Source organism: Microcoleus sp. S28C3 (assembly GCF_036700785.1).
Classification (GTDB): domain Bacteria; phylum Cyanobacteriota; class Cyanobacteriia; order Cyanobacteriales; family Microcoleaceae; genus Microcoleus; species Microcoleus asticus.
Genome location: NZ_JAUBPO010000005.1, coordinates 74,878 through 132,548, shown reverse-complemented (window position 1 = coordinate 132,548; position 57,671 = coordinate 74,878). Strand labels below are relative to the sequence as shown.

Here is a 57,671-nt window from a genome sequence, read left to right as displayed (position 1 = left end):
TAGCTGAATTAGAAAAAATTAAAAATGGCAATCCGATTATTAACTTAGAAAACCGCTATCTTTGCCAAGATGGCACTTATAAATGGCTGTCGTGGACGGCATCGCCGTTTGCAGAAGAAGGTTTGATGTATGCAGTTGCTCGCGACGTTACATTTAGCAAGCAAGCTGAAGCTGAACTGCGCAAGAGCGAAGCCACCAACCGCGCTCTTTTAAATGCAATACCGGACATGATATTTCGCTGTCGGGCAGACGGCACTTTTGTAGACTTCAAACCTGCCAAAGATTTTGAGAATATCCTACCGAAAATAAGAGTAATCGGCCAAAAAGCACAAGACATATTGCCTGCTGCTTTTGCTGCAAAAATCTTGTCCGGCAATCAACAAGCGATCGATACCGGGGAGATTCAAGTCGTAGAATATGAAATGCCAGTTAATGGTGAACTTTACGATTTTGAAGCGAGAATTGTGTTCTGCCCCGATGACGAAATTATTGCGATCGTCCGCGACATCACTCAACGCAAACGATCCGAGTCATTACTCCACAGGCAAGCAGCAGCAATGACCCAAGCTTCCGAAGGTATCGCCATAATCAGTGCGGGGGAAGAGGTGATTTATTGCAACGCAGCCCAACTCAAAATCTACGGTTACGACTCTCTCGAAGAAATCTTAGGTGAAAGTTGGAAAATATTCTACGAAGGTGCAGAACTGCAAAGGTTCGAGCAAGAAGTCATGCCTGCTTTAGTGCAGAAAGGTTGTTACAGCACCGAAGCAGTAGGATGCCGCCGCGACCGATCGAAATTCCCTATAGATGTCTCCCTGACAATGCTGCCCGGCGGTGAAACCATTTGCATTGTTCGTGATATTTCCCAAAGAAAACAAACAGAAGCAGCACTGCGAGAAAGCCAGCGGTTCACTCAACAAATTGCTGGGGCAAGTCCTAATATGTTGTATGTTTATGACTTAATAGAACAAAAAACTATCTATGCGAACGATTCTATATACCAGATTCTCGGGTATACAGTAGAGGAAATTCAGGCAATCGGGCCGTGGATGATGTCAACTTTAATGCACCCGCAAGATTCAATCAAAATACCTGATTATTTACAGCAAGTCGAAACGGGTACGGAAGGGGATATCTTTGAAATTGAATACCGAATCAGGCACAAGGATGGTTCTTGGCGCTGGATTGTCAGCCGAGATACTGTATTTGCAAAAACAGCAGACGGCAAGTTAAAACAAATTCTCGGCACGGGAACTGATATTACAGAAAGCAAGCAAGCAGAAGATGAAATCAAGCTGTTGCTGGCAGCAACTCAAGCAATTAGTCAATCTGTCGATTTTCACAGCGCCCTCGCAGATATCCTGCGGTTGCTGTGCAATGCGATCGGCTGGAATTTTGCGGAAGCCTGGATACCGGATGCTAACGGTACTTTTTTGGAACACAGCGAAACTTGGTACGCTAGCGATCGCGATTTAGATAGGTTCGGCCGCGAAAGTAAAAAAATTAGATTCGCCGCCGGAGTGGGCATACCCGGACGGATTTGGTCAACCCGAAAAGTAGAATGGATTGAAGATTTTTCTATAGCCAATAAGTATCTTTTTGCCCGATCGCAAATGGCGACAGTATTGGGATTGAAAAGTTGTTTCGGAGTGCCAATTTGCGCTAGCTCAAATGTGCTGGCAGTTTTAGTATTCTGCAAGCGCGATCGGTCGGTTATGGAACCGCGTATAGTAGAGTTGGTCAAGGCAGTAGCGACTCAGTTGGGCGCTCATATTCAGCGCAAACAAGCCGAAGAAGAATTGCGGAAAAGTGAAGAACGCTGGCAGTTAGTTCTCAAAGGCAATCAAGACGGAATTTGGGATATGGATCTTCAAACAAATGAAGCTTTTCGATCTGCTCGCTGGCAAGAAATTATCGGTTACACAGACGGCGAAATCGACAGCAGCAACTACGCATGGATCGATCGCATCCATCAAGACGATCGCTCGCGAGTGCAAGCAGCGATCCAAAATTATCTCGATCGCCAAACCCCCAATTACGCCGCCGAATACCGCTTGCAGTGCAAAGACGGCAGCTATAAATGGGTGCTCGCCCGCGCTCAAGCAGTGTGGGACAAAGCCGGCAATCCCCTGCGGATGGTGGGTTCGATGACGGATATCAGCGATCGCAAAGCAGCAGAATTAGCATTGCTGCGGGTCACTCAAGCCGTCGAAAGTACCAGCGACGCGATCGTGATCGCCGACTTAAAAGGGCTGTCTATTTACCACAATCAAGCCTTTATTCAGCGTTACGGCTACACAGTGGAAGAACTCAACGATCTTGCCGATATCGCCGTGCTTTACGTCCGACCTAAAAGTTATAAACTAATTTATAAAAATCTTCGCAAAGGTCGCTCTTGGTCTGGCGAAGTTGCCCTGCAAACTAAGAGCGGCGAAGCTGTTACTGCTTTGGTGCGAGCCGACAGCATTCAAGATATAAATGGTCATTTAATCGGCTTAGTGGGAGTTATTACAGACATCACAAAACGCAAAGAATCTGAAATGATTTTGTACCAGAGATTAAAGCGCGAACAGTTGGCAGTAGCTATGCTGGAACGCATTAGATATTCTCTAAATTTAGAAGAAATTCTCACCAAAAGTGTCGAAGAGGTGCGGCAATTTTTGCAAGTAGACCGCACTGTTATTTACCAATTCAATCCGGATGGGAGTGGATTTATTGCTGTCGAGTCTGTTGCGGAAAATGTCCGACCAATTGTAGGAATGAAAATTTATGACCCCTGTTTTGAGAAAACCTACGTTACTCTTTACCAAGAGGGCAGAATTACAGCCGCAGAAGATGTTTACAATGCCGGCATGGCCGACTGCCATTTGAGTTTGTTGACTCGGCTCGACGTGAGAGCGAATCTGGTAGTGCCAATTGTGCAAGGCAAAAACTTGTGGGGGCTGTTAATTGCCCACCACTGCACAGGCCCGCGTCCCTGGCAGCAATTGGAGGCAGAGTGCCTGAAACAATTGGGGGTGCAGTTGGCGATCGCCATTCAGCAATCGACGCTTTTTGAACAAGCACAAACCGAAATTGCCGAGCGCAAGCTTGCAGAAGCCGCCCTGCAATTAGCTAAAGAAGCCGCGGAATCGGCTAACCGCGCTAAAAGCGACTTTCTCGCCAACATGAGCCACGAGTTGCGGACGCCTTTGAACGGGATTTTGGGATACATTCAACTGCTCAAACTGGATAAAAATTTTACCGCCGATCAGCAAGAAAGTCTCAACAACATTAACCAGTGCGGCAACCACCTGCTGATGCTGATTAATGATGTTTTAGACCTCTCGAAAATCGAAGCTCGTAAAATGGAACTGTCACCGGCGAACGTGCATTTTCCCAGCTTTGTTAAAAGTATTGTTGATTTGTTCCAGATGCGATCGGATCAAAAAGGAATTGCCTTTAATTACGAGCAGGTTTCGGCTCTGCCAGACGCCATTTTGGTTGACGAAAAAAGGTTGCGTCAAGTTTTGATTAATTTGCTCAGCAATGCCGTTAAGTTTACGGACAGCGGCGGCGTTACATTCAAAGTCGGTTATGCAGAAAATTCAGCCGAAAATTATCCTCAAATTAACGGCGAAAATTCTAGTTTAACAGCAGAAGTTGCCACTCAAACAATCAATTTGACCGCAAAGTTAGACGCGCAGCAAATGTCGCTCTCGCCGCTGAGAACAAAAGAAGCGTCTGAGGTAATAACAGTAGCAAATAGGGGCGATCGTGGCTCTACCGCTAAAATCCGCTTTCAAATCGAAGATACCGGAATTGGCATCGGGCAGAATAAATTAGAAGAAATATTTTTGCCTTTTCATCAAGTGGGCGATCGTAGCAATTTCGTCGAAGGTACCGGACTGGGACTTTCCATCAGCCAAAAATTAGTCAAAATGATGGGTAGCCAAATTCGCGTCCAAAGTACCTCCGGCAAAGGCAGCATATTTTGGTTGGATCTAGACTTGCCCACACTCGCCCAATCTTCTGAACTCCCCTCCACCCAAGAAAAACGCCGGCTTGTCGGTTTTAGCGGCAGCCAGCGGAAAGTGCTCGTCGTGGACGATCACGAAGTAAATCGCGCCCTGCTACAGAGGCTGCTTACTCGTTTGGGCTTTGAAATTGCAGAAGCTACAGACGGCAAAGACTGCATACACAAAGCACAGGAATTTCTACCCGATATAATTTTAATGGATTTGCTGATGCCCGTAATGGACGGTTGGGAAGCTACCAGGCGGCTGCGACAGTTGCCGGAATTAAAAGATGTGGTTATCCTTGCTTTGTCCGCTAACGTTTACGAGACTACCAGGCAACAGAGTCTACTTGCAGGTTGCGATAGTTTTCTCACCAAACCGATTCAAACTAAAGAGCTTTTAGAATTATTGCGCCTGCATTTGAGACTAGAATGGGTTTACGAAGAAGGAGGAGAAACCAAAAAGCGGAAAACTCAAACCCCCACAGCATCATCTGAGATTGCTGCTGCTGACTCAACGATAGTGTCTCCTCCCTCAGAATCAGTCTTGGCATTGTTAAGATTGGCTGCAATGGGCGATATTGAAGCTATTCTGGAAGAAACTGCTAAACTCCAACATTCTGACCCGACATTAGTGCCTTTCGTCGATCACCTGCGCCAACTTGCTAAAGGATTTCAGCTCAAGCAAATTCGAGATTTTTTGAAGGAACATTTGTCCTAAAATTGACTGTAGCTAACAGACAACTCAAAATCAGTTAAATCTCGCGCCCAGAGTACCATTCTCAATCAGGGACTCTGGGTTCCCGCGAAGTGACAACTTAATTTACTTGGGGAATCCGCACTCGCAGCCCGTTCCTAAAAGGGTTATCCTAAATAGAAGCATCTAGGAAGCAACCGGGTTTCTCAAGCCGCCTAAAATCCCTTGAATTAGATTTAAATTCAAAACCCAAAACTCTAAACTCAAAAATTTAAATGTTTCCCTTTAATATGAACGATAAGAATTCCGAAAGAAGCATCATACTAATTGTAGATGACAACCAAACAAATCTTGACGTACTTTTCGAGCTCTTAAGGAATTACGGGTTTAAAGTATTAGTGGCTCTCGACGGCGAAAGTGCGATCGAACAAATTGAATACATCCATCCAGATTTAATTCTTTTGGATATCATGATGCCAGGAATTGATGGTTTTGAAACTTGCCTGCGTTTGAAAGCAGACACGTCAACGCGAGACATTCCCATTATATTTATGAGCGCCCTTTCGGATACGCTTGATAAAGTAAAAGGCTTTCAAACAGGAGCCGTTGACTACATCACTAAGCCTTTCCAGCACGAAGAAGTGTTGAGCCGCATTCAAACTCACTTGACAATCCGCAGCTTGCAAAAAAAACTCGAAGAAAAAAACCTCGAACTTGCCCACCTCAATCAAAACCTAGAAAGACTTGTCGAACAAAAAACCAAGCAATTAATCGACCAGGAAAAAACAGCGATCATCGGACGTTTGACCCAGGGAATGGTGCACAACCTCAAAAGTCCGCTGCAAGTGATCCAGACTAGCGTCGATTTGATTGAAACAAAAGCCACAAAAATTCAAGATGAGTCTCTGTTTAATTATACTAAGTATATTTTTCAAGCTGTCGCAAAAATCAATCAGATCATGGATACTCTAATGATGAAAAGCAGAAAAGAGCAAAAGCAAGATTTGCACTCTGTGAATATCAACGATTTAGTGCAGCGAGAAGTTCAGCTATTGGAAGGCAACCTGTATTTTAAAAATAAGATTAGAAAAAAATATTTTTATGACGAAGAAATTGCCAGCATTCCCTTAATTTATTCCTATATATCTCAAGTATTTTATAATTTAATTAATAATGCAATGGATGCTATGTGGGAAAAGAGAAGCAGGGAACTAACTATCGTGACTCGGCAAGACGACTCGAACATATACATGGATATTGCAGATACGGGATGCGGCATATCATCAGAAGATTTGTCAAAAGTTTTTGACCCTTTTTACACATCCAAGCCACCTAAAGGCGAGGAAAAAACCGAAGGCGAACCGACAGGAACTGGTCTCGGACTTTATACTTGTATTGAACTTTTAAAACCTTTTAACGGTGAAATTGCTATTAGCAGCAATGTCGGTCAAGGCAGCGTGTTTACAGTTGTGCTGCCCAAACCGCCGAAAACTTAATTGACTCAAATGAGTAAAATTGTGTCCGGTTAGACAACCGTCATTAAGTTCGTAATTAGGTTCATATTAAGGGCTGCAAGTCTTGGTTACTCCAGAAATAGAGGACTTGCATTGCTCAATACAAACAGGTGCTAATTGCGGGCAATTAACTGAATACTATCTCACAGCGTGTCCGTAAATTAACGCTAATTCTCGTAGGTTCGTAGTAATACCTGTTTGCAAAAATAATGTAACTTTAGGCAAGCTTTAAACCGCAATTTAAAATATAAAATCTAAAAAATAAAATGGTATAAGTAAGGAATGCAAGTCTTGATTTCTCTGCTCTTTTGCCTTGCCCCTTGCTATTCCCCTGCCAAAGGTTGTAAATTAAAACAGAGTGGAATTGCAACATTGGTAAAAGTATGATTGTGTTGGGTACTAGGTTTGGGGCGAGGCGGACAACTTGCAGCGGATAACTCAATTCTACAAATAAATCAGGAGGTCTGCTAGCACCCCGCGCACCCTCAAGCCTGCGCTTTAAGTTCTCCAACTAATGAGCTAGGTAACTGCATCCCCTGCTGATTTTTTTATTACTAATAAATAACCAATGACATCTGTTTTTGAGTCAACTTTAACGCCTGCTTGCTTGAAAGTTCTTTTAGTAGAAGACTGTGCAGAAGATGCAGAACTAATTCAAGAACTGCTGTCTGAGCGCCCACAGGCACTATCAATTGATTTGGCTTATGCAGTTAGTCTCCGGGAAGCTATAGAAATTTTAAGCTGCGAGGTTTTTGATGTAATTTTATTAGACCTTTCACTTCCTGATAGCCCAAAATTTAATACTCTTTTCCGGCTGCAAGATTGCGGTATAAATATTCCGATCGTCATTCTGACAGCCGCCGATGACGAAGAACTGGCTGTCGAGTTAATTGCCGCAGGCGCCCAAGATTATCTGGTGAAAAGACAAGTAGACAGCCGACTGCTGGTGCGGACGCTCAGGTGCGCGATCGCCCGCCAAAAACTGCAAGCAGAATGGCATAAAAGTCAAGAAAAATACCAGCAGGTTGTTCACAATATCAAAGAAGTAGTTTTTGAAACAAATACTGCTGGCAAATGGACTTTTCTCAATCCGGCTTGGACGGAAATTACCGGATTTACTCTTGATGAAAGCTTAGGAAGCTCCTGTTTGAGTTACATTCATTCTGACGATCAATACAAATATTTAAATTCGTTTAGGGGCTTGAAGGAAAATCAAGAAAGATCTTGTTGCTATCAAATTCGATATCTTACCAAAGATGGCGATATTCGCTGGGGGGAAGTTCAAGAATTTTTGATGTTTGGGTGGAACGGCGCGGCGCAGGGGACGACAGGAACTATCAACGATATTACGGATAAAATTTTAGCACTCTCAGAACTCGAAGCTAGTAAAAAGTTTTTGAATTATACGATCGATGCAGTTGCAGACCCAATTTTTGTCAAGGACGAACAGCACCGCTGGCTACTGTTAAATAATGCTTTTTGCAAGCTAATCGGCAAGCAACGCGAGGAACTGCTGGGCAAATCGGATTACGACTTTTTCCCAAAACAAGAAGCTGAATTTTTTTGGCAGACTGACCAGCAAGTGTTTAGGACGGGGAAAGAAAACGAGACCGAGGAAATATTTACGGACGCCAGCGGTGCAAAGCACATTCTGTCTACTAAAAAAACTGTCTTTGAAAATACCGACGGCAGTAAAATTCTCGTCGGGATAATTCGAGATATCACTCATGATAGGCGCAAACAATTAGCGCAGCAAGAAAGCGAAGCTAGACTTCTGCAAATTGCTGCCAATTTGCAGGGAATAATTTATCAATTTCGCCTCTCAACAGAAGAAAAAAAAAGTTTTCCTTATATTTCTTCTTGCAGCCACAATTTATATGAATTAGCACCAGAAAAAATTCAGCAGAATCCCCAACTACTTTTTAGTTGTATCTATCCAGACGACCGCCAAAGATTTGAAGAATCTCTTGCTGTTTCTGCGGTAAATATGCAGCCCTGGCAGCAGGAATGGCGCGCGATTGTGCCGTCAGGAAAATTTAAGTGGATGCAAGGGGTTGCGAGACCGGAACGAGTTGATTGTCCTACTGAAATAGGGCAGGAAGGGGATATAGTTTGGGAAGGCATGGTGCTGGATATTACTAATTTAAAACAGACAGAAGCAGCTTTGCGGGAGAGCGAAGCAAGATTTCGATCGCTCGTTGAGAATATCCCCGGCGCTATCTGCCGCAGCTTGTATGATGCTGATGAAACGATGGTATTTATCACCGATGAAATTGAGGCAATTAGCGGCTATCCTGCTGAGGATTTTATTCACAACAACCGCTGGAGTTTTGCTAGCCTCATCCATGAGGCAGACAAGGAAATAGTCGATCGACAAGTCAGTGCAGCAGTAGAGTCGAAACATCCGTACCATATAGAATACCGGATTGTTCGCGCTGACGGTGCGGTGCGGTGGATGTCGGAAAGAGGTAGGCCAACTTACAATCTAGAAGGGCTGGTTTTGTGGATAGACAGAGCGATTTTTGACATTACCGATCGCAAACAAGCCGAACTGACTCTGTGCCTGGTAACTCAAGCTGTAGATAGCGCTAGTGATGCGATCGCGATCGCAGATTTAGACGGTTATTCCGTTTATCACAATCAAGCATTTATTAAGCGCTACGGCTATACAGTTGAGGAGCTAAATAATGCCGGGGGTCCAGCAGTAATGTATGCCAAATCTCAAGATTTGAGAAAGCTATTTAGGGTGCTGCGGAAAGGTTTTTCCTGGAACAGTGAAATTGAAATTAAGACTAAAAGTGGCGAAATTGTTGAAACTTTATTGCGAGCTGACTGCATTAAAGATACCGCGCTTCAACCAATAGGAATGATAGCCATAATTGCCGAACTCACAGAACTAAAACGCACCGAATCGGCATTAAAGCTCAGTCAAGAGCGATTGCAGTTGGCGGTTTCAGGCAGCTCTTTGGGGCTGTGGGATTGGAATATAGCTACTGGCGAAACTTATTTCGACTTTCATTGGAAATCAATGCTCGGTTACGCAGAAACAGAAATTGAAAATAACCTCCAGGGTTGGGAAAGTTTGCTGCATCCCGAAGACCGACCGAAGGTAATGGAATCTTTAAATTCCTATTTGGAAAGTGAGACTGAGATCTATGAATTTGAATTTCGGATGCTCAACAAAGCGGGCAATTGGCAGTGGATTATGGCGATGGGCAAGGTAGTCGAGTACGACGAATGGGGTGCGCCGTTGCGGATAACAGGCACTCACAAAGATATCAGCGCCCGCGTTGCAGCAGAAGCAGAAAAAACGCAGTTGATCGCATCTCTGCAACGACTTGCCGAACAGTTGCAAGCAGCGCAAAAAATAGCCCGCATCGGCAATTGGGAATTCGATATTGAGGCCGGAATTATTGCTTGGTCGGAAGAACTGTTTCGAGTTTACGGTCGAGAATTGAATCGCCCGCCGACAATGGAAGAACTTTTAGAGCAAATTTATCCCGATGACAAAGAAAGGTTTACACAAGTTGTGCACAAGGCAGTGACTGAAGGGACAGCTTACGATATCGACCACCGCATCTATTTTCCATCAGGAGAAATCAGGCACGTTAACGCTAAAGGACAAGCTGTTAAAAATGAGTTGGGTGAGGTGGTGCGGCTGTTTGGCACGGCAATGGACATTAGCCATCGCAAAAAAGCAGAAATTGCTTTGCAAGAAAGCGAACAGCGATTTCGAGCTGTATTTGAACAAGCGGCGATCGGCATTGTTAAAGTGTGGCCAGACGGTCATTTTTTGAATGCCAATCAAGGCTTTTGCAATATTGTCGGATACTCTGAATTGGAAGTGAAAGCGCGAAATGTTGGGGATATTTCTCACCCGGAAGATGTAGCAGCCGATGTCGAGTCCCGCGACAGACTATTAGCTGGAGAAATCTTGAATTATTCAATTGAGAAACGCTTTGTTCGCAAAGACAATTCATTTGTTTGGACTAATGTGAGTGTATCTTTAGTGCGAGATGGGTTGGGGAAACCGAGCTACTTAATTGGTATGATTGAAGATATTAGTCCTCGCAAACTTGCCGAGGCTATCTTGTGCCAGCAATTAAAGCGAGAACGCTTGGTGGTAGGGATGCTGGAACGCATTCGATCTTCTCTAAATTTAGAAGAGATTTTGACAAAAACTGTTGCTGAAGTACGGCATTTTTTGCAAACAGACCGGACAGTTATTTATCGCTTTAATTCCGATTGGAGCGGTTTTGTAACTGTCGAGTCGGTGGAAAAAAATTGGCAGTCGATTCAAGGAATAACTATTAATGATTATTGCTTTGAAGACAGCTATGTTTCTGCTTGCGAACACGGACGCGCTGTAGCTGTGGATGATATTTATAAAGCCGATCTTTCCCAGTGCTACATTAATTTATTAAGTCAATTTCAGGTGCGAGCTAATTTGGTAGTGCCGATTTTGCAAGGCGAGAAGTTGTGGGGGTTATTAATTGCCCACGAGTGCGCGGGCAGCCGCCGCTGGCTGGAAATTGAGGTCGAGTGTCTCAAACAAATTAGCGTGCAGTTGGCGATCGCGATCCAGCAATCGACGCTGTTTGAGCAAGCACAAACTGAAATTGCCGATCGCAAACAAGCCGAGTCAGCTTTGCAGGAATCGGAAGCGCGAGAACGTTCAAAAGCGCTAGAGTTAGAAGCAGCTATTAACAAACTCAGAACCACTCAAGCTCAGCTCGTTCAAAATGAAAAAATGGTGAGTTTGGGTCAGTTAGTTGCTGGTGTTGCTCACGAAATTAATAACCCCGTTAGCTTTATTCACGGTAATCTCAGTCCGGCTCGCAATTACACTTTAGATTTGCTGGAATTGATTAAAGTTTACCAGAATTACTGTCCTAATCCTCCAGCCCCAGTCTTGGAGAAAATTGATGAAATAGACTTGGATTATATTGCTGAGGATTCCCCGAAATTATTTAATTCGATGCAAGTAGGAACAGAGCGAATTGTCGAGATCGTGAAATCCTTGCGCAATTTTTCCCGCTTGGACGAGTCTGCTGGAAAGTCGGTCAACATTCACGAGGGAATTGATAGCACTTTGATGATTTTGCAAAATCGGTTAAAATCTCACAGCAGCCATCCGGGGATTCAGATAGTTAAAGATTACCAACTATTACCGCAAATTGAATGTTTTCCGGGCGAGTTGAATCAGGTATTTATGAATATTTTGATTAATGCGATCGATGCTTTGGAAGAACGGGACAAGCAGCGTCCGATCGAGGAGTGCGATCGACATCCCAGCACGATCGCTATTCGCAGTTATCAGGCTGCTGCGGGCTTCGTAGCGGTATCTATTGCCGACAACGGGCTGGGGATACCGGACTCGGTGCGATCGAGGCTGTTTGACCCGTTTTTCACGACTAAACCTGTGGGCAAGGGAACGGGTTTGGGACTGTCGATTTCTCACTCGATTATAGTCGATCGGCACGGCGGCCGATTGAGCTGTATTTCGACACTAGGAGAGGGAGCGGAATTTTTGATTGAAATTCCAGTGCGGCCGAATTTAACTGGTACGAGATCGAAGAAAGGGGGAATAAATTAGGAATTGGTAATTGGAAATTGCGCAGCAGTAATGAGTAATATCAAATACGGTAACATTGGAATTATAACCTGCCAGCGAGCATTCCGCTCGCTCCGGCTCACTCGATCGCGTCCGGCTCGCACGGCACTCGGAAAGTTCTTATTTCGATGCACAGGTTAACGATATGAGTTGTGAGTTGTGAGGGAAAAATTAAACACGATATTACCAATTACCAATTACTAATTAGCAATTACCTTCAACTTTTACATAAAAATCGGGGAAGATTCCCAGTTACTTCTGGCGTGACAAATGCGATTTTTGCCTTCGGTTTTGGCTTGATAAAGGGCGCTGTCAGCGCTGCGAATTAGGGTGTCGGGAGATTCCTGGGCAGAAGGAATCGCCGTAGCACTGCCGCAACTGAGGGTAACGTAGGGGCCGATCGGCGATCGCGCGTGGGGCAGTTTCAAGCTGGCGATGCCGTCGCAAATTTTCCGGGCGACAATGTTTGCCCCTTCGGCGCTAGTGTTGGGCAGCACTACGGCAAATTCTTCGCCACCGTAGCGGGCGGCCAAATCCCCAGCCCGGTTGGTGGCTCTGGCGATCGCCCCGGCAACTTGGTGCAAACAATCGTCCCCGCCCAGGTGTCCATAAAATTCGTTGTAAAGTTTAAAAAAATCGAGGTCAAACATAATTAAAGACAGCGGCAGTTCTTCTCTTGCCAATCTGCGCCACTCTAATCTCAAAACGCGATCGAACTGGCGACGATTGGCAATGCCAGTCAGTCCGTCAGTAGTTGCCAGTTGCTGCAATTTTTGATTTGCTATTGCTAGCTGGCGGTAAAGTTGAGATTGTTCGATCGCGATCGCCATTTGATTTGCCAACTGCTGTAAAAAATCTATTTCCCACTGCTGCCATTCCCTGACACCGCTGCAATTGTATGCTGTCAGCATTCCCCACAAACTATTGCCATTTTTTGCGATCGAAGCCGCCGCACTTGAACCCTGCGCCTGCGGTTTGCGACTCGCCGGCAGGCGGCACATATAATTTTCGGCTGCATCTTGATTTTTTTCGGCTTCCAAAACAGTGCTTTCTTGTGTTTTGTTTACCGTTTCCCAGTCGCCAGATTGCCAAATTGGAACGCTGACAACTGCTGTCATTTCACAATCTGCCAGCAATTCTTTGCAACTGCCAGCCAAGTCGGCAGCGCTGACATCTGCTATTGCTTGTACAGACTGGGATTCGACCAAAACACAGCATGACACCGCCAAAGCAGCACTAATATTTTGGTTTTCAATATAACCGCATGGCAAACCGTCACCTGCGACGATCGCACCTTTTTCCTCTTCCGCGTCGAGTTGAGACGACCAATTTTGGCAACGATAAATTAAAACGCGGTCTGTTTTGAGAAATTGGCGCACTTCTGCGACGGTACTTTGGAGAATGCTTGCGGCGTCTATTGAAGATCGAATATGTTCGATCATTTTGCCCAACAGCCGCTCTCGGAGGGCCTGCTGCCGCAATTGTTCTTCGATTTTCTGGCGTTCGATCGCGTAATGGATTGCCCGCACCAGCATTTCTCTGTGAAATTTTCCCTTTACCAAACAATCTTGAGCGCCCCACCGCAATACCGACAGCGCCGTATTTTCATCGTTGATCTCTGTCACCACCACAATTGGCACTGTGGGCCATCGCGCTTTCAAAACTGCGATCGCCTCGCATCCTCCCAAGCAGTCTGACAATGACAAATCTAATAGTACGGCGTCAAACTTTTCTTCTTCCAGACACCCGACTCCTATCTCCAGAGACTTAACCGTTTGGAGAAGAAATAGAGACTGGCTGAATGACCCTAAAAGGTCTTCGATCATGGTCGGAGCTGCCAGGTCATCCTCAACCAACAAAATTTTCAGACATTTGTTACGTGTTAACACAACTATAGCGTTCGGAGCGGGTCGAAGGAAACTTGTGAGTTTTGATAGCGATACTTGCGATCGGGCTAATATGTCGGTTTATCAAATTTATTCTACACTCAAACTATCGATTTAGCCCTCAATTAAAGCTTACATATCCGGCGGGAGTGAAACGATTTCAAACCAATACTTACATAAAGTCTTCATTACTTCAAGCAATCCTTCAAACGTGACTGGTTTGGATATGAAAGAATTTGCCCCCAAGCGATAGCAAAGCAAGATATCTCCCCTGCGGTGCGAAGTTGTGAGGATTACAACCGGAATTTGTTGCAAATGGGGGTCAGATCTGATCGAAGTTAGTGTTTCTAGCCCGTCAAGCCTCGGCATATTCAGATCCAAAAGTATCAGGTCTGCCTGGTGCCAATTGCTGCTACCAACATATTGACCGCGACGGTACAAGTAGTCTAGCACTTGTTCTCCATTTTCCACAAATTCGCTCCTAATTGCTAAACGAACTTCTCGAAGTGCTTCCTTCACCAAAAAGCGCGTGTCCTCGTCATCGTTTGCTATTAAAAGAGTAAATCTTTTCTTTTGATAATTCACGGCTTTGCCTCACTACGAATGGCTTTTGTGAGGTTGCGGGACTTTGAGCCGTGTCTGAGCGCCTGCAAAGCATCTGTTGCCATCATCCGGCAAATCTGGCTGAGAACACTAAATTTGTGTTGCAGGAATTTACGGTTTTCGTGGATTTGCAAAGGTTTGCGAATAATGCTTGTTTCACTTGACAGTCTGTTCGAGTACCGGCTAGCTGCAAAGAAATCACAAATCCTTGTCCGCGAACTACTAGAGAAACTACTGCATCCCAAAGCAAGATGCTCTGGATACAATTGAAAAAAACTGACAATTCTTGCGCGCACCGCTGATTTATAACTTGTATAAGGATAGAGCTAATAGATTTATCGTGATTGATTTTTGGCTCGATGTCATCAGTGAATATGCTACACTTAATGACCATTTGTGTAAAGAAAACATAAAGCTATTTAAAGCTTTAGTAAAGAACGGCTGACTGCTGCAGGCAGACGGGTGACTTCACTTTGGTATAGGAATAGAAAAATAAAAAGTTGAACCTCGATTGAGTTCTGATTCTACCCAAAGGCGGCCGCCATGCCGATCGACAATTCTTTGACAAATCGCTAAACCGATACCAGTTCCTGAATACTGTTTTTGGGTGTGCAAGCGCTGAAAAATCTGAAAAATTCGCGGATGGTACTGTTCGGCAATTCCAATACCGTTATCTTGCACTGAAAAAACCCAGCTATCCCCCTCACGCGAAGCGCTGACGCGCACCATCGGCGCCTCGCTGCTGCGGTACTTAATGGCGTTGCCAATTAAATTTTGAAACAGTTGCAGCAGTTGAAAACTGTCACCTCTTACCTTTGGCAAATCGCCCTTAGTAACAGAAGCTTGATTTTGGCGGATGGCTAACTGCAAATTAGCGCAAGCATCCTCAAAAACCAGATTGCAATCTATCACATCAAAAGGTTTCTCACTGCGACCGACCCGCGAATATTGCAGCAAGTCATCAATCAGCGCCTGCATCCGCCCGCAAGAATTAACAATATTGCGGAGAAATTTATTTCCTTGGGCATCAAGTTGGTTGTGACAGCGGTTTTCTAATAGTTGAGCGTAGCCCGCAATCGTGCTCAAAGGCGCTTGCAAATCGTGAGAAGCCACGTAGGCAAACTGTTCGAGTTCGGCATTAGAACGAGTTAATTCTTGAGCGTAGCGGGTTTGAATGTCTAAACTCGCTTGCAGCAGTTCTTGTACCAGCTTGCGCTGGGAAATATCCTCGATCGCACAAATCAAATACTGCGGCGTCCCCTTGACATCGCGCATTGCCGAAACAGTAACATTCGCCCAGCGCACTGCCTCATCTTTGCAGATCAAACGCTTTTCCAGAGAAAAAGTTTTAATTTTCCCTGCTAACAGCGAACGCACATATTCTCTGTCAGCTTCGATGTCATCCGGGTGAGTAATTGCCTGCCAATTTTGCTGCAACAATTCCGATTCTGCATAGCGAACAATTTGGCAAAAACCGGGATTTACCCGCATAAATTGACCGCTAAGGGCGGTTTTAGCTATGCCGACCGCAGCTTGCTCGAATATCGCGCGGAAGCGTTCTTCGCTGTCTCGCAGGGCAATTTCGGCTCGTTTGCGATTGGTAATGTTGCGAAATGTTACTGCCAAGCCATCGTTTAACTTGACCGCAACAATGTGCAGCCAAGCACTTGTATCTCCCTCGTATTCGTAATAAAATTCTTTGTCTACACTTTCTCCTGTTTCTACTACAGAAACATACAAATCAAATAACCCGTTTTTGCGAACTTGGGAAATTTCTGCCAACAAATTCTTGCCAACTATCTCATTAAATGGCATCCCAGAAAATTTTTCGGCGGCAGGGTTGATCAACAGCCACTGGAAATCCACAATATTTCCCTCACTGTTGCGGATGGCAGAATAAGCCACCATACCGTCTAAGGAACTATTTAATATGCTAGCAAGCAGCGACTGCGACTGTTGCAGTTGAGAATTTTGCTCTTTTAATTGCTGTTGCAGTTTTTGCAAGGAGACTTGCTTGTCGATGCGTGCTAAAACTTCTTCTACTTGAAATGGTTTGGCAATATAGTCAGCACCGCCAACTCGAAAAGCTTGTAATTTATCATTAATGTCATCTAATACGCTTAAAAAAATTACTGGAATTTGTTCGGTTTTCGCTGTCGCTTTCAGTCTCCGACAAACTTCATAACCGTTCATTTCTGGCATTCTAATGTCAAGCAAAATTAAATCGGGGCAATGGGCGATCGCAACATTCAACGCCAGTTGACCGCAAATAGCTCGGTAAACTTGATACCCCTGGGCAGTTAGCAGCTTAGATAAGAACCGCAGATTGCTCGGTTGGTCATCAACCACCAATACTTTAATTTGGCTATTATCCATTTATTTTAAACTCGATTGAGTTAAATCCATTATCTTGTCGAGTCGGTAATCGGTAAGTAAATCTTTTAAAGCCTGAGCTAAAGTTGGATGACTTTCCCAGATGCGATCGACAATTTGAATCGCCAGCTCTTCATTAACATCATTAGCTGCATCGTAGAGTTCCTGCAGCCAACTTTGAGGCATCTGGGCCAGCAGCCCTCTGAAAAATGAATCGGGTTTGTCGCTCACAAAATAACGCCCTAAAGCCCCGACTGGTAGCCCGGGCAACTCTTGATAAATATAGCGCACTCCCAAGTAGCAAGCCATCTTATCAAAGAGGATTTGTTCTTGAAAAGGTTTGCGCACAAAATCGTCGCAACCTGCGGCGATTATTTCGCCTTTTTTTTCCTCAAAAGTGCTAGCAGTCAGAGCAATAATTACAGTTCGCCGCTGAGTTTGTTTCTCTTTAGCTCTAATTTGTCTGACAGCTTCAAAACCGTCCATTACTGGCATTCGTGTATCCAGCCAAATTAAATGAGGCTGCCAACTTTCCCAAATTTCAACAGCTTGGCGACCGTTTTCCGCTTCTCGGACTTCAAAACCAATTGGTTGCAGCATTTTAATCAGCAGCAGGCGATTTTCTTGGTTGTCGTCAATTGCTAAAATCCGATAAATCGGTTGATCTGCTTCTAATCCGATCGCCCGCTGCAATGTCACGACTGTTATTTCAGACGAAGTAGTGGGCAATACTCGGATATTAAATTTAAAACTCGTTCCCTTACCTAAAACACTTTTGAACCCAATATCTCCGCCCATAATCTGCACGTATTTTTTAGTAATTGTCAAACCCAATCCCGTACCGTCAGCCGCATTTCTACCTGCTTCAGTTTGCACGAAAGCATCAAATAAAGTGTCAATCTCTGCTTCTGGTATGCCAACTCCGGTATCTTCAACTTCAAACAAAATTAAAACTTCTTCGCCAGAGATCGAGTTAGAATAAATTTCCGCTTCGGTTAGCTGCTGCTTGCTTTCCACGCTCACGCGCAGCCAAATACGACCGCCATCAAGAGTAAATTTTATGGCATTTCCCAGCAGGTTAATCAAGCATACGCGCAGCTTTTTTTCGTCAGTTTTTATATATTGGGGAACATTCGCCTCCACGAAAAATCTTAGTTGCAAATTCTTATTTTCAGCTTTAATTTGAAACATCTCTTCGAGAGTTTCGAGAAGTTGATAAAGATCGAAGCTGCGTTCATCTAAGCCAATTATTCCTGCTTCTATTTTCGACAAGTCTAAAACATCGTTAATTAGCTCCAGCAAATGTTGACCGCTGCGGTTAATAATTCGGAGATTTTCGAGATTTTCGTGGCTGAGTAAAGAGTCGCGGCTCATGACTTGGGTAAAACCCAGGATGGCGTTCAGGGGAGTCCGCAATTCGTGGCTCATGTTGGCAACGAATTGACTTTTTGCGACCGATGCAGCGGCCGCGGTTTCTTCGGCTTTTTTTCGTTCTATTATTTCTTGTTGCAGTTCGGTATTGCGATCTAGCAATTGTTTTTTCAGTCTTTGGATAGTTAGTTGGTTTTCGATTCTCGCTAAAACTTCAGCTACATGAAAGGGTTTTGTGATATAGTCCACACCTCCTACTTTAAAGGCGGTTACTTTGTCCAATACTTCATCTAAAGCGCTGATAAAAATAACGGGAATTTCTGATGTTTTCGGATCTGCCTTGAGCTGCGTGCAGACTTGGTAGCCATCTATTTCGGGCATTTTGATGTCGAGCAAAATCAAATCTGGAGAACCAGAGCGCGCTGCTCTGATTGCCATTTTGCCGTTAATTACGCCCCGGACTTTGTAGCCCCGATCTGACAGCGTTGCTGATAAAACTTGCAAATTTTCTGGAGTGTCGTCAACAATTAATATGTTGCCTTTATTCTCTTCTGTTTGATTGCTGGTCATCGATGCTATGTTTTGGTTAAATTGAAAATCGTTGAAATTATGAAAACTGGTTAAATAGTCATTATAGCACTCCCTCGTGCATCGACTACTTTTATATTTACAGAACTTATAATATTATAGATTTTAAATTTTTGATTTTAGAATTGGCAATCGCTTATGATTACCAGGTTTGGGAGCTAGGCTACAGGTAAATTAGCCGATCGCCCGCGGGCGAGTTTACAAATAGTCTCTCCACCTAAATCATCAATAATCCTGAACCTGCCCCTCTTCCTTCTTCCTTCTTCCTTCTTCCTTCTTCCTTCTTCCTTCTTCCTTCTTCCTTCTTCCTTCTTCCTTCTTCCTTCAAAAATTTCTAAACTCCTCAATCAAATCGATAATCTGATCGCACCGGAAGTTCTTCACCAAATCGGCGATCGCCCTGCAGAAATCACCATGAATCGGAGGAATCAACAACAGCAGCCGAAAAATCTCCTCGTTATCAACCGCATCCGCTGCCGCGTACAATTCATCAACCCATTCAGCAGGCATAGCTTCAAAAAATGAAGCATTGAGCGTAAAAGGAAAATTAGCCGTTTCAGTTACCGCGGACACTTCACCGGACTCCACAGCATCTGAACTTGGCGAAGCTTCTCGATCGTAAACATAGCTGACTCCCAGATATTTAGCCATCTTTTCCAGAATCACTTGCTCCCGAAAAGGCTTCGCTACAAAATCATCGCAACCAGCAGACAAAATCAGCGATCGCTCCTCATCAAAAGCACTTGCAGTCAGAGCAATAATCACCGTTGCTTGACCTTTCAAATGCGCTTTAATCTGTTTAGTAGCTTCATAGCCGTCCATCACCGGCATCCGCATATCCATCCAAATCAAATGAGGTTCCCAACTCGACCACATTTCCACAGCTTGAACGCCATTTTCAGCGTCCTGCACAGCAAAGCCGAGGGATGTCAGCATTCTAACCAACAGCAAGCGGCTTTCCAGGCGATCGTCAACAGCTAAAATGCGGTATTCCGGCTGTCCGGGTTTGAGACTCACAACGCGACGAGCTGTTTGAGCCACCTGAATTTCCACTGGATTGGGGAGGGAAACTTTAACATCAAATCTAAAAATGCTGCCGCGACCGACGCTGCTTGTTACCGTTATTTTTCCTCCCATTAACTCTAGGAACTGTTTGCTAATCGGCAAGCCTAAACCAGTTCCTTCTTGAGCTTTTTTCCCGCTTTCTGTTTGCGCAAAAGGTTTAAATAAATTGTCCATTTCTGCCACAGAAATTCCCCATCCCGTATCTTCAACTTCAAATAGCAAACAGCAATTGTTAATTATAGGCATTTGTTCGTGATTTTTATTTTCCAATAGCTCATGTTTTATTCTCAGATTAACACCACCTTCCGCAGTGAACTTAATAGCATTTACCACTACATTAATTAATACTTGGCGCAACTTGCTTTCGTCTGTTTCTACGTATTGAGGTAAGTCTGGCGTGGAATCAAAAATTAACTGTAACCCTTTTTTTTCGGCTTGCAGCTTCAGCATATCTTCAGTATTTTTTAGCATTTTATGCAAGTCGAAGGTGCTATTATTAACTGTCACGAGCCCGACTTCAATTTTTGACATTTGCAGAATATTGTTAATCAGCTCGAGCAAGTGTTCCCCGCTGCGGCTAATAATTCCTAAGTATTGCTTTTGGTCGGCACCGAGGGCTGCGTCGCGCGCCAGAAGTTGGCTGAAACCGAGAATTGCGTTGAGGGGAGTTCGCAATTCGTGGCTCATGTTCGAGAGGAATTCACTTTTCGCCCTGTTGGCTCTGTCGGCTTCTTCTTTGGCTTTTTGCAGGGCTATTCCTGCTTGTTTCCGCTCGGTAATATCGCTAGCTGTGCCAGTTGTGCCGATGATGTTTCCTTCAGCGTCCATGCGCGCGATCGCCTTGGTATTTACATCAATCTGTCTGCCGTCTTTTGCTAATACTATATTTTCGTACTGAAACACAGTTTTTCCCGTCAGCAAGCGCTGCTGGAGTTCCCATTTCCAGTCTATTTCTCCTGGCGCTAAGAAATCGCTAAAAGAACAGCCGAGCATTTCTTCAGGCTCGTAACCGTAGATTTGTTTAACTGCTTGGTTCACAAAAGTAATGTGCCCTTCAGCATTGCAAGACCAGATAATATCTTGGGAAGTTTCAACTAAATGACGGTATTTTTCTTCGCTCTCTGTTAGGGCTATTTCTGCCAGCTTGCGTGGGGTAATGTCCATCAAAGTTGTGAATAGTTTTGTCACTTGCCCTTGTTGGTTGACAACTACTTCTCCTCTTGCTTCGATGTAGCGGATGAAGCCGGCTTCACTTATTTGTGACGGGCAATTATCCGCAGCAATTTTCGGTTCAGGTCTCAGAATTCGATATTCCAAGCTGTAGGATTGCCCGCTAGCAATAGCAGTGTCGATCGTTGTTTGCCACTTTTGTCGATCGTCCGGATGCACGTATTGCGAAAACTCAGTTAGTGTTGGCGCAGCTTGGGTTGAATCGAGCCCGAAAATCCGAGATAACTCTTCCGACCAAGTAGTTGTGTTGGCAGAGAAATCACATTCCCAATTGCCGACACGGGCGATTCTTTGCGCTGCTGCTAAAGAAGCCGCTACAGCTCGGAGTTTTTCTTCGGCTAATTTGCGATCGCTAATATCTTGAATCACAGAAATCACGCAGGTTTCGCCATGAATCTCAATGATTTCTGCTGACAGCAAGCCAGTTTTAAGTACCCCACTTTTAGTGCGCAAATCAAATTCGTAGTTGCGCACAAATTTTTGTTCTTCTAACATTTTAAACAGCTCGGCACGGGCTTGTATACTTTCCCAAAGATTCAAATCAAGCGCCGTGCGATCGATAATTTCTGCTGCAGAATAACCAATAGTCTGGCAAAAAGCCTCATTGATTTCTAAATAACGACCATCTTTAAGTCTGGTAATAGTAATCGGGTTCGGAGAAGAACGAAAAGCTTTGGCAAACTTTTCCTCAGACAATCGCAGTTGTGCAGTCCGCTCCTCGATTACAGTTTCCAATTCTTGATTCAGCTTTTGGAGTTGAGCGTTTTGTTCCGCTAATTGTTTCTCCATAAAATAGCTGTTGACTGCTTCTTTCACCGTCAATTTCAAATCTTCTGACTGCCAAGGCTTCGATATGTAGCGGTACAGTTTAGCATATTTAATAGTATTCGCCACTGCTTCGATGTCTGCTTGCCCCGTCAGCATAATTTTGATAGTTTTTGGCGAAATTCTGTGAATTTGCTTCAGCAATTCGTCTCCTTTGATATGGGGCATCAGATAGTCGGAAATCACTGCCACGATTTCGCAGTTCTCTGCCAGCAATTCCTCGATTAACTCTAAAGCATCTTCGCTGCCTTCAGCGGTTTCTAATAAGTGTTCTTCTCCCAGAGTTTTTTTTAACTCCATTTTCAAACTTTCAAGAATTATCGGTTCGTCATCCACGCAAATAATCACAGGTTTATTGTTCATATTTTTGCCAAACCAGATTTTATAGTTTCTACTAATTCTTTGCGATCCCACGGCTTGTACAAACAGCGGTGCAAGTTTGCTTGCTCTTGCACCCTTGCTATTGCTACTTCGTCGGCTTGCCCGGTCAGCATGACTTTCACAATCTTGGGATATTTTTGGTGAACCATAATCAAAAATTCATCTCCTTTAATACCTGGCATTAACCAGTCAGATACTATGACCAAAATATCACTTTCATCTTCTTCTTGAATTTCTTCTAGAATTTCCAAAGCTTCATCTGCATTTTCCGCTACTTCATAGAGGTAAGCATCCCCAAATTCTTTTTTAAGCTGAATTTTTAAACTGTTTAAGACTACAACTTCATCGTCAACGCACAAAATTACTGGTTTTGGCATAAAATTTTACTTGTTTTTAATTTTAAAACTTGGGGCATTTCCGCATTTATTTAATTGCTATCCGGGATTCCAATGGGCAAGGATATAGTAAATTTGGTATTACCTGGCACGCTTTCTACTCGCATTTCACCTTGGTGTTTTTCCAAAATTTTCTGAACTATATCCAATCCCAAACCGCTGCCTTCTCCCGGAAGTTTGGTCGTGAAAAACGGCTCAAAAATTCTCGGCATAATTTCTGGGGGAATGCCTTTACCGCTATCGGTAATACTGACTAATATTACGTTATCTTGGTGTTTGGCATCAATTTTCAACACTCCTTTGTTGCCCATCGCTTGTAAAGCATTGTGAAGCAAATTTGTCCAAACTTGATTTAGTTCATCTGGATAGCATAGCACAGAGGGCAAATCAGTACCATAGTTTCTGATTACTTCCACGCCGTGTTTGATTTGGTAGTGGTAAAGCGTTAAAACAGTATCAATACCGTCGGTAATGTTAGCGATTGTTTTGGAACCCGACTGGTCGTAACGAGAGTAGCTTTTCAAAGCAAAAACAATTTTAGCTGCCCTATCTGTCGCATTAGCAATATTTTTAGTGCTTTTTTGTACCGTAGCGAATTGATAAGCGGTTTGTAAAAAATTTGGACTTTGGGTGTCTTTCAATAAAGGTAAAAAAGTTTCTAAATTGCATATGCCAATATCTAATAATGTACAAGCAAGGCTGTCGGCATTCTCAATTTTTTCTGCTTCTAATTGTCGCTGCAAAAGTTTTTTTAACTGACGTTTTTCTTTACTAGATAAGGCGTCTGTTTCTTGACTTGACTTGTGCAGCAGCGCAAAAAAATCCTGCTGCCTTTGCGGGGATAGTTGCTGGAAAAATATCGGCAACTGCTGCAATTGTTCCGCCCAGAAGTCGGCAATGTTCTGCACCGAGGAGCGAATCGCCCCTAAAGGAGAATTGATTTCGTGAGCAACTCCGGCAATTAACTGTCCGAGGGCTGCCATTTTTTCTGATTGAATCAGTTCTTTTTGAGTGCGCTTCAGTTCTTCCAAGGTATGAGATAATTCTGCATTTTTTTTGCACAGCGCTGACTCGGCTATTTTGCGATCGCTGATGTTACGGGCAACCCAAATCACTGAATTTTTTGAGAACAGAGAAATGCAGGCAGAAAACCAAATTTCGCGGCCGCCAACTGTTAAGCTGTAGTCGAAATTGAGCGTTTGTTGGGTCTCTAACACTTGCTGAACTAACATCCACCAATTATCCGGGTTGTTGTCGTCAAAAAAATGTTCGATTGTTAGGCTAACTATATCGCAATTAGGCTCTAATAACGCCGCCGTGTTTGTCGGTAAAACTTCTATGTTGCCCGGATTTTCTAGCACGAGAACTATGTCGGTCATTGCTTCAAAAACGGCGCGAACTTTGCTTTCAGAAAAGTGCAATTTTTTTTCTAGCAATTGGCGCTCGCTAATTTCTTGCTGCAATTCTTCGTTGCTGGCTGCTAGTTGAACCGTGCGGTCTTGAACTCGCTGTTCGAGTTCGGTGTTGAGGCGGCGGACTTCAGCTTCAGCGGTGGCGCGGTCTTGTATTTCCTTTTTTAACTGGCTGTTAGCGTTAATTAATTCTAAAGTTTGCTGTTGAGTTTCTTTTTCTAAACTTTTATTTAAAAGCCTCAACTGTTCCTCTACTTCGGTTCTCCGAAGTGCTTCTTTTTGCAATTGTTCGTTAACTTTTTTTAACTCCTGGATCTGTTCGGCAACTGTTTCCTGCAAAAGCTCGACATTCGCTTGGATTTCTACCGGATCTAAGGCGTGCAGCAGGGTACTTTGGCTCACGATTCCGGCTAAATATCCTCCCTCGTCCACCACCACCAAGCGCCGGATGCCGTGCTGCTGCATGAACTCGTGAGCCTGCCACAAAGTGGCTTTTACCGGCAGCGGGATCAGGGGAAAACTCATGGCGGCGGCGGCAGGAGTGCCGGCGAAATCGAGTCCAGAAACTTGGAATTTAACAATGTCGCTTTCTGTAATTATGCCCACAGGTTTCTGATGTTTGTTGTCGCTGTCAGTGCAAATGACTATGCAGCTTTGGCGCTGGGTTGTCATCTGTTTTGCGACTTCTAAAACAGAGGTGATCGTTGAAGTAACTATTACTTCTGTAGTCATAATTTCTTCTGCGCGCCACATTTTCAGCAAGTCGCCCGGTTTCAGGCTTTGACGGATGCTTTCGCAGGTGATGGCGCCTAGCAAGTTTCCGCGTTCGTCTGTGAGGGGCAAGTGACGGATTCTTTTCGATCGCAATATGCTCAATACCCTAAAGATATTCCCCGCTTTATCGAGGGAAATGGCGATCGGATTTTCAGTCATTACCTCAGAAATTACCCCCTCTGCTACCGAAATACCGCTAGCAGTTATTTTCACAACATCGCGCTCTGTAAAAATTCCGAGCAGTTGCTGACCCTGAGCGATTAAAATACAACTGGCGCCCGCCTGAGTCATGGCAGCGATCGCGACTTTCACAGGTGTGTCTGGAGGCAGCACCGGCGGTTTGGGGTCGATCGCCTGTTCTAGCAAGCTTTGAGTATCAGAAGCTGTGGTTGACATGGGCAAATCAAGGGGGATAGATGTAAGCGGAACCGGTAATTAATATCCTTTTAGATTCCTGATTTTACAGTGGCGGCAGGCTGACCGCAATCGAGGTTTGACATCGGTCTAGAGTTATATTTTTAGTTGCGCATCGGTATGATTGTTAGTAGGATAGCGCTCAACGGCGATCGGGATTGACACGATAAAGGTCTTTTGACCTATAACTGACGCTACTTCTATTTTAACCGAATATTTTTCCACAATCTTTTTAACAATATTCAGTCCCAACCTCCTGCCTTCGTTGGCGTTTTTTGTGCTAAATAACGGCTCCACAATTCGCGGCAAAATCTCCGGGAAAATTCCATCGAGGCTATCAATGACGCTGACGAGCAGCATCTAATTTTCTACTATTACCCTACTGTTGAAACTTTGCAATTGTTCCTTGACCGAATAACATTGTAAATCATGTTTGTCCAAAATTGATTGAGTGCGCCTGAATATCACAGCAATTCAGAGAGTAACTTTTGATAATTTCATGCAATGTATTTTCCGTCTCTAAGTTAGTTTTTATAAGTAGTTAATATAGTTTTAAGACCGTCATTAATACTGGCAAGTATCTTTTATTCCGTACAGCTATAGGGAAAATATCTAAAGAAAGCAAAAATTACTTTTGCTGCTCTGTCTGTCTGTAGCACTGGCAGCAGATGCTTTTCTTGGCAAGGCGTGGATAAAGTGCAGGGAATATCTGCCTGACTCAGGCATTTAAGCACCGCTTGATGAAATATTTGATTGCACTGCAAGTTTATTGATTGTTTGAGTTGAACTACCAGGTTGCTAAACTCGGCAATTTCATCTTAGAGGTCTGTAAGCTCTTGCCCGACAAAATAGGAATATTGATATTTGTGTTTGTCACAATAACCGACTACTTCAAAAGCTCCGTTTTTGAGCGCACTTTGATAGCTTTCTCGAAACCTTGGCAGCGTTTCCCTGACATGATGCTTGCTGTCACAGAGCCAAGCAGAAATCGGTAAATTTCCATAGTGCAACACTTCGGACAGTTTTTGAGGGCAAACCGTATAATAAGGGTTTAATGGCGATCGGTACGAAGGCTTCGCTTGCCGAGGTACACTATAGGCTTCCTGGTAAATCAAGGGTTTCAGACTACGAGTTCAAAACTTAGTTGGCTTACGCACGCAGACCGAAGCAACCCGGTTTACTCGTGTATTTCTCGTTCTTCGACGCAAAATTTTTCGTATAAACCCAGAATAAGCGCCCCCATGCTTAAGCCCTGAAACTGTTTAAAGTGTTGCACTAACTCCTACCCCTGAAAATCACTGTGCCTGCAATTGTAAATAATAACCCTGCCTTTGTGCACAAGCATTCAAGGCAGGGTTATTATTGAGTATTCCGAATTCTCAACGGTGAAGCGAGCGCGCTACTGGCGGATTCGGCTGCCGAGCAGTACACTACTCGCCCAATCGAGTTATTTTAGCGCTGCGTTCGGCCAACATCAGCAGTACATAAATAGTCATTACATAGCCGGCGGCCAGAATGGGAATAATTAGAGGAATATCGCGATAAATCATAATTAGAACCAAAAGTCAAGGACTAGGAGGAGGAGGACAAGTTCAAGACCTACTACATTAAGTCAGCACGCAAGACCAGGCCTTGGTTCTGAAGGCTGCTTTTCCATATCAAGTCTGCGGGAACATTTAGGCGTTCCCGGTCAATAATGATTTACTGCTTTACAGATGCTTAAACAGCCTAAAACCATCCACTTTAGCTGCTTTGAGCTACCGTGCACATAAGATGCGCTAGTCTTAAATCCTGAAAAATTTTAGCCACGAGGAACTAAAAATCTGTCCCAGAAATTTTCGCTGCGATCGACTAACAAGGCTGGCTCTAAGAAACTCTTACAGGCTCCTGGAAGCTACCTGCCAGTCTGGCTGTACTTAATGTATAGAATTGTTTAAATCCTTAACTCCTATAATAACACAGGGTTTCTGGGATTTAGAGATTTTTGGGCAATGTCCTTAACAATTCTATACAATAGGGGCAACCCCTGTGGCAGCCGGCTACTCGCCTCTGGCAGTCGCGTTACTCCGATCGGGCTGCAGATGACAAATAACTGCCGATCGCCTAGATTATTCTTTCCTATTGCAGAGAATTACCTTAAAATAAAGATATGATATGTAAAATTTTGTTACTTTACCGCTTGAGTCGGCGTATCCATGATCTCTAGCTCTCTCCTATTTTCCTCGGTTGAAGAAGACCTGCGACTGTTGACAGAAAACTTAAAACAGTTAGTGGGTGCCCGTCATCCCATATTGTACGCGGCTGCAGAATACTTATTCGGCACAAAGGGAAAACGGGTGAGACCCGCAATCGTCCTGTTAATAGCCCGGACAACTATGCCCGATCGTCCAATCACAGAAAAACACCGCCGCCTCGCTGAAATCACGGAAATGATCCACACAGCAAGTTTGGTTCACGACGACGTGGTAGACGAGTCAGATCTGCGGCGGGGAGTACCGACGGTACACAGTCGGTTTAACAACCGAGTGGCAGTATTGGCGGGAGATTTTCTGTTTGCTCAATCTTCATGGCATTTGGCAAATCTGGACAACCTGCCAGTAGTCAAACTGCTTTCCGAAGTGATTATGGATTTAGCTGAGGGGGAAATTCAACAGGGACTAAATGGATTTGACACCAGCTTGTCGATCGAAGCGTACCTCGAAAAAAGTTACTACAAAACAGCATCTTTAATCGCCAACAGTTCCAAAGCAGCCGGTTGTCTGAGCGAGGTTTCAGCGGAAATAGCAGACGATTTGTACAACTACGGGCGCAATATTGGTTTAGCCTTTCAAATAGTAGATGATATATTAGATTTCACTGCTTCAACGGAAACTCTGGGGAAACCCGCAGGCTCGGATCTCAGAAGCGGGAATCTGACAGCGCCAGCGCTATTTGGCCTAGAAGAAAAGCCTTACTTGGAAGTTCTCATAGAACGCGAGTTCGCCGAAGAAGGAGATATAGAGCAGGCTCTGGCATTGGTAAAAGATTCTAAAGGCATAGAGCGATCGCGAGAACTAGCCACCCATCACGCACAGAAAGCCGTCGAATACTTAGCTCCGCTGCCGCATTCTGAGTCCCGCCAAGCTTTGATTGACTTGGCAGATTACGTTTTGAGCCGACTTTATTAAAGGTGAAAAAGTTACATAAACTTTACGAGGAATTGGTAATGGGGAATTGGCAATGGGGAATTGGTAATGAGTAATGCCCGATGCCCAGTGTCTAGTGCCCTATTACCAATTAATAGGAAATTGAGTTGTTTAAGCAATATCTGGCGGTGGAGCCGCTCGATACTGTTGCAAGTAAACGTTAATTAAGTTCTGCACTTGCTCGCGAGGGATTTCGGTTCCGACTTCCTGATTGCCGGGACTTTCAAAAAAAACAATACTGTCAAGACCTTCAAGAGCTATCATCTGAAATAATATGTGAGTGACAGGCAAAAGCACCGGTCTGAGACGATCGCCCGCAGCAGCCGCCGCCTGCGACGCATCTTTAAGACTGGTCCAAGCATAAATCACCCTTTTCTCCCGTCCCGGTTGCTTGAGATTGCTCAAAACCACGATCGCCCAACTTTGGTCTACCGCTTGCAGGATCGAGTATTCGAGATGCTGTAGCTGTTGGGCAATTAACACCAGGGCCGGGGCGATCGCCTGTAAGATTTGTGGCGTCGAACCGTCGGGCGGAGCTTTTTCGATCAATGCTTGAATCTGTTGGTCTAAATCCATCAGTCAGTTCTTTGATATCTACAATTAAAAGTTTCAGGTTAGCAGGTGCGCGTCCAAGTATATATTACCCAGCACTGCCCCATAGAAATAGTACGCCATGTGGGGAACGAGCGTCTCGATCGCGAGTCCGCCGGGCAAACGGCACGACGGAGTTGATTCCCCGCGATCTAAAAAACAGACTTGCCACATCAAGCTATTTCCACTATAGTTCAATACGGTTTAGTTAAGGCTTAAATCGTAGTAAACTAGGTATTATATACAAAAATGGAAATAAAGTACATTACATCTCAAAGAATGTTCATTAGTCTCTCCGGTAGTGCTGCACAGTCAAGTTTTTAAGCGTTATGGGCTTGTTGTAAAAAAGCGTTTTAATGATGGATAAAATACCAAATAGCGCCAATATGATTAGAAAGTTTTTTAGAAAATGAAAGAACGTTTATCCCTGATCTAGCTATTCTTTGCCTGATTGTATTATTGAATCTTTCTATATAGGATGTCTTGCGGCTATCTTTGCCTACGGCTTTGTGCCGTTTGGATAAAAAATTTTTTGGTATGCGTTCCAAAAGTCTGTATAGCAAGAAGCACATTGACTCTGGAACAGGGTGCACGTGAATCCCATCATCCCTTAGCCCCTGATTCATAGCAGTCATTGTTATTGACCTGCTGTTTGTATGAACTTGATTAAGAATTAAAAATGAATAATCACATTTTTAATTCTTAATTGTTAACTTCTAATTCTACTGCAATTGTTTGATTCTGTTGAGCGCGTCTTGATAGGCGCTGGTTCTTCCGCCTTGTTTGTAAAGTTCTGCTGCTTTTTGAAAGTCCGCAATTGCTTTCGGTTGGTCTTTGTTGTCCAGGTAAGCTAAAGCTCGGTTGTAGTAAGCGTCGGCAAAACCGGGATTGGCTTCGATCGCCCGCGTGTATGCTTGAATAGCAGTGGAACCGCGTGTGGATTCCTGTGGGGGCAAGCCGGCGGTGATGAAAGTGCGGGCATTACCGATATTAAAATACAATTCAGGGGTATATTTGGGCTTGAAAGCGAGTGCTCTGTTGAAATCCGCGATCGCCTCCCAAGCATCTCCTCGATCTAACAGCGAAAGTCCTCGAAAATAATAGGCTTGGGCGTCTTGCGGATTGGCGGTGGATACCGGGCCGCTCGTTGGGGGAGTATTGTCTACTTTTAACTCGGATTTGTTTATTCCCGCCGCCACCAGCTTCGCGATAAATGTATTGATTGGAACTGCTGCGTTAAATCCGGTTTTAATCGGGGCGACTTCCCCGGAACTGGTTTGAGCAAAACCGAATTCGCCTTGTCCGTGCAAACCGATGACTCTGCCTTCGGAGTCGAAAACTGGCCCGCCACTCATACCACTCCAAGTTACGGCTTGATACCGCAAAGTGTAACCTTCTGGGCGGTTGCGCGGGCGGCTGGTAACGAGTCCGGGAGAGAGTTCGGGTTCTCGTTCGGCGCCGAAAAGTCCGCCGGTAGCGGGATAGCCGTAAACGAAGATTTGAGTGCCGATGACGGCTAAATCGGAATCTGCGATCGTCGCGACTGGATATTCTTCGGGGCTTTCAAATTTGACTACGGCTAAATCTGGGTCAGTTTCGGCGGTTTGCAAACGGGTGACGGAGGTTGCTTGATAGTTTTTGCCTAAAGACGTGCGAACGGTGTATTTCACGTCTGCTTTTTCTACGACGTGATTGACTGTTAAAACTGTGTATGTTTTGCCTGTTTTGGCAATAATTACGCCAGAACCGTCTCCTAGGGAACTGTTAATTTGTACTGTCAGCGGCCCGGCAATGCTGGCGACTTCTTGGGGGGTTTTGGCGATCGCGGGTTGGCTGATGACTATGGTTAAAGCTGCGGTAGTTCCTGCTAGCAGGGTGCTTAAGGTGTCGTAACGAGAAAAATTTATATTCATGGCTATTGCTAATTAGTAGTTGGGTAGCGGGATTTGGGGAAGAAAGGGCGATCGGCGGTTTGTGCTTTTTTCTGTTTAGTTTTATTACTGATTTGACGCAAAGGCGATCGGCTTTGTTCTTTAGTGATAATTTTACTCGCTTTTTTGTTCCGCGATTCGCTATTTCAATGTATGGGGAGTACGCTGCACCTTACTTAATCTCAATGAATGCTACCCAAATTACTTATTAAAACTCAAAAATACATGACTCGAAATCGGTGGTTAGTTCTTCCTTAGCCATGGTTCCCCGTGCGACTCGTATGACTAAATCATATGCTCGATCGTCCGTCAAATTCAGAGTGCAACCATTTAAGCGCAAAAAGGTATCTGTCACGGCAAAAGCCGTTCGTTTATTGCCGTCAATAAAGGGATGATTCATCGCTATGTGATAGAGATAGGCGGCCGCTTGTTCGCTAATTGCTGGATGCAAAAATTGACCGCCAAAAGTTGCTTGCGGTTGAGCCAAAGCAGACTCTAACAAACCTTCGTCTCTGACACCTGGAGTGCCACCAAAGCTCTCTATCTGTCTGGCGTGGATACTTAAAACCATACTTTTGCTGACAAAATTAGGAGTTGGCAAGGCGACGGTAAACCTCCTTTCTTTCGCGTTCTGAATCGAGATATGCCTGCCATGCTTTGGCTTCTAGTTTTTGTTGTTCTTCTTCAGTCTTTAAGGAACGGACAAATTCAAGCACTTTCAGCAGCAAGGGTTCTGGTACTTGGTCGAGTTCTTGAAGAAGTTGGTCTTTTGCGGTCATGTTTCTTTCCTCCTAGTTATTTTACAACTATTTTATCCGAATTCATCAAAGTCTTGCAACCTAGAGATTGTACGCGATTATCTGTAAGGATACGGCACTGCCGTGTCCTTACAGATAACTTTTTTAAAATGAGATTACAACAATTTTACAACCAACAGATTAGATAATCAACTGCTGTTCTATCGCACTTACAAATTTTGATATTCTGCAACCCATTGGACGATCGCCTCAGTCAATCCGTCTAACGTGTATTCTTTGGCTTCCACATCTAACTTACCCAATAAATTCTGACAGCTTTTGGAAGTTTCCGGCCCGATGGATGCGATGCAAACGTTTTCCAACCAATCCTTAGACAGGGACAATTTTGGGCTTTGTTGTATGAGATTGCAAAAGTTATGTACGGTTTTTGAACTGGCAAATGTTATGATATTTACGGCTTGATTTTGGAGTGCGGATAGAGCGATCGGATCGATAGTTTCGGGACAGCAAGATTGGTAAGCTGGCACTTCTATTACTTGCGCTCCTTTAGCGGTGAATTCTTTAACTAAAACTTCTCTGCCGCCGCTTTCTACTCTGGGAAATAGGATGTTGCAGTTTTGCAAGTTATCGGGGAAGTTATCGACTAGGGAATCGGCGACAAAGTTGGGGGGAATAAAGTCTGGTTGTAGAGAGTGCGATCGCAAACTTTCGGCTGTTTTTTTGCCGACAACTGCAATTTTAATGCCAAACAAGCTGCGGGCGTCTTTGCCTTTTGCTTGTAATCGTTGGAAAAAGCAGTTTACAGCGTTGTGGGAAGTGAGAATTAACCAGTGAAAGCTTGACAATTGTGCGATCGCGCTGTCTAATGGTTCCCAACTCGAAGGGGGCCCAATTACCAAGGCGGGCATTTCGATAACGCGAGCTCCCTGTTGCTGGAGTCGATCGCTAAATTCAGCAGACTGAGAAACCGATCGCGTGACTAAAATGGTTTTTCCTGCTAGCGGCAATTGGCTGTTATTAGTGGTGACGGGTGTATCGATCATATTTGTGCTTTCTGGCTGGATTAAATATTCGCGCAATCTAACTACTTCCCCAATTATTATCACGCAAGGCGATAGAGATTGACCTGCTGTTTGCTGTACAATATTTGAGAGAGTACCCAGCCATATTTGCTGTTCGGGGCGGCCGCAATCTCGGATAATGGCGATCGGAGTTTCGGGCGATCGTCCGTGCTTTTGCAATTGCCAAATTATCTCGCTTAAATTGCGCCCTCCCATCAATATTACCAAAGTTTCTATCTGCACTAAAGCTTCCCATTCAAGAGCATCCGGTTCGTGGGCGCTCATCACTGCAAAACAGCGGCTCATTACCGGATCAGTGAGGGGAATTCCTGCTAGTAAAGGTGCGGATAGGGCCGAAGAAATTCCGGGTATTACTTCAAACTCGCAGCCCGCTGTGATTAAGGCTTGAATTTCGGAACTGGAGCGACCAAAAATAAACGGATCGCCGCTTTTTAGCCGCACGACTTGTTTGCCAAATTTGCAATGTTCTACCAGCAAACGGTTAATTTCTTGCTGCTGTGTGGAAGGTTTGCCGCCGCGTTTGCCGACTTCTATTTTCCTACAAGTTGCTGGGATTAATTGGAGTTGCGGGATGTCGATTAAAGCGTCGTAGATTAAGACTTCGGCTTCGGATAGCAGTTTGTGCGATCGCACTGTCATCAAGTTACAATCTCCGGGTCCCGCACCGACTAGATAAACTTTCCCTTTGTGGTTTTTCACAATTCCTCCTCGATTGTCTCGATAGTATAGTTTTATGAATATTGCGGTGCTTCGGCGCAACCTACCCTACCCTATAAATTAATCAGACTTTTCAAGCAGCCTGTAGGGGCGGGTTCACCCCTTCCCCTCAACGGTGCAAACAGGTTAAATAAACCCGTCCCCAGCCAACGAGATGCACCCGTTACTATTTATGCAGATTATCATCATCACGGCAGCCGATGCAAATTACTTTGAATTGGTGCGAGGCACTATTTTATCGGTGCGGGAAAAACCAGAGGGTGAAAATGTGGCGATCGGCTTTTTCGATCTCGGCTGCACTCCCGAACATTTGCAGTGGCTGGAAACACAAGTTAATATCATTCAAAAGCCAGATTGGGACTTTGACTTTCCGGGGAGAAATGAAGCTCCCGAACATTTAAAAGGATTATTAGTTAGACCTTGTTTACGAAAATACTTTCCCAATTTTGATATATACATTTGGATAGATGCGGATGCTTGGGTTCAAGACTGGAGAGCAATTAATTTGTTGGTTGAAGGAGCATCGCGCCGGGGACTGGCAATTGTTCCCGAAGTTCACAGGGCGAGCTTGCAGCAGTACGGGCAACTGCCTCAGTTTTGGCAGTGGGTTTATCAACAATACGAAGCTAACTTTGGTGAAGAATTCGCTAATAAATTCTACAGTTATCCGATATTAAATGCCGGAGTTTTCGCCCTCCGCAAAGACGCTTTGCACTGGGAAACATGGGCGGAACAACTCAATCAAGGATTGCAAAAATCCGGCTGTGTCATGACAGATCAATTTGCCCTAAACCTAGCTGTTTACAGTGGCGAATTGTTCAATCTCACTGAAATGCTACCAGCTTGGTGCAATTGGATATTCAACGGTTTTCCGGTTTGGGACAAGCAGCGAGGCTGTTTTGTGGAGCCGTACTTGCCACAAGAGGCGATCGGCATTTTGCATTTAGCTGGCCGCCAGCAGTTTGACCGAGTACAATTGATGGCAACTGACGGCGATATACTGGAAATCAGCGTCCGTTACCAACCTAAAAAACACGAAGCAGTACAAATATTTCAAGAACCCCAAATGACTTACCAACAACCTGAAATTAGCAAAAATAATTTATTACATCCAGGGGATTATGTCTCGCCAGGATTCCAAATAATTATACCTGACTCCTATTTCCCCAATATGATTGTTGCCGACCCAAATACGAGTAACTGGCCTTATTTGCGCCGGGAAGTTCCGCATAATTGGTATGCAGACAAGCGCTATCCATTCATCGGGTTTTTGAATCGCGACGAAGCACAGATCCTTTACAATACAGCTCTGCAATTCAAAGGTAAAAAAGCCTTAGAAATAGGTTGCTGGCTGGGTTGGTCTGCCTGTCACTTAGCCCTCGCAGGAGTTGAGTTAGATGTCGTCGATCCGCTGTTAGAAAGACAAGATATCAGACAAAGCGTAATCGATTCAATTCAAGGCGCTCTAAATGCGTCGGGCGTTCAAACATCAGTCGAGCTAATACCAGGCTACAGCCCCCAAAGAGTAGAAGAATTTTCCGCTCAATTCAACCGCAAATGGTCGTTAATTTTTATTGACGGAGAACACGGAGGTGATGGGCCGTTAAATGATGCCATTGCGTGCGAAAAATTGGCTGAGCAAGATGCAATAATTTTATTTCACGATTTAACTGCTCCAGATGTTGGTAAAGGTTTAGATTACTTGAAGCAAAGGGGATGGCAAACAGTAGTATATCAAACAATGCAAATTATGGGGGCTGCTTGGCGGGGCAATGTCGAGCCAGTAAAACATCAACCCGACCCTAATATTTCCTGGCAGTTGCCAGCACATTTGCACGGTTACAATATTAGCAGTTTAGAGACAATTAATTCTCAAACAGCCAGCCAAACAAATCAAAACCAACAGTCATCTTATACAAGAGATTTTTACCAATTAATCGGAGAAGGAACTCGCGCTTCTGCTAAAGAAATTATTCCCCTGCTGTTAGACTTGCTGCAACCCATTTTACCTAAAAGTGTGGTAGATGTGGGCTGCGGTACGGGAAGTTGGTTAGCTGCGTTTCACAAGTTGGGAATCGCTGATTGTTTGGGAATAGATGGCGATTATGTCGATCGCACTATTTTACAAATTCCTTTAAATCAGTTCCAATCCGCCGATTTAAAGCAACCGCTGCAAATAAACAGAAATTTTGACTTAGCAATTTCTCTGGAAGTTGCCGAACATTTGCCGGCTACCTGTGCCGAAAATTTTGTTAATTCTCTCACTCAACTAGCACCAGTGATTCTGTTTTCTGCTGCGATACCATTTCAAGGAGGCGTCGAACACGTTAACGAACAGTGGCCACAATATTGGGTTTATTACTTTCAGAAAAACGGCTATGCAGTTATTGACTGCTTGAGAAAAAAAATATGGAACAATGACAAAATAGAGCCTTGGTACGCTCAGAATATCTTGATTTTTGTCAAACAAGAATACTTGTCGAGATATCCAAAGTTAGTAAATGAGTATCAAAATACCGATCTGAATCAATTAGCCATCGTCCATCCCAAGATTTATCTTTACAGCTTGCAAGCTGCTAGAAATTCGGCACATAATTTACAATCAGAAAGTGTCAAACAAGTTTCAGCATCGCCACAATTGGCAGATCGACCTTTGGTATCTGTGATTATTCCCTGCTACAATCAATCTCATTTTTTGCTGGAAGCAGTAACTAGCGTGATTAACCAAACTTACACAAATTGGGAAATTATCATTGTCAATGACGGCAGCTTAGATACTACCAGCACAGTTGCCAAAACTTTAATAGTAGCAAATTCCCAATATCAAATTAGGCTTGTAGAACAAACAAATCAAGGGCTTTCAAGTGCTAGAAATGCTGGCATAGCAGCAGCAAACGGTGAATACATCATGCCTTTAGATGCCGATGATATCCTAGCTGAAAACGCCTTGACTGACCTTTTAGAAATATGTTTAAAATCAAATACACCTTGCGTAGCTTTTGGTTCTTATCAAATGTTTGGCACTGAAAATCGCATAGTACCCAGTTACGAGTTATATTCTCCCGAAAAAATCAAGCAATCTAACATGATTCACCCGTCTTCACTCTATCACAAATCTATTTTGGATTTGGTCAGCGGGTACAAAGTTGGGATGAAAGAAGGTTACGAAGATTGGGAGTTTTGGGTTAACTGCCACAAGCATAATATTCCCTTTTTGGGAACGAGAGAAGTAGTTGTCAATTATCGGCGTTCCCAGGGTTCTATGTTGGCTAAAGCTCAGCAATATCATCAAAAGTTGGTAGCACAAATTGTTTGTTACAACCGGGAAATTTACGAGATGGAAAGCGTGAATAGTGCTGAAAAGCTATTGGGAAAAATCACAAGTTAATCTTGATTATTTATTTTTTAGTCCCAAAAAAAACTTTGTTTGTGTAGTAGCGAATTCTCTTCGCCGGAAAAAGATGATTGTTAAAGCGAATTTGATATAACAGCAAGAAAGCGCTTAACCTGTTTTTCCCAAGTCCAATTGAGCATAAAATTAGCCGCAGCTAAGCCGCGACTTTTTGACTCTTCGCGATTAATATAAACTTGCTCCAAAGCCTCAACAACTTCTGCAACCTCAGACTCTCCCCAACCTTCTACACCGGAAAAATGAGCAGTCGGTTTAACTCGTCCCTGATTCGATAAAGGATAGCAAATGTTATGGTAAATTAAGTCTAAATGACCAGTATTTGCTGATAAAATAGTCGGAATTCCGCAGGCCATACTTTCCATCGCGACTAAATTAGTGCCGCCTTCGCAGCGGTTGGTGAAAACAGCGCAGTCGGCTTCTCGCAAAATTTGTCCGGCGAGGTGATTGGGAATTAAGCCGATGTCGATAAAAGAGTCAACTGGCAAACCGTTAGCCGCTAACCATTGGGAAATTCCTAAACTTCCGTCGCGGTTGATATTGGGAAGTCCGGCAACGTTTCCGGTTTGTTCGATTCCTAACATATACTGAGGCCAAAAGTTGTGCCATGTTGTTAGTAACAAAGCCTCTGGATGTTTGGCGCGAAATCGTTTGAAAGCGGCAATTACAATATCTTGACCTTTGCGATATTCCAGTTTGCCGCCGGAGAAAATGACGAAGCGATCGCCAAATAGATTAGATTTGGGTGCAGGATGGAAAATTGCGGGGTCAATTCCTTGATTTACCATCGCCACATTAGTCAAGCCGCAGCTTCTCAAAACATCCGCATTCCAGTTAGAACCTGCGACAATTGCGCTATATTTTTTGGCTTTTTCTAGTGCTTCTGCTGTGATTCGCCTGTCTTCAAAAAATATTACTCCTATTTGAGAAGCGCTGGTAATTTGATTCTCAACTCCAGAGGATGCTAAATTATTCCCCAAAGCGTAAAGTACGGGAAAGTTGCAAGTAATCTGTTTGTCTGAATTTGCGGTTACTAATTCCTGAAAATTTTTCTGCTTTTCTACTACAGGTAATAACAGGGATTTATGCAGCGGATTGATAGATTCTGAGGTAATAGATGGCGGTACTAAAAGTGCAACTTCCCAGGCGGAATTTCGCAGCAGTTGCAGTGTTAAATTCATGCCGTAAATTCCCCAGCCGGTGGTGATGCTGACTGGCCAACTAATGCCGATTCCGGTAATTTGTGGGGGAGTTTCTGGGCGTTGGATTTGAGACTGAGCATCAGAATCTGCGTTGCCAGGCTCAGCCTGATAACGAGTAGATTGTAAGGGCGGTGCCTCCGTGCCCGCCCTCTCTAGCAAGGCTGCTTTTATACGATCGCAAACTCCATCCCAATCACCCGCTTTTTGCTGGCGAAACAGACGCACAGTGGGATACCAAGGGCTATTTTCGCGTTCCAGCATCCACCGCCAATCGGGAACAAAAGACAGCAAAACCCAGACAGGTTTGCCTAAAGCACCCGCTAAATGAGCCACAGCAGTGTCAACGCAAATTACTAAATCCAGTTGGGAAATAATTGCTGCGGTGTCGGCAAAATCGACGCAATGTTCGCTCAAATCTTCAATTTGCTGTTGATTTAATAAAGTGATATCGCCCGCTGACATATCTTTCTGAAGGCTGTAAAAACTCGCTCCCGGAACATCTAAAAATTTCACAAAATCGCTCAATTTACACGATCGCTGATGATTGTTGCGGTGCAGCGGGCCGCCCGCCCACACAATACCTACTTTTAGTTGATTGTTCGGCTCTAGGGAAAATTTAAAATCCTGTGGCGGGGCTAAATAAGGAATATTCGCCGGTAGATTGTCCAAAGTCGTTCCCAGAATTCGCGGCAAACTTAGCAGCGGGGCTTGCACTTGAAAATCCACCATATCGCTCGGCCGCACTACTACTCGATCGACTCCTGCAATTCCTTCAAATAAACGCTTCAGCATGACATGACAAGCCACAACAACTTTGCCGCCTTTTTGCTTGACTAAAGGTGCGTAGCGGATAAACTGTATCGTATCGCCAAAACCTTGTTCTGGGTGCAATAAAATTGTTTTTCCCTGCAAATCAGAGCCGTCCCAAAGTGGTTGCTCAAAATAGCGCTGCTCCAATTCTTGAGTTTGCCAGCGCGATTCGTACTCCGTAAAACCGCGCTCATAATTTCCAGTTAAAAGCAAAGCTAAGGCTAGTCTCAAGCGCCAATTTGGCGAGTTTGGACATAGTTGAATTGCTTGATTGTAGAAGTCGATCGCCTCTGCGACTTGTCCCTGCTCTTCGAGGGCGGAGCCCAAGTATAAGTTAGTTTCAGCCTGGTTGGGATTGAGTTTTAGCGATTTTTGGTAATGAACAATAGCCGAGGCTATTTGCCCGTTTTCCTGTTTGAGATAACCTAAATAACTGTGGGCTTCTGCGTGGCGTGGCGAGGCGGCAATTACTTGTTCGTAGCGAGCGGCTGCATCTGCTTTTTTACCTTGTTTTTTTAAGGCATTTGCTAGGTGAAATTGTACCTGTGCGGGCGATAAGGAAAATCGAGGCGCAGCCTCGGGATCTGCGTTACCAGGCTCTTCCTGGAAACGAGTAGAGATTAGGTGTTTTAAGGCTATTTTTACCCGATCGCAAACTCCCACCCAATCGCCGGGTGTTTGCTGCCTAAACAGCCGCGCCGTCGGATACCAAGGGCTGTCTTCGCGTTCCAACATCCACCGCCAATCCGGCATAAAATACAGCAAAATCCATACGGGTTTACCCAAAGCACCGGCTAAGTGCGCGACAGCGGTATCCACGGAAATTACTAAATCTAGTTGCGATATCACCGCCGCAGTATCGGCAAAATCGTTCAAATTGTCGCTCAAATCTATCACCGGAATTTGAGTTAACAAAGTACGATCGCCCGCTGACACTTCTTTCTGAAGACTGTAAAAACTTACACCGGGAATATCTAACAATTGCAGAAAATAGCTTAAATCGCTCGATCGCTGAAAATCCTTTAAATGTTCCGAACTGCCCGCCCACACAATCCCAACTTTGAAATTGCGCTCGGAATTTAGGGAAAATTGCCAATTCGGGGGCGCAGCTAAATAAGGAACATTTGCCGGTATATTTTCTAAATTTGTTCCCAGAATATGCGGTAAACTCATCAGCGGTGCTTGCACTTGGAAATCCGGCAATTCATCCATCCGAACCACCACTTGTTCAATCCCAGGAATCTGCTTAAACAAACGCTTCAGTTCTTGATAGCAAGAAATGATTACTTTGCCGCCTTTTTGCTGCACAATTGCCGCGTATCGCACAAATTGAATTGCATCGCCCAAACCTTGTTCGGATCGGAGCAAAATAGTTTGCCCGTTCAAATCTGAACCGTCCCAAACCGGTTGGTCAAAATTCAACCGTGGCAATTTTTTCGCCTGTTCTGTTTGCCAGCGCCACTCGTATTCTGCTAAACCGCGCGGTAAGTCCCCAGTCAACAGCAATACTAAGCTTAAATTGAAGTGAGCTTTAATACAGTTCGCATCTATTTCAAGAGCTTTTTTATAACAGGCAATAGCCCGATTAGCGTCTCCTAATTGTTCAACAGCACTGCCTAAATTAGTAAATGCTTCTACATAACTTGGATCTAATGATATTGCTTGTTCCAAGCTAGAAATTGCCTGTTCTATTTTGCCCGCACCCAAGCATAAAGTTCCCAGGTGATAGTGTCCTTTAGGATTGTTCGGTTCTGCTTCAATTGCACGCTCGTAAAGGCGTTCTGCCTCGGCTAACTGACATTTTGCTTGCAGCGCCACACCCAAATTTACCAGAACAGGCACGTAATTGGAATTGACAGAAAGTGCTTGATGAAAACAGGCGATCGCACTCGGTAACTCGCCCTGCTGCTGGAGTGTCGCGCCGAGATTGTTGAGAGCTTTGACGTAAATCGGATTCAGGGCGATCGCCTTTTGAAAGCAAGATACAGCATCGGCTATATTGCCTCGATCTTGCAGCAAAATACCCAAGTTATTCTGCGCTTGAGCGCAGTTAGGGTCGATTTCTATCGCGCGCTGATAATAGGTGGCAGCTTCGGCTAAATCGCCTGTTTGGTGCAGCGTCACGGCCAAATTAGTGGCGGCTTCTATCGAATTCGGCTGCAAAACTAAAGCATTTTTAAAATAAGCGATCGCATCCGCAAATCTTCCTTGCGACTTGAGAATATTTCCCTGATTGAACTGTTTTTGATATAATTCTGTATTAGTTTGAGTTTCTCTTGGCGGTAAAGCTTCTTGATGCTGGACAATTTTTTCTCTCAGCGCCAAAGCAGCCCGAGCTAAAACTCCTTCCCAATCTCCCGCTGTTGACTGGCGAAACAGCCTTGCACTTGGATACCAAGGACTATCTTCGCGTTGCAACATCCACCGCCAATCCGGCACAAAACACAGCAAAATCCACACTGGTTTGCCCAAAGCACCAGCCAAGTGCGCCACACAAGTATCTACAGAAATCACTAAATCCAGAGCCGAGATTGCCGCCGCAGTATCGGCAAAGTCGTGCAAATAAGAGCTTAAATCTGTGACGGGCATTTGCTCTAACAAAGCGCGCTCGTCTGCTGTCATTTCCTTTTGCAAGCTGTAAAAATCGGCTCCGGGAATATCTAACAGTTTGGTTAACAAATTCAGCGGTAACGATCGCACCTTATTTTGGGAATATTGAGAATTTCCAGACCACACAATCCCTACTTTCAAATTAGCAGTTGGACTGAGAGTAAATTCCTCACCGGGCGGCGGAGCTAAATAAGGAACTTTCGCCGGTATAGTTTCTAAAGTTGTTCCCAGAAGCTGAGGCAAACTCATTAGCTGCGCGCGCACTTGAAAATCCGGCGCATTCTCTGGATTAACTATTAATCCATCGATTGCCGAAACTTGTGCAAACAAGCGCTGCAACTGCGGCAAACACCAAACAATTACCCTACCGCCTTTTTGCTTGACTAAATCTGCGTAGCGGATAAACTGAATTGCATCGCCTAAACCCTGTTCCGGGCAAAGCAAAATAGTTTTTCCCTGCAAATCTTTGCCATCCCAAAGCGGCTGAATAAAGTTCTGGGGCTGGAACTGTTTTTCTTTAACTAGGAGTCGCCATTCGTACTCGCAAAAACCGCGCTGAAAGTCTCCCGACAGCAGCAAAACTAAACCTAAATTTAGGTGAGCTTCGGGGTTAGCGACATTAAATTTTACTGCTTGGCTGTAGCAGGTGACAGCATCTGCAAATTGTCCGCGATCGTGCAAAGCACTTGCCAAACTGGTGAGGGGATTGAGATAACCGGGTTTGAGTTCGATCGCCCGACGGTAACAATCGATCGCCTCTGCCATTTTTCCCGCTTCCTCAAAAGCTTTGCCGAGATTGTTTAAAGCTTCTGGAAAGCCGGGTTTCAGGCTCAAAGCTTGCTGATAGCAGGCGATCGCATCTTCAATTTTGCCCTGTTTCTGCAGGACAATTCCCAGATTGCAGTGAGCCTGCGCACTGGCTGGCAATGCCTGAATCGCTTGCTGGCAAACAGCTAGATCCTCATCCAACTTATCTGGGTTTGACAGCGAACTCCCGAAAGCGAGATCGGTTTCTACCAAATCCGGTTGCAGCGCCAGAGCTCGATCGTGGTATGCGATCGCATCGGGAATTTTGCCCTGTCGGATCGAGGCGTATGCTAAATGATGCAGGGCGTCCACATAATTTGGCTCGATCGCGATCGCCCGTTCATAATTCGCGATCGCTTTCCCTTCCTCCCCTTGCCCCTCTAAAGCAATTCCCAAATTCAAATAAGCCACCGCGCAATTAGGATTGACTTGAATCGCTTGCTCGTAGCAGCTTACAGCTTCCGCAACATCCCCTTGCTCTTCCCGCAACAGGCCCAAATTAATCAGCGCTTCCGCGCAATTCGGGTTCAAAGAAAGCGCCCGCTCGTATTCTGCGATCGCCTCTTCAGTCTCCCCTGCTTCCGCGAGCGCGCTGCCCAAATTGCTCGCAGTTTCCGCCAAATTCCGGTCGATTGCTAGGGCTTGTCGGTAGTGCGCGATCGCCTCTGTTAGCCTGCCCGTTTGCTGTTTGACAACGCCTAAATTGCTGTAGGCGGCTGCGTAATTAGGATCGATCGCGATCGCCCGCTCATAACATTCGATCGCACCGCCAAAATCGGCTTGCTGCTGCAAATCAACGCCCAACCGAAACTCTGCATCCGCCGAATCCGCCGGCACAAATGCCGCAGCAACCGCGCCTAAAGCTTCCCCAACCCGAGCGAAAACACCCTCCCAGTTGCCCCGCTGATGCTGGCGAAACAGCCTTGCGCTTGGATACCAAGGACTATCTTCACGCTCCAACAGCCACCGCCAATCCGGCGAAAACGCCAGCAAAATCCACACTTGTTTGCCCAAAGCGCCCGCCAAATGGGCGACAGCGGTATCGACACTAATCACTAAATCCAATTTGGCGATCGCAGCAGCAGTATCGGCCAAATCGCCAAAATGCGGGCTTAAATCTACTATCGGCGTTTGATTCAACAGCGCGCGATCGGCCTCGGAAACCTCTTTTTGTAAACTGTAAAAACTTACCCCCGAAACGTCCAAAAGCGGCAGAAACTGACTCAAACTGCACGAACGCTGCTTATTTTTGCGGTGTTTTGGATTTCCCGCCCAGACAATGCCAACTTTCAAAGTGCGATCGGGCAGAAGTGTAAATTCAGCACCCGCTGGCGGAGATAAATAAGCAGTATTTGCCGGTATTGTTTCCAGCTTTGTACCAAGAATATAGGGCAAACTCAACATCGGCGCTTGCACGTCAAATTCCGGCAGCGGCTCGCCTTTAACTATTAGCAAATCAATGCCGTCAACCGTTGCAAACAAACGGTGCAATTGCGGGTAACAGCCAACAATTACCCTACCGCCTTTATTTTTGACGATCGCAGCGTAGCGAATAAACTGAAGCGAATCGCCTAAACCTTGTTCGGCGTGCAGCAAAATAGTCTTTCCCACCAAATCAGAACCGTCCCATAGCGGCCGGTATTCTCTCGCCGAAACAGTATTATCCGGCCCCGTCAAGAAACAGGAATGACCAGTGTGAAATTCTTTAATTTGCCAGCGCCACTCATATTCAGCGAGACCATTTTCCAAATCTCCCACCAACAGCAAAGCCAAGGACAAATTCAGGTGAGCGCTAGCGTGGTTGGGGCTTAAATGAATCGCCCGTCTGTAACAGGCGATCGCATCTTCTACCGCGCCTTTTTCCAGAAACGTCCTGCCTAAATTGTTGATAGCTTCCACAAAATCCGGCAGCAATTCTAGAGCTTTGTGATAATACTCCAGCGCATCTTCTAAATTGCCCTGTTCTTGCAACACTGTTGCGAGATTGTTGTAAGCTTCCCAGCTATGCGGATGAATTTCCAGCGCTCGCCAGTACAGCTCGATCGCCCTTGCAAGTTCGCCTTTTTCTTGCAGCGCCACCGCTAAATTAATCAGTGCGGGAACGAAATTAGGTTCAGCGACAAGAGCTTGCTCGTAATGTGCGATCGCCTCTTCCACTTGACCTTGTTCCTCAAAAATTTTTGCCAAGTTGTAAGCTGTTTGAGGAATATTTGGATCGATCGCTAAAGCTTCTCGGTAATGCGGGATAGCTGCGTCTAATTCGCCCTTTTCTTGCTGGAGAAAACCAAAATTAATCCGCGCTTGGACGCAATTTGGGTCAAGAGATATTATCTGTTCGTAAAGAGCGATCGCCTCTTCTTTATCGCCTGTTTCCATTAAATGTTCTGCTTGCCGCAATAAATCCTCTAAAACAACCAAATTATCGCCAGCCGTTCCGATGATCGCAACCGATGTCTCAATCCCCTGCGATTGCTTAGCTGCGGAGCCTTCTGCTAACACTTCGCTCGCCATCAAAAATATTTGTTTACTCTCTTGAAGCACGCTTCCACCTGTCATTTCGAGAGCCACAGAATCGAGGTCAGGCGTATTATTAGCAGTCATTGCGAGCGAAACGAAGTCAAGCTGAGCTTGGGCAGAATCCTCGGAATAACTAGCAGTATTGGCGATCGCAAATAAACTCAAAGCCGCCTTTACTTCTTCAAACAATTCTTGCCAACTTTCCGGCTGACTTTGGCGGAAAAGCCTCGCAGTTGGATACCAAGGATTGTCTTCACGCTCCAGCAGCCAGCGCCAGTCAGGAGCAAAAGAAAGCAGCACCCAAACCGGTTTTCCTAAAGCACCGGCTAAGTGCGCCACAGCCGTATCCACACTAATCACTAAATCCAGTTGAGATATCGCAGAAGCGGTATCAGCAAAGTCGCTCAAATGCGGACTCAAATCCGGCACTAAGTGTTGGTTCAACAAAGTGCGATCGCTCTGGGACAAGTTTTTTTGTAAACTATAAAAAGCGATTCCCGGAATATCCAAAAATTGAATAAAATCGCTCAAACTGCAAGAACGCTGATTGTTTTTACGGCGCTGCGGGTTCCCTCCCCAAACAATCCCTACCTTCAATTTTGCATCAGAAGAAAGCGCAAACTTGCACTCATCAGGCGGAGCTAAATAAGGAACATTTGCCGGTACTGTTTCCAGAGTAGTCCCCACAATTCGCGGCAAACTCATCAGGGGTGCGTGAACGTCAAATTCTGGCAAACCTTCAAGACTAACTGATAAATATTCAATGCCGGCAACTGTCGCAAACAACCGCATCAGTTCTGGATAGCAAGCCACCATAACTTTAGCGCCTTGGCTGCGAATAATTGGCGCGTAGCGAATAAACTGAATAGAATCGCCGAAGCCTTGCTCGACGTGGAGTAAAATAGTTTTCCCCTGCAAATCCGAACCATCCCAAACAGGCTGTTTAAATTGCCTCGACGATAGTTGCGGAGTGCGCCACCGCCACTCGTATTCAGCAAAACCCCGCTGAAAATCTCCGAACAATAGCAAAGTCAAACCTAATTCCAGGTGGGCGGTGGCGTTGTCTGGCTGCAATTGCAAGGCTCGACTGTGACAAGAAAAAGCCTCTTGAAATTCTCCTAAATCGACCAAAGCGTGTCCGAGATTATTAATAGCCTCCACGAAGTCTGGCTTTAAGTTTAATGCTTGTCGGTAGTGGGATATTGCTGCTTTTACATTGCCTTGTTCGTGGAAAAATGCTCCTACATTGTTGTGAGCTTCGGGATTATTTGGCTCTAGTATTACAGCTTGCTGGTAGCAGTTGAAAGCTTCTGCTAATTTCCCCTGCTGTTGCAGAACTGTTCCCAACCCCATCAGAGAATATGTCAAATTTGGATTTAATTTTAAAGCGTGGAGGTAATAAGCTATCGCCTCGTTTAATTGATTTTTTTGTTTAAATAAATGTCCTAAGTTGTGCGCTGTTTCGTGCAGGTTGGGGTCGAGTCGCAGCGCTGTTTGGTAATATAAAATAGCTGCGTCTATTTCGCCTATTTGCTGTTTAATCCAGCCCAAATTATTGTAAGCGAGTGCGGAATTTGGCTCGATTTTGATGACTTGTTCGTAACTGGCTATCGCCCTTTTATACTCGCCTACATCCAGCAAAACATTAGCCTTATTTAAATGTGCTTCTACAAAATCGGGGTTTTGGGCGATCGCCTGTTCGTAAAAGTCGATCGCTTCGGCAATTTTTCCCTGCTGTCTCGTCGCTATTCCCAACAAGCACAGCACGTTTGCTGATTCCGGCTGCACTTGTATTATTTGCCGGTACAAATTCTCAGCTTCTAACAAACGGCCCGCTTGGTGATGTTCCCAAGCTAATTTCAAAGAGTCTTCGGCACCCAGTTTGCAGGCAGATTTCCGAATTTTTTTTTGAGAAGCCATAGTAGTCTTTGTTGTTTGGGAGTTCGCTAACTGGTGATTGTCAAATTGTTCTAATTTGTTAACTCTTCCTTCCTTCTTCCTTCCTTCTTCCCCATTCCTTCTTCCTTCTTCCTTCTTACTTCTTCCTTCTTCCTTCTTCCTTCTTCCTTCTTCCTTCTTCCCCTTCTACCCCAACAAACAAGCTGCGGGAAAAATCAGATATTCTAAGAAAAACAACTTCCAGATAAACTGATAAAATGCAGCAATTTCTATTTTATCGTCCAAATCAACTTTCGCGCTCCAAAACCACATCAAACCCAAAGCCGCCAAATGAGAAACTGCCAGAAACACTAAATTAACATTAGACAATACGATCGCTCCCGCCAAAGTCGCGCCCAAATAACAAACCGTCAACACCCAGCGAGATAAATTAAAGACGGCCGGCTTGCCCAGCTCAATCGTAAACGTAGTAATATTATATTGCTTGTCCCCTTCCATGTCGGGGATATCTTTAAAAATGGCGATCGCAAACGTAAACACCACGACAAAAATCGTCAGCACCCAAACTTCTGCAGGAATCGCAAAAGACACACTCTTCAAACTCCAGCCAGAAAAAGCGCTTTTCGCCGTTCCCAAACCCAACACCCAATTAAAGTGCAAAAATAACCCTAAATTTACGATCGCGCCCCGCACAGTAAAAATGCACAGTGCCGCCCAAAAAGGAAAACGCTTCAGCCGAATTGGTGGCAGAGAATAAGCAGTCCCTATCGCCAAACTAACGCCAACAGTAGCCAGCAAAAACGGGCCTTGTAAAACAGCCGTCAAAATTGCTAGAATTCCCGTGGCAATTACAATTAATTCCCCGGTTTTCCGAGAAAATACTCCCGAGGCTATCGGCAAATACGGCTTATTAATTTTATCAATTTCAACATCTTCTAACTGGTTCAATCCCACAATATAAATATTGCCGCAAATGCAAGCCAACCAGGCAAAAGCTAGGGGCCAAAATACAGGATTCACAAACAGCCGCGCGCTTTGGGCGATCGCGTACAAAGCCAATACACTCAAGCTAGTGCCCACAATTGTGTGCGGTCGAGAAAACTCCCAAAATGCCCTCACCCAGCTTTGCGGAGCCGAGCCATTTTTATCAATCCAAGACTTGTTAATCGAATCGTTGCTCATAAAACTCACACCCGCACAAAAAAAATAACATTCTGTAGGGTGCGCATTGCGCACCTTACTCATTCATGTCAAGAATTGCCTAAAACCCTTTATATCTCTCGTTTATAACCTAGGATCGCTCCCTCTCGCATCCCCCTTAAGAAGACTCACTTTGAGCGCTCTTCTCCCTTTTTAAGGGGAGTAGGAAGTGAGTTGGAGGCAAGTTAAGGGGCGAGCGAGGGATTAATAGTCAAACAGTAGACTGATACTAGGTTTAATCTTAAGTTGACACCCATGCTCCGAAGAACACCTTACCCCTTAAGCCAAAACTCAAAACTTCTCCGATCTATCCCTGTTATTTTACAGCACAAATCAGCCCGAAACGAATCAATCCGCTCTGATATCCACGGCTCATCAATCCGAGAGCAAGTGCAGCTTGAATAGTCGTCCAACCGCTAGTCAGCAAACCCCAAATCGCGCTCGGAGTAAAAGCAGAATCGATCACCACATCCCAAAAAGGAGCAACAGCTTTTGACCAATCAGCGGTGCGAATACTTGTCAAAGGCAAACTGCGGACAATTTCCTCGTATTCCGGCAAAGAAATCACATAAGGCAAAGCATAAACCCGGTAAATTTCTGCCAATTCCTTTCTCTCTTCATCAGTTAATTCTCCCGCCGTTTCTCCCACCGGGCGGTGACACCAAGTTGCCAAAATCAAAGTTCCTCCCGGCTTGAGTACGCGGCAGCATTCCTGCAAAAACTTAATTTTGTCGGGCATATGTTCGCCACTTTCGAGCGACCAAACCAAGTCGAATGACTCGTCAGAAAAAGGCATATTCAAAGCATCGGCTACCAAAAAATTGACATTGCTTTCTAGCCCAGCAATTTTAGCGCGTTCGGTCGCTCTGTTGGCCTGTACCGGACTCAGAGTAATCCCGGTCGCTGTAACGCTAGCGCCCGTTTTATAGGGTTCGGGCGATCTGCTAAAATCAGGATCGCTCCCGCCATCCAACTTTAAATTATTTTGAGCGCTCGAACTAAACTTTTCGGTCAAATACAGCGTGCTGCCACCGATCCCGCAACCGACATCGAGAATGCGGTAAGGTTCACAGAGTGCCTTCTCTGAGGGGACTCCAGCCCAGCCCAGCAGTTCTTCTATCAAATCTATCTGAGCCTGTCGGCGCTCTTTTTTCAAATTGCCATCCGGGCCGTAGTAACCGTGGTGCATATGTTCGCCCCACACCTGCTCCCACAAACCGCTAGAAGCGTCGTAAAGTTGCTGAATTTGCTGGTAAAGTGTTGATGTCATCGCCGGATTGCAAGTTATTAAAGGAATTCTACCGTTATTTTCCCGATGTTGTCATAGAATTTGGCGATTGAGTTCGATCGACCGCAGGCACTCGCCAGACAAAGATGTCTTGATTTCAAGCCCGACGATCGATATTGTGGGCTGCCTCTAAAATCTCAAATCTAAAATCGATTTGTGGCTTCCCTCTCAAACCTCAAATCTAAAATCGATTTGTGGGTTCCCTCTAAAATCTAAAATCTAAAATCTAAAATCTAAAATCGAATGACTGTCTCGCGAACCATTGCTTTGGGCTTTCTCGCTGTCATCCTCGCAGGTGCTCTATTACTGATGATGCCCTTTTCCACAATTGATGGAAGTTGGAGCGATCCAATAACAGCACTGTTTACCTCTACTTCCGCTGTCTGCGTCACGGGCTTGTCGGTTGTGGATGTCGGAAAATATTACTCTTTTTGGGGGCAACTGTGCCTCGTTTTACTGGTGCAAATAGGAGGCTTGGGCTACATGACAGCCACGACTTTCTTGCTGCTGCTATTGGGTCGCCGCTTTTGCTTGAAAGACAAAATTGCCCTGCAACAATCTCTCGACAAATCCGGGCTAGCCGGCGTAGTACAACTCGTGCAGTCAATTCTAGCAACAACGCTTTTGTTTGAATTAACAGGAGTGTTTTTGCTGATGACGGTTTTCGTCCCCCAATACGGATTTAAAGAAGGTGTGTGGTCTGCTATATTTCACAGCGTTAATGCCTTTAACAATGCTGGTTTCAGCCTGTATTCAGATAATTTAATCCAGTACATCAATTCGCCTGTGATTAACTTCACAGTCAGCGGTTTAATCATATTTGGGGGAATCGGCTATCAAGTAATTATGGAAATGTACCTGTGGCTGCGCGATCGCTTCAACAAAAGCCCTATTTGCACAGTTTTTTCCCTAAATTTCAAAGTCGTTACCAGTACAACTGCTGTTCTTTTAATTTTAGGAACGCTAGCTTTTTTGGTGCTGGAATACAACAACCCAGCAACTTTCGGTTCTCTCAATTTTCCTCAAAAATTGATGGCTGCTTGGTTTCAATCTGTTACTCCCCGCACGGCGGGATTCAATACAATTGACATTGGCAAAATGAGCGAAGCCGGGTTATTTCTGACCGTTGCGCTGATGTTTATCGGCGCAGGTCCCGGCAGCACCGGCGGTGGCATCAAAACCACAACTTTTCGGATATTATTTTGCTGTACCGCAGCAGTTCTCGAAGGCCAGGAAGATGTGGAGTGCTATCAGCGCCAAATCCCACCAGCAATGATTCTGAAAACCATTAGCGTAGTCTTCGGTTCCCTGTTGGTCGCGTTCACATCTGCAATTTTAATTGAGATGACTAATCCCCAAGTAGAATTTATCGCAGCGCTGCTTGAGGCAGTTTCAGCCTTTGCCACGGTCGGTCTTTCCACAGGAATTACAGCCAAGATTTCAGCGATCGGTAAGTTGGTTTTGATTGCTACAATGTATGTAGGTCGGGTTGGCGTGTTGCTGCTGATGAGTGCTGCCTTCGGCGACCCAAAACCCAGGTCTTTTAAGTATGCTGAGGAAAGTTTGTTAGTCGGATAAAAAAATCCTGCCTCGTTGCTGATAATCTAAACAATGGGTGACAACCCAAATCAACTTTTACTACTTACCCAAAAATCAAAAGGAGGCGGCGCTGTGTCTGCTAAAATTTAAACAGCAAGACGCTCAGCGCTGGATATTCAGTGAACCTGTCATCTTTAAATTTTTTTCGGACTTTGCGCGCCGAAAACAAGCAGTTTGCAGTTATTGGTTTGGGACGCTTCGGCAAAGCTGTGTGTTCGACTCTGCACGGCTTGGGTTACGAAGTCTTGGGAGTTGACACCGATGAAAAAAAAGTAACTCAAGCTTTGACCGATCGTATTGCTGCTCACGTTGTGCAGTTAGATTCTACAGAGCCTAGCGCTCTTGCGGAAGCTGGTATATTTGAATTTGAAACAGTGATTGTTGCGATCGGCAATTACCTAGCAGAAAGCATTACCACCACCCTAAATCTTAAGGAAGGCGGCGTAACTCACGTAATAGCCAAAGCTTCTTCGGAAACTCACTTAAAACTGTTGAAAAAAGTCGGCGCAGATCATGTAGTTTTTCCCGAACGAGAAATGGGCTGCTCTTTAGCCCGGATTCTTACACAACCCAGCATTTTAGAACGCTTTGACCTCGACCCAGATCACAGCATCGTTGAGTTGCTGGTTCCTGAAAAGTTTGACGGTAAAACCATCTCGGAATTAGATCTCCGGCGCAGGTACGGTTTGAACTTGCTAGCAGTCGGTCGCGCCGACAAGTTCGAGATCAATCCGCAGCCAAACGAACGCTTGAAAAAGGGCGAGGCGATGGTAGTAGTTGGTTCTAATAAAGATATCAATCGCTTGCCAATTTAACAGCTCGCCATTTGACGCACATACAGCCACACTCCTCGACTCAGAAACCCGGTTTCTTCGGTTCCGAGTGCCTAATTCCTAAGCAAGTCTTGCGGGATTTGTGAAAATTTTAGCCTCCCACAAACCCGGTTTATCTTAGATAAACTGGGTTTCTCTGTCGATTTTTATGTTCTAATTTTTAACCGAAATATCTAAATTGAATTTCACCAATGCTGGGGTTGCTTCCGCTTTGGCGACCCCATCTGAGAACATAGCCAGACAAATTGCGAAAATCTCAACAAGGTAGCAGCACCCGATCGCGCTCCCGCAACTGTCTTGAGCGCTAGCCCTGTAAATTCAGCCAACGTTCAAGATTTTTTGCAGGTAAGCTTTGCCCAAAACCACCACCGCCAAGACTAGAGCGAGTTCAACAAACCAAGGACAGACCGCCACAAACCAAATTAACGAACACACTCCAATAATTGCAGCTATGGGAGCCGGAATTCCGTCTAGCGTTCTGTTGTCAGTCCCCACAGCCACCAACAAAGCAATAAAGCAGACCGCCAACGGAATCAAGCAAGGTGTGAACATGATTTTTACCCCATCAATTTTTTTACATATGGCATCTCAGCATATTTACAATACATCAAAGATTCGGAAATGCACCATTAATTGCGATATGATTTAAGATTAACAAATTAATACTCTGGGGTGATATATTTTGTAATTTTTAGCTTCGCATCTCTCTAAAGGCAGAAGTAGGTTGGCATCAGGCAGGATTTGGGAATTTTTATTTCGGCAGAAGTGCTTTTGCTTTCTACCTTGAGATTAATTGCGATGCGCCCATATCAGCAAGTTATAGTGAGGATTGCAGGCAGTTAGTGTAGAGCGTGAATCAATGCTGGGCAAATTTTTTCGCAAGCCTGAATCAGAAAACAGCGATCGCGTCCCCCCGGGTCAATACCTCGCCAAGGGCTTTCCCGTGCTGACCTACGGCGATACACCCTCCGTCAGCATTGAGAGTTGGGAATTTAAAGTCTGGGGATTGGCCAAACCACAAACCTTCACTTGGTCGGACTTCAAGGCCATGCCCCAAAGTAACTTTACTGCGGATTTTCACTGCGTCACCCGGTGGTCAAAACTTGACGTGCAGTGGACGGGAGTCAAAGTCACAGATTTTATGAACTACATAGAAGTCGATCCGAAAGCTCTGCACGTCCTGGAACACTGCTACGGCGGCTACACCACTAACATTGCGATCGCCGACTTCCTCCGAGAAGAAAACTTTTTCGCCCACACCCTCTTCGGCGAACCCCTATCCCCAGACCACGGCGGCCCGATGCGGCTGGTAGTTCCGCACTTGTACGCTTGGAAAAGCGCTAAATGGATTAACGGCTTGGAGTTTACCGAAACCGAAGAACTCGGTTTTTGGGAACGCAACGGCTACCACCAGCGGGGCGAACCTTGGGCCGAGGAACGCTACAGCGGTCTGTTTTGATGCGGTCGATCGGGAGCAAGGACTTGCCCAGAGGTTCTATATACGGTATTTGTTAAGGGGGTATCCGCTCTTTTACCGCTTCAATCTGGTCCCATCGCATATAGTAGATCGTATCTTTGGGAGGGATCGCGGCGCTGGATCTATTTAATTTAACAAAAGACGTACACCCAAAGATCGCAATTTGTACGTAATTTACCCGATAGATAAACTACTTTAACTTTCATACGCAAGTCCCAAAAAACAAATATTCCCAGTTTCGGGTTAATATAAAACTTCTCTACCTGTCAGCGGGCAAAAATATCACCGTATATATACTTAAGTGTTTGTTATTGAGGATTTAGACTTGAGAATAAAATAAAAAATTAGCATAAACCCGCTCCAAATCAGTTTAGTTGCTGGACGCTCCCATGCCGGCGACTGCAAGGTTTAAAGCCACAATTTGTATAATTATTTGTGTGTATTTTGAGGGAGCGCTCGCCCTGCAAGCCGATGCGATCGACAGCATTTGTGAAGGATGTGTAAAGGCTGGGTAAAGAATATGTCAAAATTTACATAAAGTGCCAAAAATACAAAAAAGTATCCGATAATGAAATTATTAAGAGCCTATCGAAAAAGGAACAGATTATGAATACCAAACTATTATCCGCCCTAACAGCTACCGCAGCCGCTACAGCTATGTTGGGCGCCGCAGCTCCAGCTCACGCATTCTCCTTTGGTACCAACGGCATCTCATTCCAGCAAGACACAAGTGTCACCTTTAAGTTCAAAGAATCTCACGGTATGTACCAATCCTCTTTGGGAGTCTACACTGTGAATGACTCGGCGATCTCTAAAGTGGCCAACCTGTTTTCGGAAACTAAATCCTCAGACAACGAGTGGGAAAACGAATGGAAAGGAACTCTGGGCAATACAGTCACGGGTTCTGGCTCGGCAGTATTCACATTCCTGGCAAATAAAATTTATACTTTGGGACTCGACAGCGGCGACGATGGCACTGTCTACTCAACCTCAGCCTTGAACTCCAACACCCAGCTAGCCGTGTTTGGCGGGCAATCGCAACTGTGGAACGCACTCGGCAAAGAAACAACGAACGTCTTCCAAGCTGCCGGACAATTCACAAACGGAACAGGTTCTCTGTTTAATGGAGGCACGCTAATCTCCTTCGACGATCGCGGTAACAGCAACGACGCAGACTTCCAAGACTTCGCAGTGAGCGCAGAAGCAGTTCCCGAACCAATGACAATGACTGGTTTGGCTCTCGGTTTGGGTGGCTTGGTTGCAGCCCGCCGCCGCCGCGCTAGCAAGACGGCTTCCTGATTTTTTCAACTGCAACAATCTGCTCAATTTCGTTTGGCAAAATAGAATACAATTTGGAGGCGCGCTAATATAACATCGGCTCGCCTTTTGCTTGATTTGAAAAGTCAGATGCCAGAAGTCAGAGGGAAGTTCGGCAACGAACCAGTGTACGGGATTTAACGGATTTAAGGGATGGATGTTGAGGGAAGAAGTCCGAGGGGAGAAAGAGGATTTTTCCCACTCTCCGACTCTCCCTGTCTCGCCCTCTCCCAACTCAAAATTCAAAACTCACTCACGGTCAAATGTTCGATCGTGCAAAGTCACTGGTACGGGTTGAGGAATTTTAATGTCGGCCCGGACGCACGCTACTTTAATCATCACCACAGCCCTGGTTTTTGTCCGTCCCGCCTGTGCTTGTTCCGGCAGCGTCCAATAGCCGACAATAAGATGCAAAGAACCATCGTTAAGGCTTGAATTATCAACTTCCGGAGTTGGTCGCGACAAAACGCCTTCGACTTCGGAAATAACTTTAAACAAGGTTTCAATTACTAGGGAAGGTCGGTATCGCTAAAATTAAAGGCAGGTCTGTTCGCCTGTGTGGCAGGGCTGTTAGTACCCCCACAGAATTGGTAAATACGATCGCATTGGGCATGATAACTCGCTCTCCCCGAGCGCTCAGAATTTGAGTTAAACGCATCGAAATCTTTTCAACAGTACCTTCAAAGCCTTCTAAAATTATCTGATCTCCCAATTGAAACGGTTCGTACAACAGCAGCAATATTCCCGCTAAAAATTTTTTGAAGATATCTTGGAAGGCGAAACTAATAGCTACTCAACCCAGTCCTAACAAACCGATAATATCTCCCGGACGCAAAGCTGGGAACGCAATCACGCAGACGATCGAACTTTCAGCCGCCTCAGTGAGAGTGTCAAATAATTCAAGAACGCCAGGCTAACACAAAAGATTGAGATCGATCGCCCGACAGGAATGTTTGACTCTCGCTGTGCGGGTGACTCCATAGACTCGCTCGCTAATCGATCGAACACAATCAAAATTTAAGATTAGCCTCGCCGCCCCCGATCGAGTAAAATCACACCACTTGCCCGCCGATGGCTTAATCTGCTAAAACTAACAAAGTTTGATGATTTCTCAGAAATAACATACATGGTTGCTACATCCGTCAAGATTAAACACGAAGTCAAAGACTTGTCCCTCGCCCCCTTGGGAAAGCAACGCATCGAGTGGGCCGGCCGGGAAATGCCCGTTTTGCGGCAAATTCAAGAACGCTTCGCTAAAGAAAAGCCTTTCGCTGGCATTCGCTTGGCTGCTTGCTGCCACGTAACCACAGAAACCGCTCATTTGGCAATCGCCATCAAACTCGGCGGTGGCGACGCCGTACTGATCGCCAGCAACCCCTTGAGCACTCAAGATGACGTAGCGGCTTGCTTAGTTGAAGACTACGGCATTTCCGTCTTCGCTCTCAAAGGAGAAGACGCGGCTACCTACGAACGTCACGTCTACACAGCCCTAGACCACCGCCCCAATATTATCATCGACGACGGCAGCGACGTGGTAGCTGCCCTGATCCAGCACCGCCCGAACCAAATTTCCGACTTAATCGGAACTACCGAAGAAACTACCACAGGCATCGTGCGCCTGCGGGCAATGTTGAAAGACGGTGTGCTGACTTTCCCCGCAATGAACGTCAACGACGCCGACACCAAGCACTTTTTCGACAACCGCTACGGCACCGGTCAATCTACCCTAGACGGCATTATCCGCGCTACCAATATTTTGTTAGCCGGTAAAAATATTGTGGTTGCAGGTTACGGTTGGTGCGGCAAAGGCACGGCACTGCGCGCCCGCGGCATGGGCGCTAACGTAATTGTCACCGAAATCGATCCGATTCGGGCGATCGAAGCAGTGATGGACGGTTTCCGCGTCATGCCGATGGACGAAGCAGCAACAGTCGGAGATATCTTCATTACCGTTACCGGCAACAAACACGTCATTCGTGCCGAACATTTCGACACCATGAAAGACGGCGCAATTGTTTGCAATTCCGGTCACTTCGACATTGAAATTGACCTCAAATCCCTCGGCGAAAAAAGCACCGACGTGAAAACAGTCCGGTCTTTCACTCAAGAATATCACCTCAATAATGGCAAGTCGATTATTGTGTTGGGCGAAGGCCGTTTGATCAACTTGGCAGCAGCCGAAGGACACCCCAGCGCCGTGATGGATATGAGCTTTGCTAACCAAGCTTTAGCCTGCGAATATCTGGTAACGAACAAAGGCAAACTAGAGCCTGGTATTCACTCAATCCCCGTGGAAGTTGACAAAGAAATTGCCCGTCTCAAATTGGAAGCAATGGGTATTCACATTGATACCTTGACAGCCGATCAAATTGAGTACACCAACTCTTGGACTTCGGGCACTTAATCATCGATCGATCGATCCCCACCGTAGGGACACGGCATTGCCGTGTCCCTACTTCATAAACTTCCTTCTTCCAACTTCGGCATTCGGTCTTCCTGACATCCGTTACATAATCCGTTGCCGAACTTCCTTCTGCTATACCTATTACCAATTATTAAATCAAAATGGTTGAATGGATAACTAACACAATGCAGTCGATGGGTTATCTCGGAATTGGCCTGTTGATGTTTTTGGAAAACCTTTTCCCCCCCATACCCTCAGAATTGATTATGCCGCTGGCAGGATTCACGGTATTCAAGGGGGGAATGGAGTTTTCACCGGCGATCGCAGCAGGGGTTATCGGTACAGTTCTGGGGGCGATTCCTTGGTACTATGCGGGTAAATTATTGAGCGAAGAACGCTTGAGGAATTTAGCCGACAAATACGGCAAATGGATCACTGTATCGGGCGCCGATATTGACAAAGCGAATAGATGGTTTAACAGACACGGCAACAAAGCCGTGTTTTTGTGTCGCCTCGTACCGGGAGTTCGTACCCTGATTTCCCTGCCCGCTGGCATCAACAATATGGCTTTAATTCCTTTTTTACTTTACTCAACAGCCGGCACTCTTTTGTGGGTGAGTTTCCTGACTTTTGCCGGATATAAACTCGGGGAAAATTATGGACTTGTCGATGATTATCTGGGTCCTGTTTCCAAAATAGTTGTGGTGAGTATTGTCATTTGGTTTATTTTGTGGGTTGTCAAAAAGAATATGCAGAAGGAAAAATATCGCAAATAAATACAAATTTTGTGAAAATAATCTGCGTTGATTCGCGTTCATCTGCGGCGACAATCACCATTTTGACCCAGCCCAAAAACGAATACAAGTTTCCTAAAGGATTCGTGAGCGACCCCAAGT

General features: G+C 45.1%; 34 protein-coding genes and 1 pseudogene (1 of these 35 running past the window's edge). 12 read left to right on the top strand and 23 right to left on the bottom strand.

Annotated features, from left to right (window positions below):
- The 3 genes from QUA13_RS03250 to QUA13_RS03240 form a co-directional block, all read left to right on the top strand.
- On the top strand, window positions 1–4,718 hold the 3' portion of the coding sequence (locus tag QUA13_RS03250) for a PAS domain S-box protein (RefSeq protein WP_333196577.1). The gene continues 1,777 nt to the left of window position 1, outside the view; 4,718 of the gene's 6,495 nt are visible here — the last part of the coding sequence; its start codon lies off the left edge, out of view; the stop codon is at window positions 4,716–4,718.
- 251 nt (window positions 4,719–4,969) lie between these two features.
- Window positions 4,970–6,190 (top strand): hybrid sensor histidine kinase/response regulator, encoded by a 1,221-nt coding sequence (locus QUA13_RS03245; protein WP_333196575.1) that lies wholly within the window; start codon window positions 4,970–4,972, stop codon window positions 6,188–6,190.
- Between the two features lie 586 nt (window positions 6,191–6,776).
- A complete protein-coding gene (locus QUA13_RS03240) occupies window positions 6,777–11,804 on the top strand; it encodes a PAS domain S-box protein (RefSeq protein ID WP_333196573.1) in 5,028 nt (1,675 codons plus the stop codon).
- Between the two features lie 242 nt (window positions 11,805–12,046).
- Here QUA13_RS03240 and QUA13_RS03235 read toward each other — a convergent pair whose 3' ends face one another.
- The 11 genes from QUA13_RS03235 to QUA13_RS03185 all read right to left on the bottom strand — a co-directional run bounded on the left by QUA13_RS03235 (window position 12,047) and on the right by QUA13_RS03185 (window position 26,254).
- Window positions 12,047–13,648, bottom strand: coding sequence for a diguanylate cyclase domain-containing protein (locus QUA13_RS03235; RefSeq protein WP_333196571.1), 1,602 nt, complete (start codon window positions 13,646–13,648; stop codon window positions 12,047–12,049).
- 192 nt (window positions 13,649–13,840) lie between these two features.
- The gene (locus QUA13_RS03230) at window positions 13,841–14,293 is read right to left on the bottom strand and encodes a response regulator (RefSeq protein ID WP_333196570.1); all 453 of its coding nucleotides are present in this window, start codon (window positions 14,291–14,293) and stop codon (window positions 13,841–13,843) included.
- Complete coding sequence (locus tag QUA13_RS03225) at window positions 14,290–14,445, bottom strand: hypothetical protein (protein ID WP_333196569.1); 156 nt, start codon at window positions 14,443–14,445, stop codon at window positions 14,290–14,292. The genes QUA13_RS03230 and QUA13_RS03225 overlap by 4 nt, the downstream gene beginning before the upstream one ends.
- A gap of 334 nt (window positions 14,446–14,779) precedes the next feature.
- Window positions 14,780–16,687 (bottom strand): PAS domain S-box protein, encoded by a 1,908-nt coding sequence (locus QUA13_RS03220; protein WP_333196567.1) that lies wholly within the window; start codon window positions 16,685–16,687, stop codon window positions 14,780–14,782.
- Window positions 16,688–18,625: a response regulator gene (locus QUA13_RS03215; RefSeq protein WP_333196565.1), complete on the bottom strand. Its 1,938-nt coding sequence runs from the start codon at window positions 18,623–18,625 to the stop codon at window positions 16,688–16,690.
- A 176-nt stretch (window positions 18,626–18,801) separates the two neighbouring features.
- The gene (locus tag QUA13_RS03210; RefSeq protein WP_333196563.1) at window positions 18,802–18,990 is read right to left on the bottom strand and encodes a hypothetical protein; all 189 of its coding nucleotides are present in this window, start codon (window positions 18,988–18,990) and stop codon (window positions 18,802–18,804) included.
- Window positions 18,968–22,126, bottom strand: coding sequence for a PAS domain S-box protein (locus QUA13_RS03205; RefSeq protein WP_333196561.1), 3,159 nt, complete (start codon window positions 22,124–22,126; stop codon window positions 18,968–18,970). The genes QUA13_RS03210 and QUA13_RS03205 overlap by 23 nt, the downstream gene beginning before the upstream one ends.
- Window positions 22,123–22,521, bottom strand: coding sequence for a response regulator (locus QUA13_RS03200; protein WP_333194066.1), 399 nt, complete (start codon window positions 22,519–22,521; stop codon window positions 22,123–22,125). Before QUA13_RS03200 ends, QUA13_RS03205 begins: the two co-directional genes overlap by 4 nt.
- Window positions 22,522–22,571: 50 nt before the next feature.
- Window positions 22,572–25,121 carry a CBS domain-containing protein gene (locus tag QUA13_RS03195; protein WP_333196559.1) on the bottom strand — a complete coding sequence of 850 codons (2,550 nt, stop codon included), beginning with the start codon at window positions 25,119–25,121 and terminating at the stop codon, window positions 22,572–22,574.
- Between the two features lie 114 nt (window positions 25,122–25,235).
- Complete coding sequence (locus QUA13_RS03190) at window positions 25,236–25,499, bottom strand: ATP-binding protein (RefSeq protein WP_333196558.1); 264 nt, start codon at window positions 25,497–25,499, stop codon at window positions 25,236–25,238.
- Between the two features lie 458 nt (window positions 25,500–25,957).
- Window positions 25,958–26,254: a hypothetical protein gene (locus QUA13_RS03185; RefSeq protein ID WP_333196556.1), complete on the bottom strand. Its 297-nt coding sequence runs from the start codon at window positions 26,252–26,254 to the stop codon at window positions 25,958–25,960.
- Window positions 26,255–27,334: 1,080 nt separating this feature from the next.
- Between QUA13_RS03185 and sds the strand changes: the two genes are divergently transcribed.
- The gene (gene sds, locus QUA13_RS03180; protein WP_333194074.1) at window positions 27,335–28,306 is read left to right on the top strand and encodes a solanesyl diphosphate synthase; all 972 of its coding nucleotides are present in this window, start codon (window positions 27,335–27,337) and stop codon (window positions 28,304–28,306) included.
- A 129-nt stretch (window positions 28,307–28,435) separates the two neighbouring features.
- Here sds and QUA13_RS03175 read toward each other — a convergent pair whose 3' ends face one another.
- From QUA13_RS03175 to QUA13_RS03165, 3 genes and pseudogenes are all read right to left on the bottom strand, one after another.
- Entirely contained in the window at window positions 28,436–28,900 is a 465-nt protein-coding gene (locus tag QUA13_RS03175; RefSeq protein WP_333196555.1) for a hypothetical protein, read from the bottom strand.
- A 368-nt stretch (window positions 28,901–29,268) separates the two neighbouring features.
- Window positions 29,269–29,430, bottom strand: a pseudogene (locus QUA13_RS03170) (IS1 family transposase); the annotation flags it as partial.
- 207 nt (window positions 29,431–29,637) lie between these two features.
- Window positions 29,638–30,828 (bottom strand): tetratricopeptide repeat-containing serine protease family protein, encoded by a 1,191-nt coding sequence (locus QUA13_RS03165; protein WP_333193744.1) that lies wholly within the window; start codon window positions 30,826–30,828, stop codon window positions 29,638–29,640.
- Between the two features lie 5 nt (window positions 30,829–30,833).
- On the opposite strand from QUA13_RS03165, the gene QUA13_RS03160 reads away from it, so the two are divergent.
- Window positions 30,834–31,058, top strand: a complete 225-nt coding sequence (locus tag QUA13_RS03160) for a hypothetical protein (RefSeq protein ID WP_333196553.1) — start codon at window positions 30,834–30,836, stop codon at window positions 31,056–31,058.
- Here the strand turns inward: QUA13_RS03160 and QUA13_RS03155 are convergent.
- The 3 genes from QUA13_RS03155 to cobA all read right to left on the bottom strand — a co-directional run bounded on the left by QUA13_RS03155 (window position 31,055) and on the right by cobA (window position 33,385).
- A complete protein-coding gene (locus QUA13_RS03155; protein ID WP_333196551.1) occupies window positions 31,055–31,447 on the bottom strand; it encodes a type II toxin-antitoxin system death-on-curing family toxin in 393 nt (130 codons plus the stop codon). The two genes, QUA13_RS03160 and QUA13_RS03155, sit on opposite strands and share 4 nt — an antisense overlap.
- Complete coding sequence (locus QUA13_RS03150) at window positions 31,434–31,625, bottom strand: hypothetical protein (RefSeq protein ID WP_015177921.1); 192 nt, start codon at window positions 31,623–31,625, stop codon at window positions 31,434–31,436. The genes QUA13_RS03155 and QUA13_RS03150 overlap by 14 nt, the downstream gene beginning before the upstream one ends.
- Before the next feature lie 188 nt (window positions 31,626–31,813).
- Complete coding sequence (gene cobA / locus QUA13_RS03145) at window positions 31,814–33,385, bottom strand: uroporphyrinogen-III C-methyltransferase (protein ID WP_333196550.1); 1,572 nt, start codon at window positions 33,383–33,385, stop codon at window positions 31,814–31,816.
- A gap of 190 nt (window positions 33,386–33,575) precedes the next feature.
- Between cobA and QUA13_RS03140 the strand changes: the two genes are divergently transcribed.
- Window positions 33,576–36,791 carry a glycosyltransferase gene (locus QUA13_RS03140; protein WP_333196548.1) on the top strand — a complete coding sequence of 1,072 codons (3,216 nt, stop codon included), beginning with the start codon at window positions 33,576–33,578 and terminating at the stop codon, window positions 36,789–36,791.
- A gap of 80 nt (window positions 36,792–36,871) precedes the next feature.
- Here the strand turns inward: QUA13_RS03140 and QUA13_RS03135 are convergent, their stop codons facing one another.
- The 3 genes from QUA13_RS03135 to QUA13_RS03125 form a co-directional block, all read right to left on the bottom strand.
- Window positions 36,872–46,678, bottom strand: a complete 9,807-nt coding sequence (locus QUA13_RS03135; protein ID WP_333196546.1) for a tetratricopeptide repeat protein — start codon at window positions 46,676–46,678, stop codon at window positions 36,872–36,874.
- A 165-nt stretch (window positions 46,679–46,843) separates the two neighbouring features.
- Complete coding sequence (locus QUA13_RS03130) at window positions 46,844–47,902, bottom strand: homogentisate phytyltransferase (RefSeq protein ID WP_333196544.1); 1,059 nt, start codon at window positions 47,900–47,902, stop codon at window positions 46,844–46,846.
- A gap of 271 nt (window positions 47,903–48,173) precedes the next feature.
- Window positions 48,174–49,127, bottom strand: a complete 954-nt coding sequence (locus QUA13_RS03125; protein WP_333196543.1) for a methyltransferase domain-containing protein — start codon at window positions 49,125–49,127, stop codon at window positions 48,174–48,176.
- 261 nt (window positions 49,128–49,388) lie between these two features.
- Here QUA13_RS03125 and QUA13_RS03120 point away from each other — a divergent pair, with 261 nt between their 5' ends.
- Window positions 49,389–50,723 (top strand): TrkH family potassium uptake protein, encoded by a 1,335-nt coding sequence (locus QUA13_RS03120; RefSeq protein WP_333196541.1) that lies wholly within the window; start codon window positions 49,389–49,391, stop codon window positions 50,721–50,723.
- Window positions 50,724–50,863: 140 nt separating this feature from the next.
- Window positions 50,864–51,559: a TrkA family potassium uptake protein gene (locus QUA13_RS03115; protein WP_333196539.1), complete on the top strand. Its 696-nt coding sequence runs from the start codon at window positions 50,864–50,866 to the stop codon at window positions 51,557–51,559.
- Window positions 51,560–51,895: 336 nt separating this feature from the next.
- On the opposite strand, the gene QUA13_RS03110 is transcribed toward QUA13_RS03115, so the two are convergent.
- A complete protein-coding gene (locus QUA13_RS03110; RefSeq protein WP_333190736.1) occupies window positions 51,896–52,129 on the bottom strand; it encodes a hypothetical protein in 234 nt (77 codons plus the stop codon).
- A gap of 307 nt (window positions 52,130–52,436) precedes the next feature.
- On the opposite strand from QUA13_RS03110, the gene QUA13_RS03105 reads away from it, so the two are divergent.
- Together QUA13_RS03105 and QUA13_RS03100 are read left to right on the top strand one after the other, a co-directional pair.
- Window positions 52,437–53,036: a sulfite oxidase-like oxidoreductase gene (locus QUA13_RS03105; RefSeq protein WP_333196538.1), complete on the top strand. Its 600-nt coding sequence runs from the start codon at window positions 52,437–52,439 to the stop codon at window positions 53,034–53,036.
- Window positions 53,037–53,660: 624 nt separating this feature from the next.
- Entirely contained in the window at window positions 53,661–54,353 is a 693-nt protein-coding gene (locus QUA13_RS03100) for a PEP-CTERM sorting domain-containing protein (protein ID WP_333196536.1), read from the top strand.
- A 267-nt stretch (window positions 54,354–54,620) separates the two neighbouring features.
- Here the strand turns inward: QUA13_RS03100 and QUA13_RS03095 are convergent, their stop codons facing one another.
- On the bottom strand, window positions 54,621–54,869 hold the full coding sequence (locus QUA13_RS03095) for a hypothetical protein (protein ID WP_333196534.1): 249 nt from the start codon (window positions 54,867–54,869) through the stop codon (window positions 54,621–54,623).
- A gap of 4 nt (window positions 54,870–54,873) precedes the next feature.
- Window positions 54,874–55,137 carry a mechanosensitive ion channel domain-containing protein gene (locus tag QUA13_RS03090; RefSeq protein WP_333196590.1) on the bottom strand — a complete coding sequence of 88 codons (264 nt, stop codon included), beginning with the start codon at window positions 55,135–55,137 and terminating at the stop codon, window positions 54,874–54,876.
- 360 nt (window positions 55,138–55,497) lie between these two features.
- On the opposite strand from QUA13_RS03090, the gene ahcY reads away from it, so the two are divergent.
- The gene (gene ahcY / locus QUA13_RS03085; protein WP_333196532.1) at window positions 55,498–56,775 is read left to right on the top strand and encodes an adenosylhomocysteinase; all 1,278 of its coding nucleotides are present in this window, start codon (window positions 55,498–55,500) and stop codon (window positions 56,773–56,775) included.
- A 161-nt stretch (window positions 56,776–56,936) separates the two neighbouring features.
- Complete coding sequence (locus QUA13_RS03080; protein ID WP_333196530.1) at window positions 56,937–57,551, top strand: DedA family protein; 615 nt, start codon at window positions 56,937–56,939, stop codon at window positions 57,549–57,551.
- The last annotated feature ends 120 nt before the right edge of the window (window positions 57,552–57,671 follow it).

Excerpts from the sequence above, each read along its gene's own strand:
- QUA13_RS03125 (WP_333196543.1), bottom strand. The coding sequence starts at position 49,127 with ATGACATCAACACTTTACCAGCAAATTCAGCAACTTTACGACGCTTCT.
- QUA13_RS03165 (WP_333193744.1), bottom strand. The coding sequence starts at position 30,828 with ATGAATATAAATTTTTCTCGTTACGACACCTTAAGCACCCTGCTAGCA.
- QUA13_RS03120 (WP_333196541.1), top strand. The coding sequence starts at position 49,389 with ATGACTGTCTCGCGAACCATTGCTTTGGGCTTTCTCGCTGTCATCCTC.
- QUA13_RS03190 (WP_333196558.1), bottom strand. The coding sequence starts at position 25,499 with ATGCTGCTCGTCAGCGTCATTGATAGCCTCGATGGAATTTTCCCGGAG.
- QUA13_RS03100 (WP_333196536.1), top strand. The coding sequence starts at position 53,661 with ATGAATACCAAACTATTATCCGCCCTAACAGCTACCGCAGCCGCTACA.
- QUA13_RS03175 (WP_333196555.1), bottom strand. The coding sequence starts at position 28,900 with ATGGATTTAGACCAACAGATTCAAGCATTGATCGAAAAAGCTCCGCCC.
- QUA13_RS03245 (WP_333196575.1), top strand. The coding sequence starts at position 4,970 with ATGTTTCCCTTTAATATGAACGATAAGAATTCCGAAAGAAGCATCATA.
- QUA13_RS03220 (WP_333196567.1), bottom strand. The coding sequence starts at position 16,687 with ATGGATAATAGCCAAATTAAAGTATTGGTGGTTGATGACCAACCGAGC.
- QUA13_RS03195 (WP_333196559.1), bottom strand. The coding sequence starts at position 25,121 with ATGTCAACCACAGCTTCTGATACTCAAAGCTTGCTAGAACAGGCGATC.
- ahcY (WP_333196532.1), top strand. The coding sequence starts at position 55,498 with ATGGTTGCTACATCCGTCAAGATTAAACACGAAGTCAAAGACTTGTCC.
- sds (WP_333194074.1), top strand. The coding sequence starts at position 27,335 with ATGATCTCTAGCTCTCTCCTATTTTCCTCGGTTGAAGAAGACCTGCGA.
- QUA13_RS03240 (WP_333196573.1), top strand. The coding sequence starts at position 6,777 with ATGACATCTGTTTTTGAGTCAACTTTAACGCCTGCTTGCTTGAAAGTT.
- QUA13_RS03110 (WP_333190736.1), bottom strand. The coding sequence starts at position 52,129 with ATGTTCACACCTTGCTTGATTCCGTTGGCGGTCTGCTTTATTGCTTTG.
- QUA13_RS03135 (WP_333196546.1), bottom strand. The coding sequence starts at position 46,678 with ATGGCTTCTCAAAAAAAAATTCGGAAATCTGCCTGCAAACTGGGTGCC.
- QUA13_RS03150 (WP_015177921.1), bottom strand. The coding sequence starts at position 31,625 with ATGACCGCAAAAGACCAACTTCTTCAAGAACTCGACCAAGTACCAGAA.
- QUA13_RS03215 (WP_333196565.1), bottom strand. The coding sequence starts at position 18,625 with ATGACCAGCAATCAAACAGAAGAGAATAAAGGCAACATATTAATTGTT.
- QUA13_RS03205 (WP_333196561.1), bottom strand. The coding sequence starts at position 22,126 with ATGAACAATAAACCTGTGATTATTTGCGTGGATGACGAACCGATAATT.
- QUA13_RS03140 (WP_333196548.1), top strand. The coding sequence starts at position 33,576 with ATGCAGATTATCATCATCACGGCAGCCGATGCAAATTACTTTGAATTG.
- QUA13_RS03235 (WP_333196571.1), bottom strand. The coding sequence starts at position 13,648 with ATGATCGAAGACCTTTTAGGGTCATTCAGCCAGTCTCTATTTCTTCTC.
- QUA13_RS03105 (WP_333196538.1), top strand. The coding sequence starts at position 52,437 with ATGCTGGGCAAATTTTTTCGCAAGCCTGAATCAGAAAACAGCGATCGC.
- QUA13_RS03130 (WP_333196544.1), bottom strand. The coding sequence starts at position 47,902 with ATGAGTAAGGTGCGCAATGCGCACCCTACAGAATGTTATTTTTTTTGT.
- QUA13_RS03080 (WP_333196530.1), top strand. The coding sequence starts at position 56,937 with ATGGTTGAATGGATAACTAACACAATGCAGTCGATGGGTTATCTCGGA.
- QUA13_RS03200 (WP_333194066.1), bottom strand. The coding sequence starts at position 22,521 with ATGCCAAAACCAGTAATTTTGTGCGTTGACGATGAAGTTGTAGTCTTA.